General features: G+C 69.3%; 51 protein-coding genes and 1 pseudogene (2 of these 52 cut by a window edge). 29 read left to right on the top strand and 23 right to left on the bottom strand.

Annotated elements, in window-relative coordinates:
- The 3 genes in view from FVA80_RS15270 to FVA80_RS15260 are tightly spaced (at most 2 nt apart) and all read left to right on the top strand, a layout consistent with a single transcriptional unit that may run on beyond the window.
- Positions 1-1,420 carry the 3' portion of a branched-chain amino acid ABC transporter ATP-binding protein/permease gene (locus FVA80_RS15270; protein ID WP_147906907.1) on the top strand. Its footprint begins 1,139 nt before the window's first position, so the window shows 1,420 of its 2,559 coding nt (coding positions 1,140-2,559); its start codon lies beyond the left edge, outside the window; it ends in the stop codon at positions 1,418-1,420.
- Positions 1,417-2,340, top strand: a complete 924-nt coding sequence (locus FVA80_RS15265; RefSeq protein WP_147906906.1) for a 3-hydroxyacyl-CoA dehydrogenase — start codon at positions 1,417-1,419, stop codon at positions 2,338-2,340. Before FVA80_RS15270 ends, FVA80_RS15265 begins: the two co-directional genes overlap by 4 nt.
- 2 nt (positions 2,341-2,342) lie before the next feature.
- Positions 2,343-3,272: a 3-keto-5-aminohexanoate cleavage protein gene (locus FVA80_RS15260; RefSeq protein WP_147906905.1), complete on the top strand. Its 930-nt coding sequence runs from the start codon at positions 2,343-2,345 to the stop codon at positions 3,270-3,272.
- A gap of 39 nt (positions 3,273-3,311) precedes the next feature.
- Here the strand turns inward: FVA80_RS15260 and FVA80_RS15255 are convergent, their stop codons facing one another.
- From FVA80_RS15255 to FVA80_RS15245, 3 genes and pseudogenes are all read right to left on the bottom strand, one after another.
- Entirely contained in the window at positions 3,312-3,599 is a 288-nt protein-coding gene (locus FVA80_RS15255; protein WP_147906904.1) for a DUF167 family protein, read from the bottom strand.
- Positions 3,600-3,612: 13 nt separating this feature from the next.
- Entirely contained in the window at positions 3,613-4,983 is a 1,371-nt protein-coding gene (locus FVA80_RS15250) for an FAD-binding oxidoreductase (RefSeq protein ID WP_147906903.1), read from the bottom strand.
- 59 nt (positions 4,984-5,042) lie between these two features.
- Positions 5,043-6,235, bottom strand: a pseudogene (locus FVA80_RS15245) (fumarylacetoacetate hydrolase family protein).
- 361 nt (positions 6,236-6,596) lie between these two features.
- Between FVA80_RS15245 and ugpC the strand changes: the two are divergent.
- From ugpC to FVA80_RS15210, 7 genes are all read left to right on the top strand, one after another.
- A complete protein-coding gene (gene ugpC / locus FVA80_RS15240; RefSeq protein WP_147906901.1) occupies positions 6,597-7,658 on the top strand; it encodes a sn-glycerol-3-phosphate ABC transporter ATP-binding protein UgpC in 1,062 nt (353 codons plus the stop codon).
- Positions 7,659-7,738: 80 nt separating this feature from the next.
- Positions 7,739-9,049: an ABC transporter substrate-binding protein gene (locus tag FVA80_RS15235; RefSeq protein ID WP_147906900.1), complete on the top strand. Its 1,311-nt coding sequence runs from the start codon at positions 7,739-7,741 to the stop codon at positions 9,047-9,049.
- A 52-nt stretch (positions 9,050-9,101) separates the two neighbouring features.
- Entirely contained in the window at positions 9,102-10,058 is a 957-nt protein-coding gene (locus FVA80_RS15230; RefSeq protein WP_147906899.1) for a sugar ABC transporter permease, read from the top strand.
- Positions 10,059-10,147: 89 nt separating this feature from the next.
- Positions 10,148-10,993, top strand: a complete 846-nt coding sequence (locus FVA80_RS15225; RefSeq protein ID WP_246692423.1) for a carbohydrate ABC transporter permease — start codon at positions 10,148-10,150, stop codon at positions 10,991-10,993.
- Between the two features lie 128 nt (positions 10,994-11,121).
- Positions 11,122-12,738, top strand: coding sequence for a dihydroxyacetone kinase subunit DhaK (locus tag FVA80_RS15220; RefSeq protein ID WP_147957839.1), 1,617 nt, complete (start codon positions 11,122-11,124; stop codon positions 12,736-12,738).
- Positions 12,739-12,776: 38 nt separating this feature from the next.
- The gene (locus tag FVA80_RS15215; RefSeq protein WP_147906963.1) at positions 12,777-13,325 is read left to right on the top strand and encodes an NADPH-dependent FMN reductase; all 549 of its coding nucleotides are present in this window, start codon (positions 12,777-12,779) and stop codon (positions 13,323-13,325) included.
- Positions 13,310-14,266, top strand: coding sequence for a D-2-hydroxyacid dehydrogenase family protein (locus FVA80_RS15210; RefSeq protein ID WP_187193364.1), 957 nt, complete (start codon positions 13,310-13,312; stop codon positions 14,264-14,266). The genes FVA80_RS15215 and FVA80_RS15210 overlap by 16 nt, the downstream gene beginning before the upstream one ends.
- 2 nt (positions 14,267-14,268) lie before the next feature.
- On the opposite strand, the gene FVA80_RS15205 is transcribed toward FVA80_RS15210, so the two are convergent.
- Genes FVA80_RS15205 through FVA80_RS15190 form a run of 4 tightly spaced genes read right to left on the bottom strand, consistent with a single transcriptional unit; the run spans position 14,269 to position 18,318 of the window.
- Positions 14,269-15,372, bottom strand: coding sequence for an ABC transporter permease (locus tag FVA80_RS15205; protein WP_187193362.1), 1,104 nt, complete (start codon positions 15,370-15,372; stop codon positions 14,269-14,271).
- Positions 15,369-16,292 carry an ABC transporter permease subunit gene (locus tag FVA80_RS15200; RefSeq protein WP_147906896.1) on the bottom strand — a complete coding sequence of 308 codons (924 nt, stop codon included), beginning with the start codon at positions 16,290-16,292 and terminating at the stop codon, positions 15,369-15,371. Before FVA80_RS15200 ends, FVA80_RS15205 begins: the two co-directional genes overlap by 4 nt.
- The gene (locus tag FVA80_RS15195; protein ID WP_147906895.1) at positions 16,289-17,878 is read right to left on the bottom strand and encodes a peptide ABC transporter substrate-binding protein; all 1,590 of its coding nucleotides are present in this window, start codon (positions 17,876-17,878) and stop codon (positions 16,289-16,291) included. Before FVA80_RS15195 ends, FVA80_RS15200 begins: the two co-directional genes overlap by 4 nt.
- A gap of 2 nt (positions 17,879-17,880) precedes the next feature.
- A complete protein-coding gene (locus FVA80_RS15190; RefSeq protein ID WP_147906894.1) occupies positions 17,881-18,318 on the bottom strand; it encodes a heme-binding protein in 438 nt (145 codons plus the stop codon).
- A gap of 211 nt (positions 18,319-18,529) precedes the next feature.
- Here FVA80_RS15190 and FVA80_RS15185 point away from each other — a divergent pair, with 211 nt between their 5' ends.
- A complete protein-coding gene (locus FVA80_RS15185; protein WP_246691964.1) occupies positions 18,530-19,498 on the top strand; it encodes a hypothetical protein in 969 nt (322 codons plus the stop codon).
- A gap of 56 nt (positions 19,499-19,554) precedes the next feature.
- Here the strand turns inward: FVA80_RS15185 and FVA80_RS15180 are convergent, their stop codons facing one another.
- Entirely contained in the window at positions 19,555-20,589 is a 1,035-nt protein-coding gene (locus tag FVA80_RS15180) for an alpha/beta hydrolase (RefSeq protein ID WP_147906893.1), read from the bottom strand.
- A gap of 74 nt (positions 20,590-20,663) precedes the next feature.
- On the bottom strand, positions 20,664-21,728 hold the full coding sequence (locus FVA80_RS15175; protein ID WP_147906892.1) for a WcbI family polysaccharide biosynthesis putative acetyltransferase: 1,065 nt from the start codon (positions 21,726-21,728) through the stop codon (positions 20,664-20,666).
- Positions 21,729-21,922: 194 nt separating this feature from the next.
- Between FVA80_RS15175 and FVA80_RS15170 the strand changes: the two genes are divergently transcribed.
- Positions 21,923-23,254, top strand: a complete 1,332-nt coding sequence (locus FVA80_RS15170) for an MFS transporter (RefSeq protein WP_147906891.1) — start codon at positions 21,923-21,925, stop codon at positions 23,252-23,254.
- Between the two features lie 740 nt (positions 23,255-23,994).
- A complete protein-coding gene (locus FVA80_RS15165) occupies positions 23,995-24,615 on the top strand; it encodes a hypothetical protein (protein ID WP_147906890.1) in 621 nt (206 codons plus the stop codon).
- Positions 24,616-25,295: 680 nt separating this feature from the next.
- On the opposite strand, the gene FVA80_RS15155 is transcribed toward FVA80_RS15165, so the two are convergent.
- Positions 25,296-27,161, bottom strand: a complete 1,866-nt coding sequence (locus FVA80_RS15155) for an ABC-F family ATP-binding cassette domain-containing protein (protein WP_147906889.1) — start codon at positions 27,159-27,161, stop codon at positions 25,296-25,298.
- Positions 27,162-27,492: 331 nt separating this feature from the next.
- Between FVA80_RS15155 and FVA80_RS15150 the strand changes: the two genes are divergently transcribed.
- Complete coding sequence (locus FVA80_RS15150) at positions 27,493-28,548, top strand: HD domain-containing phosphohydrolase (RefSeq protein WP_348644648.1); 1,056 nt, start codon at positions 27,493-27,495, stop codon at positions 28,546-28,548.
- 9 nt (positions 28,549-28,557) lie between these two features.
- On the opposite strand, the gene lpxC is transcribed toward FVA80_RS15150, so the two are convergent.
- Positions 28,558-29,469 carry a UDP-3-O-acyl-N-acetylglucosamine deacetylase gene (lpxC, locus tag FVA80_RS15145; protein ID WP_147906887.1) on the bottom strand — a complete coding sequence of 304 codons (912 nt, stop codon included), beginning with the start codon at positions 29,467-29,469 and terminating at the stop codon, positions 28,558-28,560.
- Positions 29,470-29,715: 246 nt separating this feature from the next.
- Here lpxC and FVA80_RS15140 point away from each other — a divergent pair, with 246 nt between their 5' ends.
- From FVA80_RS15140 to FVA80_RS15120, 5 genes are all read left to right on the top strand, one after another.
- Positions 29,716-30,402 carry a Crp/Fnr family transcriptional regulator gene (locus FVA80_RS15140; protein ID WP_147857045.1) on the top strand — a complete coding sequence of 229 codons (687 nt, stop codon included), beginning with the start codon at positions 29,716-29,718 and terminating at the stop codon, positions 30,400-30,402.
- 4 nt (positions 30,403-30,406) lie between these two features.
- On the top strand, positions 30,407-31,462 hold the full coding sequence (locus FVA80_RS15135; protein WP_147906886.1) for an ABC transporter ATP-binding protein: 1,056 nt from the start codon (positions 30,407-30,409) through the stop codon (positions 31,460-31,462).
- A gap of 52 nt (positions 31,463-31,514) precedes the next feature.
- A complete protein-coding gene (locus FVA80_RS15130) occupies positions 31,515-32,432 on the top strand; it encodes an ABC transporter permease subunit (protein ID WP_147906885.1) in 918 nt (305 codons plus the stop codon).
- Positions 32,429-33,202, top strand: coding sequence for an ABC transporter permease subunit (locus FVA80_RS15125; RefSeq protein ID WP_147906884.1), 774 nt, complete (start codon positions 32,429-32,431; stop codon positions 33,200-33,202). Before FVA80_RS15130 ends, FVA80_RS15125 begins: the two co-directional genes overlap by 4 nt.
- 133 nt (positions 33,203-33,335) lie before the next feature.
- Complete coding sequence (locus tag FVA80_RS15120; RefSeq protein WP_147906883.1) at positions 33,336-33,560, top strand: hypothetical protein; 225 nt, start codon at positions 33,336-33,338, stop codon at positions 33,558-33,560.
- Between the two features lie 20 nt (positions 33,561-33,580).
- On the opposite strand, the gene ureG is transcribed toward FVA80_RS15120, so the two are convergent.
- The 7 genes from ureG to FVA80_RS15085 all read right to left on the bottom strand — a co-directional run bounded on the left by ureG (position 33,581) and on the right by FVA80_RS15085 (position 39,402).
- The gene (ureG, locus tag FVA80_RS15115) at positions 33,581-34,198 is read right to left on the bottom strand and encodes an urease accessory protein UreG (RefSeq protein ID WP_147906882.1); all 618 of its coding nucleotides are present in this window, start codon (positions 34,196-34,198) and stop codon (positions 33,581-33,583) included.
- A 9-nt stretch (positions 34,199-34,207) separates the two neighbouring features.
- Positions 34,208-34,897: an urease accessory UreF family protein gene (locus FVA80_RS15110; RefSeq protein ID WP_147906959.1), complete on the bottom strand. Its 690-nt coding sequence runs from the start codon at positions 34,895-34,897 to the stop codon at positions 34,208-34,210.
- A complete protein-coding gene (locus tag FVA80_RS15105) occupies positions 34,884-35,420 on the bottom strand; it encodes an urease accessory protein UreE (RefSeq protein ID WP_147906881.1) in 537 nt (178 codons plus the stop codon). The genes FVA80_RS15110 and FVA80_RS15105 overlap by 14 nt, the downstream gene beginning before the upstream one ends.
- A 34-nt stretch (positions 35,421-35,454) precedes the next feature.
- A complete protein-coding gene (locus tag FVA80_RS15100) occupies positions 35,455-35,934 on the bottom strand; it encodes a DUF29 domain-containing protein (RefSeq protein ID WP_147906880.1) in 480 nt (159 codons plus the stop codon).
- A 33-nt stretch (positions 35,935-35,967) separates the two neighbouring features.
- Positions 35,968-37,695 carry an urease subunit alpha gene (ureC, locus tag FVA80_RS15095; protein ID WP_147906958.1) on the bottom strand — a complete coding sequence of 576 codons (1,728 nt, stop codon included), beginning with the start codon at positions 37,693-37,695 and terminating at the stop codon, positions 35,968-35,970.
- 2 nt (positions 37,696-37,697) lie between these two features.
- A complete protein-coding gene (locus tag FVA80_RS15090; RefSeq protein ID WP_147906879.1) occupies positions 37,698-38,318 on the bottom strand; it encodes an urease subunit gamma in 621 nt (206 codons plus the stop codon).
- 70 nt (positions 38,319-38,388) lie between these two features.
- Positions 38,389-39,402 (bottom strand): LysR family transcriptional regulator, encoded by a 1,014-nt coding sequence (locus FVA80_RS15085; protein ID WP_147906878.1) that lies wholly within the window; start codon positions 39,400-39,402, stop codon positions 38,389-38,391.
- Positions 39,403-39,499: 97 nt separating this feature from the next.
- Here FVA80_RS15085 and FVA80_RS32195 point away from each other — a divergent pair, with 97 nt between their 5' ends.
- The 3 genes from FVA80_RS32195 to FVA80_RS15070 are packed head-to-tail and all read left to right on the top strand — an operon-like array spanning position 39,500 to position 41,573.
- A complete protein-coding gene (locus FVA80_RS32195; protein ID WP_147906877.1) occupies positions 39,500-40,750 on the top strand; it encodes a GNAT family N-acetyltransferase in 1,251 nt (416 codons plus the stop codon).
- The gene (locus tag FVA80_RS15075; protein WP_147906876.1) at positions 40,747-41,358 is read left to right on the top strand and encodes a cysteine hydrolase; all 612 of its coding nucleotides are present in this window, start codon (positions 40,747-40,749) and stop codon (positions 41,356-41,358) included. Before FVA80_RS32195 ends, FVA80_RS15075 begins: the two co-directional genes overlap by 4 nt.
- A complete protein-coding gene (locus FVA80_RS15070) occupies positions 41,355-41,573 on the top strand; it encodes a hypothetical protein (protein WP_147906875.1) in 219 nt (72 codons plus the stop codon). Before FVA80_RS15075 ends, FVA80_RS15070 begins: the two co-directional genes overlap by 4 nt.
- 4 nt (positions 41,574-41,577) lie before the next feature.
- Here FVA80_RS15070 and FVA80_RS30570 read toward each other — a convergent pair whose 3' ends face one another.
- Both FVA80_RS30570 and FVA80_RS15065 read right to left on the bottom strand, forming a co-directional pair.
- On the bottom strand, positions 41,578-41,751 hold the full coding sequence (locus FVA80_RS30570; protein WP_187193693.1) for a hypothetical protein: 174 nt from the start codon (positions 41,749-41,751) through the stop codon (positions 41,578-41,580).
- A 445-nt stretch (positions 41,752-42,196) separates the two neighbouring features.
- The gene (locus tag FVA80_RS15065) at positions 42,197-42,418 is read right to left on the bottom strand and encodes an HOOK family protein (protein ID WP_147855248.1); all 222 of its coding nucleotides are present in this window, start codon (positions 42,416-42,418) and stop codon (positions 42,197-42,199) included.
- 351 nt (positions 42,419-42,769) lie between these two features.
- Between FVA80_RS15065 and FVA80_RS15060 the strand changes: the two genes are divergently transcribed.
- From FVA80_RS15060 to FVA80_RS15035, 6 genes are all read left to right on the top strand, one after another.
- A complete protein-coding gene (locus FVA80_RS15060) occupies positions 42,770-43,969 on the top strand; it encodes an efflux RND transporter periplasmic adaptor subunit (protein WP_147906874.1) in 1,200 nt (399 codons plus the stop codon).
- A gap of 49 nt (positions 43,970-44,018) precedes the next feature.
- Positions 44,019-47,177, top strand: a complete 3,159-nt coding sequence (locus FVA80_RS15055) for an efflux RND transporter permease subunit (protein ID WP_147906873.1) — start codon at positions 44,019-44,021, stop codon at positions 47,175-47,177.
- A gap of 142 nt (positions 47,178-47,319) precedes the next feature.
- Entirely contained in the window at positions 47,320-48,456 is a 1,137-nt protein-coding gene (locus FVA80_RS15050) for a CaiB/BaiF CoA-transferase family protein (RefSeq protein WP_147906872.1), read from the top strand.
- A 324-nt stretch (positions 48,457-48,780) separates the two neighbouring features.
- A complete protein-coding gene (locus FVA80_RS15045; protein ID WP_147906871.1) occupies positions 48,781-49,530 on the top strand; it encodes an SDR family oxidoreductase in 750 nt (249 codons plus the stop codon).
- 8 nt (positions 49,531-49,538) lie between these two features.
- On the top strand, positions 49,539-50,693 hold the full coding sequence (locus tag FVA80_RS15040; protein ID WP_147906870.1) for an acyl-CoA dehydrogenase family protein: 1,155 nt from the start codon (positions 49,539-49,541) through the stop codon (positions 50,691-50,693).
- Between the two features lies 1 nt (position 50,694).
- Positions 50,695-51,525 carry a MaoC family dehydratase N-terminal domain-containing protein gene (locus tag FVA80_RS15035; RefSeq protein ID WP_147906869.1) on the top strand — a complete coding sequence of 277 codons (831 nt, stop codon included), beginning with the start codon at positions 50,695-50,697 and terminating at the stop codon, positions 51,523-51,525.
- 264 nt (positions 51,526-51,789) lie between these two features.
- On the opposite strand, the gene FVA80_RS15030 is transcribed toward FVA80_RS15035, so the two are convergent.
- Both FVA80_RS15030 and ade read right to left on the bottom strand, forming a co-directional pair.
- The gene (locus FVA80_RS15030) at positions 51,790-52,215 is read right to left on the bottom strand and encodes an organic hydroperoxide resistance protein (RefSeq protein WP_147910628.1); all 426 of its coding nucleotides are present in this window, start codon (positions 52,213-52,215) and stop codon (positions 51,790-51,792) included.
- 89 nt (positions 52,216-52,304) lie between these two features.
- Entirely contained in the window at positions 52,305-54,026 is a 1,722-nt protein-coding gene (ade, locus tag FVA80_RS15025) for an adenine deaminase (RefSeq protein WP_147910629.1), read from the bottom strand.
- 146 nt (positions 54,027-54,172) lie between these two features.
- Here ade and ilvD point away from each other — a divergent pair, with 146 nt between their 5' ends.
- The gene (gene ilvD / locus FVA80_RS15020) at positions 54,173-56,002 is read left to right on the top strand and encodes a dihydroxy-acid dehydratase (RefSeq protein ID WP_147910630.1); all 1,830 of its coding nucleotides are present in this window, start codon (positions 54,173-54,175) and stop codon (positions 56,000-56,002) included.
- Between the two features lie 227 nt (positions 56,003-56,229).
- On the opposite strand, the gene FVA80_RS15015 is transcribed toward ilvD, so the two are convergent.
- Positions 56,230-56,539 carry the 3' end of a GDSL-type esterase/lipase family protein gene (locus FVA80_RS15015; RefSeq protein WP_147910631.1) on the bottom strand. Its footprint extends 374 nt past the window's final position, so only the last 310 of its 684 coding nucleotides appear in the window; its start codon lies off the right edge, out of view — the gene reads right to left on this strand; the stop codon is at positions 56,230-56,232.

The raw sequence follows: 56,539 nt of genomic DNA, 5'->3' as shown, positions 1-56,539 counted from the left end.
CGCGGTGGCCGACCGGACGCTGCACGCCCTGATCGGCCCGAACGGCGCCGGCAAGACCACGGCGTTCAACCTGCTCTCCGGGATGTTCCGGCCGAATTCCGGGCGGATCCTCCTCGACGGCCGGGAGATCGCCGGGCTCGAGCCCCACGCGATCACCCGGGCCGGCCTCGGCCGCTCGTTCCAGATCACCAACCTATTCCCCGGCCTGTCGGTTGAGGAGAACATCAGGCTCGCCGTCCAGGCCCGCCACCCGGCTCACATGAACCCGTGGCGCGACGCGCTCCGCCTGCGGGAGATCGCCGACGACACGGCCGAGCTGCTGCGCTGGACCGGGCTCGCCGGGATCGAGCAGGCGGAGGCCGGCAGCCTCTCCTACGGAGGGCAGCGGCTCCTCGACATGGGCCTGGCGCTCGCCACGCGTCCGCGGGTCCTGCTGCTGGACGAGCCGCTCGCCGGGCTGGCCGCGGCCGAGCGCGAGCGCGTCGGCGACCTGATCAAGGCGCTCTCCGCCGACATCCCGGTGCTGCTCGTCGAACACGACATCGACCGGGTGTTCCGCCTCGCCGACCGGGTCTCCGTGATGGCGGACGGCGCGGTGCTGGTGGACGGTTCCGTGGCCGATGCCCGGGACGACGCGCGGGTGCAGGCGGTCTACCTCGGCTCCGGGACGGAGGCGATCGCGGCGAAGCCGCGTGCCAGCGCCGCCGCGTCCGAGACGCTGCTGACGATGGCGGGTGTCGACACCTTTTACGGCAAGTCGCACATCCTCAACGGCGTGGACCTGACGGTGCACAAGGGCGAGGTGGTGGCCCTGCTTGGCCGCAACGGCGCCGGCAAGTCGACCCTGCTGAAGACGCTGATCGGCACGGCACCCCCGGCCGCCGGCCGGATCGTCCTCGGCGAGAAGGACATCGCCGGGCTCACGCCGGACCGGATCGCCCGGCTCGGCATCGGCTACGTGCCGCAGGGCCGCGCGCTGTTCGCCGGAATGAGCGTCGCCGAGAATCTGGGTCTGGGCCGGCTGCGGCGCCTCACCGGCGCGGGTATCCATTGGGACGAGGACAAGGTCCTGGAGTTCTTCCCCCGGCTCAAGCAACGCTGGACCGTCGACGCCGCACGCCTGTCCGGCGGCGAGCAGCAGATGGTGGCGGTGGCGCGGGCGCTCTCCGGCGACACGCGCCTCCTCCTGCTCGACGAGCCCTTCGAGGGCCTGTCGCCGGCGGTGACCGAGGAACTGTTCGAGGCGTTCGACCGGCTGCGCCGGGAGATCGCGATCATCCTGGTGGACCACCACCTCGACCTCGCGCTGGCCCTCTCGGACCGGACCGTCGCGCTGGAGCGCGGCAGCGTGCAGTGGACCGGCGAGTCGCGCCTGTTGCGCGAGGACCAGGATCTGAGACGGAAGGTGCTGTGGCTATGACCGAGAGCGTCGCGATCGTCGGCGCCGGCCTGATCGGCCGGGCCTGGGCGATGATCTTCGCCCGCGCGGGTTGGAACGTGCGCCTGTTCGATACCGCGGACAGAGTCGCCGAGGCCGCGATCCCGCTCTGCGCCGCAGGCCTGCGGACGCTCTCCGAGAACGGGCTGTGCCCCGATCCAGAGGCGGCGTCCTCCCGTATCCGAGCCCCGAACGGCCTGGGCGCCTGCCTCGACGGCGTCGGTTTCGTTCAGGAGAATGGGCCGGAACGGCTCGATGTGAAGCAGGCCCTGTTCGCGGAACTCGACGCCCTGGCGCCACCGGACGCGATCATCGCCTCCTCATCCTCGGCGATCCGCTGCTCGCTGTTCACCGAGGGGCTTCCCGGACGGGGGCGGTGCCTGATCGGCCATCCCGTGAACCCGCCGCACCTGATTCCGCTGGTGGAGATCTCCGGCGCTCCGTGGACGGATGCCGCGGTGCTGGAGCGCGCCCGGGCGACCTACGAGAGAATCGGACAGGTGCCGATCACCGTCCTGAAGGAGATCGAGGGCTTCATCCTCAACCGGCTCCAGGGCGCATTGCTGGCGGAGGCGTTCCGCCTGGCTTCGGAGGGCTACGTGACCCCGCAGGATCTCGACAAGACCGTTGCGGACGGGCTCGGCCTGCGCTGGAGCTTCATGGGGCCGTTCGAGACGATCGAACTCAACGCCCCTGGCGGCATCGCCGATTACTGCGCGCGCTACACCGGATTCTACAAGAGTCTCGCAGCCGACCCGGCGCCCCCGAGCGTTTACGAGGCACCGGCCACCCAGGCGATCCTGGCGAACTGGCGAGAGCCCGCGGATCTGCCCGCCCGCATGAATCGCCGCGACGCGCGGCTGGCCGCCCTGCGGGCCCACAAGCTTTCACAAAAGGACTGAGCATGGCCTCACAGCGGAAAGTCATCATCACCTGCGCCGTCACCGGCGCGATCCACACGCCCAGCATGTCGCCGCACCTGCCGGTGACGCCGGAGGAGATCGCCGACGCTGCGATCGGCGCTGCCGAAGCCGGGGCGGCGATCATCCACCTGCACGCCCGCAACCCCGAGACCGGTCAGCCCGACCAGTCGCCGGAGGCCTTCGCCAAGTTCCTGCCGGTGATCAAGCAGCGCTCGGGCTGCGTCGTGAACATCACCACCGGCGGCGCGCCGACCATGTCGATCGAGGAGCGGGTCCGCCCAGCCGCGACCTTCCAGCCGGAGGTCGCGTCGCTCAACCTCGGCTCGATGAATTTCGGCCTGTTCGGCATGCTCGACCGCTTCAAGGACCTGAAGCACCAGTGGGAGCGGGATTACCTCGGCAACAAGGACATCATCTTCCGCAACACGTTCGGCCAGATCGAGCACATCCTCACCACCTGCGGCCCGAACGGCACGCGGTTCGAGTTCGAGTGCTACGACACGGCCCATCTCTACAATCTCAAATACTTCTTCGATCGCGGGCTGGTGAAGGCGCCGCTGTTCATCCAGACCGTGTTCGGCCTGCAGGGCGGCATTGGCGCGCATCCCGACGACGTGATGCACATGAAGCGCACCGCCGACCGGCTCTTCGGCGATCAGTACCGCTGGTCGGTGCTGGGCGCCGGCCGCAACCAGATGAACATCGCCGCCATGGCGGCCGCAATGGGCGGCAACGTCCGCGTCGGCCTGGAAGACAGCCTCTGGGACGGCCCCGGCAAGCTCGCGGAAACCAACGCCGCCCAGGTCCGCCGCGTCCGCTCGATCATCGAGGGGCTGGGGCTGGAGATCGCCTCGCCCGACGAGGCCCGCGAGATGCTGTCGCTGAAGGGCGGGGACAAGGTCGCGTTCTGAGGCAGGTCGGGCCGAGGCAGAACGGTCTCGGCCCGCCGCCTACTCGGGCACCCCGAAGATACGATCGAGATCGGCCTGGGCTATGCCTTCGATCTCCAGGATCTTGAGCCGGCTTTGATCGCCGGCAGCGATCCGGACCGAACTGCGGCCGATTTTCAGCGCTTTGGCGATCATCTTTTCCAGCGCCGCGTTGGCCGCGCCATCGACCGGCGGCGCGGACACCCGCGCCTTCAGGTAAGGCTGGCCCTTCTCATCCCGCGCCCAGCCATCCGCCGCATCGCGCCCGCCGCGCGGCGTGAGGCGGACCACGAGCCGAACGGACCCCATCGATCGCCGACCGCTAGAAAATCTTGCCGGGGTTCAGCCGGTTGTCCGGGTCCAGCGCCCGCTTGACCAGCCGCATGGCGGCGATCTCCTCGGGCGAGCGCGAGAGCGGCAGCTTGCTCCGCTTTTCCAGGCCGATGCCGTGCTCGGCCGAGACCGAGCCGTTGAGTTCGGCGAGCGGCGTGTAGAGCGCGGCGTCGATGGCTGCGTTGCCGGCGGCGTCGAGGCGGGTCGTGTTCCAGTGCAGGTTGTTGTCGCCGATATGCCCGTAGACGACGGCGCGGCAATCGGGGATCGCCGCCAGGCGTTCCAGCGCGCCCCGGACATAGCCGTCCATCTTGGAGAGCGGCACGCTCACGTCGAAGGCGCGCTCGATCCCATCGGCGTTCAGGTGCTCGACGCGGTCGCGGATGCGCCACATGCCGCGGCGCTGCTCCTCCGAGGAGGCCACGGCCGCGTCGAGGATCGTGCCGTCCCCCATCAGGCCTTCCAGCAGGCCAAGGAACCGGTCGGACTCCTCCGGGACGCACTCGACCTCGATGATCGCGTAGAACGGATAATCGTAGCTCAGCGGCGGCGTCGCCCGGCCGGGGGCGGTCATCAGCCGGTAGAAATCCGGCCACAAGCCCTCGAAGGACGACACGCGCCCCTGGAACGCGCTCTGGGCGGCGCGCAGGACCCGGGCGCCATCGTCGACGCCCGGGCAGGCGATCAGCGCGGTGGCGTATCCGGCGGGCTCCGGGCGGAGGCGCAGGACCGCGCGGGTGACGATGCCGAGCGTGCCCTCGGTGCCGACGAACAACTGCTTAAGGTCCAGCCCGGTGTTGTTCTTGATCAGCGGGCGCATGGACGAGACCACCGTGCCGTCGGCCAGCACCGCCTCCAGGCCCAGCACCATCTCGCGCATCATGCCGTAGCGCAGCACCCGCAGGCCGCCGGCATTGGTGGAGATCGCGCCGCCGATCGTGGCCGAACCGCGGGCACCGAGATCCAGCGGGAAGAACAGGCCGTTCTCCGTGGCGGCGTTCTGCACGCTCTCGATGGTGGCGCCGGTGCCGACCACCACGGTCATGCCGAGCGGGTCGATCGGCTCGATCCCGGTCATCCGCTCGGTGGAGAGAGTGATCTCATCGGGCGCGCAGAGCGTCCCGTCCACGAGGCCGGTGGCGCCGCCCCGCGGCACGATCGCGACCCCGGCCGCGTGGCAGGCGGCCATCACGGCGCTGGTCTCGGCGGTGCTGCGCGGGCGCACGAGGGCGAGCGCCGCGCAGGGCTCCGTCGGCCGGGTCCAGTTCGCGGACCGGCCGCGCAACTCCGCGCCGGTGACGAGTCCGGAGGGCCCGACGATGTCGGAGAGACGCGCGAGGATCGATTCGGCGGCTGTCATCGGATGGGTCTCTGCGGCTGGGGCCGTGTGGTCCGGAAAGCTGCGGGCGTCAGGCTCTGTCACAGAAGCCCGCGCGCGGCGAGATTGCGCATCAGCGCGCGGGCGCCGAACGTCCAGGGCTCGCAGGCGTCGCACGGGCGCATGCGGTTGACGAGGCTGCCGAGTTCCGGGCTCGCCACGACGACGCGGTCACCCTCGACATGGGTGAAGCCGAGGCCCGGGCCGTGCCGGTCCTGGATCGGCGCGAACATCGTGCCGAGCAGCAGGATGGCACCGTCCGGGTAATCGTGGGTGCGGCCCATCAGGGCCCCGACCAGCTCCTCCGGGTCGCGGCTGATCTCGGCGAGCGGGGAGGTGCCCTCCATCCGGAACCCGTCGGTCCCGGTCACCTCGAGCGTCACGGTGGTGCGCCGCACGTCGTCGAGGCCGAAGGTCTCGTCGAACAGCCTGAGGAACGGCCCCAGGGCGCAGGAGGCATTGTTGTCCTTGGCCTTGCCGAGCAGCAGCGCCGAGCGGCCCTCGAAATCGCGCAGGTTCACATCGTTGGCGAGTGTCGCGCCGACGATGTTCTGCTGGGATGAGACGGCCAGCGCGACTTCCGGCTCGGGATTGTTCCAGTGCGAATCCGGATGCAGCCCAGCGTCCGCGCCGCAACCGACCGCGGAGAGCGGCTGCGCCTTGGTGAAGATCTCCGCGTCCGGCCCGATCCCGACTTCGAGATACTGGCTCCAGGCCCCCTGGGCGACCAGGACCTCCTTCAACGCCATCGCGGCGGGCGAGCCGGGCTTCAGCCGGCGCAGGTCGTGTCCGACAAGGCGCTCGACCTCCGTGCGGATCGCCGCGGCCGCTGCCAGGTCGCCCCGCGCCCGCTCCTCGATGACCCGTTCCAGCATCGACGTCGCGAAGGTGACGCCGGCGGCCTTCAGCGCCTGGAGGTCCACCGGGGCGAGCAACCACGGCTGCCCCGGGTCGCGGCCCTCCGGCGGGGTGTTGGCCAGGATCGCGTCGAGGCTGCCGAGATCCGCGCCCTCGGCGGCGCGCAGGCCGCGGCGGCGCCCGGCGTCTCGCACAGGTCGCTGACCGTCGCGAAGCGCGCCGTGACGTCGACGACGCGCGCCTCGCCGCCCGACCCCGCCCGGATCGCCACGACGCTCGGTCCGCCGACATCCGGGCGCCACACCCGTCCGACCAGCGTACCCCGGACGCCGTCGTTGGGAAGGATCTCGCCTGCGGTCAGACCGGATTGTGCCATACCGTCCTCTTCCTTCGGGATCCTGCCCGCCGTCTCCGATTATGCCCGGACGTCGCACCGGCAGCGGGGCCGATGCCATCGCCTTAGCATCCGGTGCCGGCTCAGGCTCCGGTGGGATGTTTCATGCCGGCGGCCTCGTCACCGATCCCGGCCCGTCGGGCAAGTCCGGTCGAACTCAACCGTATGGCCACCGGCGCCGAAATCCGATCCGGTCGTCCGGACGCAGGATTTCACAGGAAGGTCCTGACAGAAACGAGATATGATTCAAAATTCAGGGTCGGCCGGCTTGCTTTCCGCCGGATGCTCTATTGTACTGCTCAGACAGGAGTCGCCGTCAGAGCGTCCCTGATTGGGAGGAAGCATGGCCTCGGTGGGAATCCGCGAGGTTCGCAAGGCTTTCGGATCGACGAACGTCCTGCACGGTGTGTCCGTGGACATCCGGGACGGTGAGTTCGTGATCCTGGTCGGGCCTTCGGGCTGCGGAAAATCGACGTTGCTCCGGATGATTGCCGGCTTGGAGAATATCTCCGGCGGCGAGATCCGTATCGGCGAGCGTGTCTTCAATGATGTTCCGCCCAAGGAGCGGGACATCGCGATGGTGTTCCAGAATTACGCGCTCTACCCGCACCTCACGGTTCGCGAGAACATGGCGTTCTCGATGCGGATCCGGAAGGCGCGGGCGGCCGAGATCGACGAGCGCGTCAGCAAGGCCGCGCAGATCCTCGGGCTGACCCATCTCCTCGACCGCTACCCGCGCCAGCTCTCCGGCGGCCAGCGGCAGCGCGTCGCCATGGGCCGGGCCATCGTGCGCGATCCGCAGGTGTTCCTGTTCGACGAGCCGCTGTCGAACCTCGACGCCAAGCTGCGCGTGGCGATGCGGACCGAGATCAAGGAGTTGCATCAGCGCCTGAAGACGACGACCATCTACGTCACGCACGATCAGATCGAGGCCATGACCATGGCCGACCGGATCGTGGTGATGCACGACGGCGTGGTCGAGCAGATCGGGCCGCCGCTGGAACTCTACGACCGGCCCGACAACCTGTTCGTGGCGGGCTTCATCGGATCCCCGGCGATGAACTTCGTGAACGGGACTGTCCGGAGGAACGGGAACCTCGTCTTCGCGGCGGATTCGGGTCTGACGATCCCCCTGAACGAGGCGCCGGCGGGCATCGAGGGCCGGAAGCTGGTCCTCGGGATGCGGCCTGAGCATTTCGATCTGGCGCGCGACGGGATCGCCGCCGAGGTCGTCGTGGTCGAGCCGACCGGGTCCGAGACCATGCTGGCGGTGCGCGCCCAGGGTCAGGACTTCACCTGCGTGCTGCGCGAGCGCGTCAGCGAGGGGCCCGGCGAGACCGTCTACCTGCGCCCGAACCGCGTGCACTTCTTCGATGCCGAGTCCGGACGACGCCTGCCGACCTGACCCGTTTTCGGTTGCCGAGCCCGGCCGCCCGGACGAACCGCGTCCGGGGCGCGCCGATCCATTCAGGGAGTGACGCCACGATGACCAGACTCGACCGCCGTTCCCTCCTGGCGGGTGCCGCCGCGACCGGGCTCGCCGCGGGCAGCGACCTGCTGGGCTTCGCCCGGGCCTGGGCGCAGACCGCCGAATGGAAGCCTGAGCCCGGCGCCAGCCTGTCGCTCCTGCGCTGGAAGCGCTTCGTGCCGAGCGAGGACGAGGCGTTCCTGCGGATGGTGGACGCCTTCACCAAGGCGACCGGCGTCAAGGTGTCGGTCACCAACGAATCCTTCGACGACATCCAGCCCAAGGCGTCCGTGGCGGCCAATACCGGGCAGGGGCCCGACATGGTCTGGGGCCTGTTCTCGTTCCCGGCCCTGTTCCCGGACAAGTGCCTGCCGCTGGAGGACGTCGCCGATTCGCTGGCCAAGAAGTACGGCCCGTGGTTCCCGTCGGCGGAGGCCTACGGCAAGGTCAAGGGCAAGTGGATCGCGATCCCGGTCGGCTTCAACGGCGGCTACCCGAACTACCGGATCTCGGCAATGCAGAAGGCCGGGTTCAGCAAGTTCCCAGAGGACACAGCGGGGTTCCTGGAACTCTGCCGGGCGATGAAGAAGAACAACACCCCGGCCGGCTTCGCCCTCGGGCATGCCACCGGCGACGGCAACACCTGGTGCCACTGGGCACTCTGGTCCCACGGCGCCAACCTGGTGGACGCCAACGAGAAGATCGTGATCAACTCGCCCGAGACCGCCAAGGCGCTCGAATACGTCAAGTCCCTCTACGAGACCTTCGTGCCCGGCACCGTCTCGTGGAACGACTCGTCCAACAACAAGGCGTTCCTGGCGGGCGACCTGTACCTGACCAACAACGGCATCTCGATCTACGCTGCGGCCAAGAAGGACAACCCGAAGCTCGCCGAGGACATGGACCACGCGGTCTGGCCGATCGGGCCCGCCGGCAAGCCCACCGAGTTCCAGCTCGCCTTCCCGATCCTGGCGTTCAAATACTCGAAGGCGCCCAATGCCTGTAAGGCCTTCATCAGCTTCATGATGGAGGCGTCGAACTACAATCCCTGGCTGGAGGCCGCGCAAGGTTATCTGTGCGAGCCGCTGTCGAACTATCCCAAGAACCCGATCTGGACGAGCGATCCGAAGAACGCGGTCTTCGCCGAGGCGGGGCGGCGGTCGCTGGCGGCCGGCGGCCTCGCGCCGGTGAGCGAGCGGATCGCCGCGGTGCTGGCCGACTTCGTGGTGGTGGACATGTTCGCCAGCCACTGCACCGGCCGGGAGGACGTGAAGACCGCGATCCGCAACGCCGAACGCGCCGCTCAGCGCATCTTCCGCAACACCTGAACACGGCCGGCCGCGGGCCCTTCGTCCGCGGCCTCGATTTCGAGGCGTACCCATGGCGCACACGGCCCTGACACAGCCGGCTCCAAATGCGGTCCTGACCCGCTCGGCCTGGCAGCGCCTGCGCGCCAGCCGCGGTTGGGCGGGCTTCTGGTTCATGCTGCCGACGGCGCTGATCCTGGGCCTGTTCCTGGCCTATCCGCTGCTGAAGGGCATCTGGCTGTCCTTCACCAACACCCGGATCGGCCGGGAGGGCACGTTTATCGGCCTGGAGAACTACGCCTGGCTCTGGGACGACGACGTGTTCTGGCTCTCGGTGTTCAACACCTGCCTTTACACGGCGGTGGCCTCGGTGGTGAAGTTCGGCGTCGGGCTCTACCTCGCACTGCTGCTCAACAAGAACATGCCGTTCAAGTCGATCGTCCGGTCGATCGTGCTGATCCCGTTCGTGGTGCCCACGGTCCTGTCGGCGATCGCGTTCTGGTGGATCTTCGACAGTCAGTTCTCGATCATATCGTGGTCGCTGCGCCACATGGGGATCATCGACGGCAACATCGATTTCCTGGGTCAGCCGAGCATGGCCCGCGCCTGCGTGATCTTCGCCAACATCTGGCGCGGGGTACCGTTCATCGCGATCACGCTCCTCGCCGGGCTGCAGACGGTCTCGCCGTCGCTCTATGAGGCTGCGACCCTCGACGGGGCCTCGAACTGGCAGATCTTCTCGCGCATCACCCTGCCGCTGCTGACGCCGATCATCGCCGTGGTGATGACCTTCTCGGTGCTGTTCACCTTCACCGACTTCCAGCTGATCTGGGCGATGACCCGGGGTGGCCCGGTCAACGCCACGCACCTGATGGCGACCCTGTCGTACCAGCGCGGCATCCTCTCCGGGACGCTCGGCGAGGGGGCGGCGATCGCCACCGCGATGGTGCCGTTCCTTCTCGCCGCGATCGGCATCTCGTGGTTCGGCCTTCAGCGCCGGGCCTGGCAAGCCGGGGGAACCGACCGATGAGCGCACCCGCTCCGCCCGCCCATGCCGACCCGCGCCTCGCCTCCGTCGTGGCGGCCCGCCCCGCCGGCCTCACCGACGACAGCGAGGGGATGGCCTACCTGGAGCGCCTGCCGCGGCGGCTCGTGACCACCTACCTGCCGCTGCTCATCATCCTGGCGGTGCTGCTGTTCCCGTTCTACTGGATGGCGCTCACGGCGATCAAACCGGACGAGCAGCTGATCGACATGGAGCGGTTCAACCCGTTCTGGGTCGTGGACCCGACGCTCAAGCACATCAACAAGCTCCTGTTCGAGACGCAGTATCCACGCTGGCTCTGGAACACGATGTACGTGTCGGTGGCGGCCACCATCCTGTCGCTGTTCGCGAGCGTGCTGGCCGCCTATGCCTGCGTGCGGATCCGCTACCGGGGCGCCGGCTGGGTCGGCGCGGCGATCTTCCTCGCCTATCTCGTGCCGCCCTCGATCCTGTTCATCCCGCTCGCCACGATCATCCAGGCCTACGGCCTGTTCGATTCGCCGATCGCCCTGATCCTGGCCTATCCGACCATCCTGATCCCGTTCTCGACCTGGCTCCTGATGGGCTACTTCAAGACCATTCCCTACGAGCTGGAGGAATGCGCCCTCATGGATGGCGCGAGCCGGTGGCAGATCCTGACCAAGATCATCCTGCCGCTCGCCTTCCCGGGCCTGATCTCGGCCGGGATCTTCTCGCTGACCCTGTGCTGGAACGAATTCATCTACGCGCTGACGTTCCTGTCCTCGACCCAGAACAAGACCGTGCCGATCGCGGTGGTCAGCGAGTTCGTGGACGGCGACGTCTACAAGTGGGGTTCGCTGATGGCCGGCGCGCTGCTCGGCTCACTACCTCTGGTGATCCTCTACTCGTTCTTCGTGGAATACTACGTCTCCGCGCTCACCGGCGCCGTGAAGGAGTAGCGGCTGCGGGCCCGAACATCGCGTAAAATGCGCCGACAGCCATTGTGCCGGGGCCTGCGATTGCTCAGACACTCCGCCCCGCCGCCGCACTGTGAGAGCTGCGGACCGAGATCGCGGAAGGTCACGCCATGGCCCACTTCATCGAGGCTCGCGCCACCCTGGTCGGCGACGCCATAGCGGGGCTCCTAGCGGCCAGCGGCGGCCGCCTGGCGCGGCTGGACGGCGACCCCGACATCCGCGTCGTGCTGCGCGCCGACCTGGATGCGGACAAGGTCGCGGTGATCTCGGGCGGCGGCTCCGGGCACGAGCCGGCCCATGCCGGGTTCGTCGGAGCCGGCATGCTGAGTGCCGCCGTGTGCGGCGACGTCTTCGCCTCGCCGAGCGTCGATGCGGTCCTCGCCGGGATCCTGGCGGTGACCGGGCCGGCCGGGTGCCTGCTGATCATCAAGAACTACGCGGGCGACCGGCTGAATTTCGGCCTCGCGGCCGAACGGGCCCGGGCCCTCGGCCGCAAGGTCGAGACCGTCGTCGTGTCCGACGACATTGCGCTCCCGGCGGCCAAGCAGCCGCGCGGCGTGGCCGGCACCCTGTTCGTGCACAAGGTCGCGGGACACGCGGCGCAGGCGGGCGCCCCGCTGGAGGCCGTCGCGGCGCTCGCCCGCCGGGTGGCGGATTCGGCGCAATCCCTGGGGATCGCGGTCTCGACCGCGACCATTCCCGGTTCGCCCCGGAGCGAGCGCTTCGTGGGGGGGCAGGCGGAACTCGGGCTCGGCATCCATGGCGAGCCGGGGGTGGAGCGCATCGCGCTGCCCGGCGCCGGCGATCTGGCCCGTCTGATGACCGAGCGCTTCTCCGCGACCGGGCCGCTGGCGCTCCTCATGAACAATCTCGGCTCGGCCACGGCCCTGGAGATGCAGGTCCTGACCCAGGCGGTGCTGGCCACCGATCTCGGCCGGCGGGTGCGCCTGCTGCTCGGGCCGGCGCCGCTGATGACTGCGCTCGACATGCACGGGGCATCGGTGTCGATCCTGCCACTCGACGACGCGATCGAGGCGGCGTTGCTGGCGCCGGTCCCCGTGCCGGCCTGGCCCGGTGCGGTGCGGATCGCGCCGCCGGTCCTGCGCCCGCTTCCCGCAGAGCTCGCGGGCGAATCCTTCGCGCCGTCGCGCGATCCCGCGGTGGCCGCGCGGCTCGCCGCCGTCACGCGGGCGCTCATCGCCTCGGAGGGCGCGCTCAACGCCCTGGACGCGAAGGTCGGCGACGGTGACACCGGCACCACCTTCGCCGGCGCGCGGGCGGTGGAAGCGGAGATCGACCGGCTGCCGCAGGCCGACCCGGCAGCCCTGTGCCGCGCGCTGGCGGAGCGGATCGGCCGCGCGGTCGGCGGTTCGAGCGGCGTGCTGGCCTCGATCTTCTTCGCCGCCGCCGCGTCCGCGCTCACCGACGGTGCGTCCTGGCCCGACGCGTTGGAAGACGGCGTGGCCCGGGTCAGGGGCTACGGCGGTGCCGGCCCGGGCGACCGGACCCTGCTGGACGCCCTGATCCCGGCGCTCGAAGCCCTGAAATCGGACGGCCTCGACGCCGCCGCCGCTGCCGCCCGCGCGGGCGCCGCCGCCACGGCCCGGATGGACCGCGCCGCCACCGGTCGGTCAAGCTACCTCGCGGCGGCGGATCTCGCTGGTGTCGAGGATCCGGGAGCGGCCGGGGTTGCGATGGCGTTTGAGGCGTTGGCGGCGGCGCGTTGATGTCCGAAGCATCGTCTGCGTCGGGCCGTCAGTTGGATGTGAGGCTTCTCGCGCTGTCTGGAAGCACGCGCCATACTTCGACGAACACCGCGCTGTTGAGGGCACTGCAAGCCATCGCACCGGAGCGTATTCGCATCTCCGTCTACGACCGTGTCGGCAGCCTCCCCATTTTCTCGCCGGATTTAGAAGGTTCGCTCACTCCACTCGCGGCACAGGAATTCCTGCGAAGCGTGCGCGACTGCCAGGGCATGATCATCGCGAGTCCGGAATATGTCCGGTCTATTCCCGGTGGACTGAAGAATGCCATCGATTGGCTGATATCAACATCGTTTGTGATCGATAAGCCCATCGCGCTCGTGCATGCGTCTCACCGGGGCGACGACATGCTGCAGGCTCTGCGCACCGTGCTCGCGACGGTCAGCACGCAGTTCAACACCGATCTTTTCTTGCGTCTGCCGCTGCTCAACGAGACTCCGGAGCGCATCGCGCATATCGTCGGCGTGCCAGCCAACCGGTTGTCGGCAGAGAACTTTCTCGAGACGTTTGCGACCTTCTGCCGAGAGTGTGCTGCGTGCGAACCTGCCTGATCCTCGACGACTATCAGAACGCGGCGCTCGGCCTCGCCGATTGGGCGCGCCTGTCCGACCGGGTCGCGGTCGCGCCGGTCACCGAGCACATCGCGGATCGGGACGCCCTCGTGGCCAGGATCGACCAGGCCGAGATCCTGGTGATCATGCGCGAGCGCACGCCGTTTCCGGCGGATCTGCTGGAGCGTCTGCCCCGCCTGAAGCTGCTGGTGACCAGCGGCATGCGCAACCTCGCGATCGATGTCGCGGCGGCGCGGTCGCGGGGCATCACGGTCTGCGGCACGGGATCGAGCCCCACGCCGCCGACCGAGCTGACCTGGGCGCTGATCCTGGGCCTCGCCCGCCACCTTGCGGTCGAGAACCGGAATCTTCGGGACGGTGGTCCGTGGCAGAGCACGATCGGGACCGATCTGGCCGGGGCGACGCTCGGTATCCTGGGGCTGGGCAAGATCGGTGCGCGCGTCGCCGAGATCGGCCGCGCCTTCGGCATGCGGGTGATCGCCTGGAGCCCGAACCTCGACGATGCCCGGGCCGCAGCCGCCGGGGTGGAGCGTGCGCAGTCCAAGGACGCCCTGCTCGAGGCAAGCGATGTCGTCAGCATCCATCTGGTGCTCGGCGAGCGCACACGCGGCCTTCTGGGCGAGGAAGAGCTGCGCCGGATGCGACCGGGCGCCCTGCTGGTGAACACGTCGCGCGCGCCGATCGTCGATCAGGCCGCCCTGGTCCGGGCCTTGGAGGAGAGGTGGATCGCGGGAGCTGGACTCGACGTCTTCGAGACCGAGCCGCTGTCGGCCGACAGTCCGTTCCGGCACCTGCCGAACGTCCTGGCGCTGCCCCATGTCGGCTACGTCACGCGCAGCAACTACCGGACGTTCTTCACCCAGGCCGTGGAGGATATCGAGGCGTGGCTCGCCGGTTCGCCGATCCGGCTGCTGGGCTGACGTCAATCGCTGCGCGGGTCGACGGCGTCGGCCAGGCCGTCGCCCAGGAGCGTCAAGGCGACCAGGGTGGCGATCAGGAAGGCGGCCGGACCGGCCAGCATGTGGGGGGCCGACTCGATCGCCCGGGCGCCCTCGGCGATCAGCACGCCCCAGCTCGTCTGCGGCTCCTGAACGCCCAGCCCGAGGAACGACAGGAAGCTCTCAAGCAGGATCACCTGCGGCACCAGCAGGGTCGCCGCCACGGCTACCGGGCCGAACGTGTTCGGCACGATGTGGCGCAGGATGATCCGGGGCGTGCCGAGGCCGAGGGCGCGGGCGGCGCGGACGAAGTCGCGCTCGCGCAGCGACAGGGTCTGCGCCCGGACGATCCGGGCCATGTCGAGCCATTCCACCGCGCCGATGGCCACCAGCATCAGCGTCAGGCTCGCCCGGAAGAACACCAGCAGGAGGATGACGAAGAACACGAACGGCAAGGCGTAGAGCACGTCCACCAGTCGCATCATCACGGCGTCGACGGCGCCGCCGACGAAGCCGGCGGTCGCGCCGTAGCCGACGCCGATGAGCAGCGCGACCAGGGTGGCGGTGAGTCCGATCAGGAGGGAGACGCGGCCGGCGACGAGGCAGCGGGTGAGCAGGTCGCGGCCATGCACATCGGTGCCGAGGGGGAAGTACAGGCGCCGCACCGGCACGCGCACGATCAGACGCGTCCCATCCTGCGAACCGTCGACGACCCGCGGCTCTCCGAACAGGTCGGAGCGCGGCAGGTAGACGAGGCTGCGCCGGTCGAATGCGGTCTCCGAACCCAGCGTCAGGCGTACTGTGTCACCGTCGCGGGCCACGTCGTCGAGGCGGGCCCGCATCCGGAAGGCGAGGCGTTCGAGGGCCGGGCGCAGATGCTCGGCATCCGGCTGCGCCCTCAGGCCGGCCGGAAGCTGGCGCAGGTCTGGATAGGCCCGTACCGGATCGTGCCCGGTCAGCGCCGGGCCGAACAGGCAGGTCAGCGCGGTCAGGACGAGCACGGCCAGGGAGGCCATCGCCACCCGTTCGCGGCCGAGCCGGAGCAGCATGCGCGCCGCAGGCCCGGTGGTGATGCCCCCGGTGCTCATGCCAACCGCCGCAGGCGCGGATCGAGCCAGGCACAGGCGAGGTCGGCGATCAGGTTCAGGGCGATGACCAGCACCGCGACCACCAGGACAGTGCCCATCACCAGCGTGTAATCGCGGTTGAGTGCCCCCTCCACGAAGTAGCGGCCGATGCCGGGCAGGCCGAAGATGGTCTCGACCACCACGGATCCGGTGAGCAGGGCCGCCGCCAGCGGGGCCAGGTAGGCGACCACCGGCAGGAGCGCCCCGCGCAGCGCATGCCGGGTGATGCGAACGGGCGGCAGGCCGAGGCTCCGCATGGTCCGCACCGGTTGGGTGCGCAGCACCTCGCCGAGCGAGGCGCGGGTCAGGCGTGCCAGCGCGCCCACCTGCGGCAGCGCGAGGGTCACCACCGGCAGGATCAGGTGGCTCGGCGCGCCGCCCTCCCAGCCGCTCAGCGGCAGCCAGCGCAAGGTCAGCCCGAACACGATCTGCAGGAGCGGCGCCACCACGAAGCTCGGCAGCGACAGCGACAGCGCCGCGCCGAGGCCGAGCAGCCGGTCCAGCGCGCCGCCGCGCCGGAGCGCCGCCACGGTTCCGAGCCCGATCCCCAGGCAGGTCGCAAGCGACAGGGCCAGGGCTCCGAGGGTCGCCGAGATCGGCAGCCCCCGGGCGATCAGGTCGCGCACGCTTTGGTCGCGGAACGAGAAGGACGGGCCGAGATCGCCCCGCGCCAGGGCCGCCAGGTACCCGCCGAACTGCACGATCAGCGGCCGGTCCAGGCCGTAGACCCGCCGCAGGTTGTCCATGGCGGCCGGCGCCAGCGGACGCTCGAGGTCGAACGGCCCTCCGGGCGCCAGCCGCATCAGGAAGAAGCTCACGGCCACCACCGCGAACAGCGTCGGCACCGACTGCGCGAGGCGGCGCAGGATGAAGCGGATCACGCGTCGAGCCTCATGAAGCGGGTCGGTGCGGCGTTGCGCAGGTTCGGGACGTACCCGTGCAGCCGCGGTGCGATCAGCGCCTTCGAGCGATAATGCATCAGCGGGATCCAGGGGAGCTCGCGCAGCGCGATGGACTCGGCATCGCAGAGCAGCTCGGCCCGGCGGGCGAGGTCGCGTTCGGCGGCCGCGCTGGTCAGGAGCGCGTCGTAGGCCGCGTCCGACCAGCGGCCGGCGTTCAACCCATCGTTGCCGCTCTGGAGCAGAAACAGGAAATTCTGCGGATCGGAATAGTCGGCAATCCAAGAATAGCGGGCGACGTCGAAGCTGCCGCCGTCGCGCAGATACGCGAAATGCGTCTTGGCGTCGGTGTAGACAAACCGTGTCTCGATCCCGAGGTCGCGCCACATCTCGGCCACCGCCACCGCGGTGTTGCGGTTGTTGTCGCTGACGTTGAACCGGTACTCCACGGTGAGCGGCCGCCCCGGCCCGAAACCGGCCTCGTCGAGCAGGCGGCGCGCCTGCGCCTCGTGGTCGATCGGCAGGCCCAGGCGCCCCGCGGTCTCGGGCGGCGTCCGGTAATTGTCGATGCCCGGCGGGCACAGGGAATAGGCGGGGCTCATGGTGCCGCCGTAGAGCCCGTCGGCGAGATATTCCCGGTCGATGAGCAGCGACAGCGCCTGGCGGACCCGCCGGTCCGAGAACGGCGCCTTGTGGGTGTTGACCACCAGGGCTTCGAGCCCGAGCGACGGACCGAGGACCACCTGGGCGCCGAAGCGGCGGCGCAGGTCGGCGATCTGGTCGGCCGGGAGCTGGGACAGCGAGTCGAGTTCCCCCGCCGTGTAGCGGCGCACCGCGCTCGACAAGTCCGGCGTCGGCAGGAAGGCGACGCGCCGGATCGCGATCGCGCGGGCTTCGGGATGGTGCGGATTGACCTCGAGGGTGATCGCCCCGCCCGGCACCCGGTCGACCAGCCGGTAGGGGCCGTTGGTCACGAAGTTGCCCGGGCGGGTGAACGCATCGCCGTAGCGCTCGATCGACGCGCGGTGCACCGGCAGGGCGGTCTGATGGGTCAGGAGCTCGAGGACATACGGCGTCGGCTGTTCGAGGGCGATCCTGAGCCGGAGAGGCCCTTCCGCCGCGACCCCGAGGGTGTCGCCGGCTGCATCGCCGCGGTTCACCGCCGCCGCCCCGCGGATCGGAAACAGGATCTCGGCGTATTTCGCCCCCGTGGGCGGCGCCAGGATGCGGCGGAACGCATAGACGAAATCGTCCGCGGTGACGGGGTCGCCGTTCGACCATCGTCCGTCCGGACGCAGCTCGAAGTGTAAGATGAGTCCGTCATCGGAGACGGTCCAGGATCGGGCGGCGCCCGGGATGATGGCCCCGTGATTGTCGTAGGTCAGGAGGCCGTCGAACAGGTCGCGCAGGATATGCGCCTCCGCCACCGTGGACGACCGGTGCGGATCGAGGGTCTCGGGATCGGCGTCGTTGCCGCGGCGATAGAGGCCGGGTTCGCCGGCGTGGGCGACCCGCGCCACCGCGAGGGCCGCGACGCCGGCCAGCCACGCGCGCCGGCGGATCGCCATCCTCAGGCGCCGGTCTCGGGCACCAGGCCGGCGGCTTCGATCGCCGCCACCGCGCAGATTTCGTCGTTGTCGGACGTGTCGCCCGAGATGCCCACCGCGCCGAGCAGCCGCCCCTCGCGGGAGCGGATCAGCACGCCGCCCGGCACCGGGACGAGCGCGGCCGGGCCGGCGACGTGGCTCACGGCGGCGACGAAATAGGGCTGCGCCTCGGCCCGCGCATGGATCGCCCGGGATCCGAGCCCCAGCGCCAGGGCGCCGTTGGCCTTCCCACAGGCGATCTCGGCCCGGCGCAGCGACGTGCCGTCCTCGACAGACACCGATTTGAGCGCGCCCCGGTCATCGTACACCACCACCGCCATCGGTTTCAGCCCACGGGTCCGGGCTTCGCGCAGGGCGGTATCCACGATGCTGCGGGCGGCCTCGAGCGTCAGATCGATCATCGGAATCCAAGGGCTGTCGCCGCTCCGGGCGGCGGTCCGATCCTTACCGGATCGATCGGGGACCGGTCCACCACAACGCCAGCCTGGTCGTCTCAGCCGGCGCGCTCGACGGCTTGTCTCCTGAACGGCCCGGGTGTTTCCGCTTGTTTCCGGCGCCGTCGGGCGGCATGTGTCGGCGTGCCGGCAGGCGCTCTTGGAGGATGGCCTAACTTTGTCTCAGGCAGGCGCGCGCGGTATCGCGGTTGGGCGGAACGGCTGGCTGTTCTGGGTCGGCCGCTCGGACGAACTGGTGGATCTGTACACCGACTCCCCGGCGACACGCCGCTTGCTGCGCCGATGGGTGCGGCTGGTCGTCGGCCGCGTCCGTCGGGCCGAGTCCCTGGGCGCAACCTACGTCCAAGCGATCGTGCCCGAGAAGATCGCTATCCATGCCGACACGCTCGACCGGCCGTTCCCGGGCCTGGCCGATCCGCCCGGCGCGCGGCTCGGCCGGCTCCTGGCGACGCAGACGCGGGCGGACCTGGTCGATCTCTACGAGCCCCTGCGGGCGGCGCGCGCCGAGGAACCGGTCTATCTCCGCACCGATACGCACTGGAACCATCGCGGCTACATCGCGGCCTACCGGGCGCTGTGCGAAGCGCTCGCGGTCGCGCCGGCGCCGCACGTGCTCGACGCCACCGGCCAACCCGCGCGCTTCGTGTTCGATCTCGGCGGCAAGCTCAAGCCGCCGGTGGACGAGGCCTATTTCGCCCACGAATTCCCCCGGCGGGCCCAGCGCAGCGAGGCCAACGCCCTGGTGCATCTGCGCGAGACCGGACGGGTCGCAGGCCGGGGCGGCTTCTTCGTCGGATCGCGCGCGGTGATGCGTAATCTCGAGGCCGCCGATCCGCGGCGGATCGTGCTGTTCGGCGATTCCTACGTGTTCGATCAGGGGCCGCGCCTCACCGCGATGCTGGCCGAGAGCTTTCGCGAGGTTCACGCGATCTGGTCCGCCGAGATCGACTGGGCCTACGTCGCCGCCGTGAAGCCCGACCTCGTGGTCTACGAGATCGCCGAGCGCTTCCTCCGGCGCGTGCCGACCGACCGCTTTTCAGTCGACGCGTTCGCGGAGCGGCGGGTCCGGCGCGAGTTGAATCCCACCGTGCTCGACCGGCTGCGCACCCTTCTGCGCCTGCGCTGACGCGCAGAACGCCGCCCGACGCGTATCCCGCCAGCCCCGCAGGTGACGCGATCGCATCACGCCGGGGGCGATGCCGGCGCCCAGGTAAGGTTCTCCAGGAAGGTGTCGAAGTCGGCGATCATGTCGTCTGGCCGCTCGAAATGCGGGAAGGCGCCGGTCGGCAGGGTGAGGACGCGCCAGTTCGGCCGGCCCGCGACCCGCGGCGCCAGCCGGTAATCGACGAAGTCGCCGCGCCGCCCGTGCGCCATCCAGACCGGATGGCGCAACGTCTCGTAGAGACGCGTCGTGTCGGTCGGGAACAGGTGGCCTGCGATGAAGCAATACGGGGCGTGCTCGGCACCCGGCTGGTGGGCCGAGGCGTAATCATACGCGAACAGACCCTCGTCGATGTCCTTCGAGCCGAACGTCTTCTGCAGGAAGAAGCGCATGCTCGGCCGGGAGGCCAGCGCATCGAAGAGGGGCCGGCCGAGGGGCGGCCGGTCCAGCAGGTTGCGCAGTCCGTCGCGTCCCCGATGGCCGTCCGGAGGTCCGTCGCCGGAGAGTCGCGCATCGAACCCGGTGGGGCTGATCAGGCCGAGGCTGCGGTAATCCTCCGGCCGCTCGACAGCCGCGCGGGCGAGGTAGGAGCAGGACAACGACAGCGCCATCGCGTCGATGGCGCCAACGGAATGCCGTTGCCGGATCTCGGCGACGGCCGCACGGATCGCTTCCACCATCAGGCGGGGCGTGTAGAGGCGGCGCGATCGCTCGGAGAATCCGAAGCCCGGCAGATCCAGGGCGTAGACCGGGCGGGTCTGGCGGTAATGCAGGTAGAGCGGACGGACCTCGTAGGCGTTCGCGGCCGCGTTGATGGAGTGGATCAGCAGGAGCGGCACGCCGTCCCGGTCGGTCGTCCCATACAGCGAGAGCGCGCCGGCGCGATCCGTCGCGAGCATCTCGTGCCGGCCGGGCAGGGCCGGCGGCAGGTCCATGTGGCGGTCGACGGCGAACCGGCTCCAGCCGACGAGCCCGGCGGCCGAGCCGAGACCGGTCAGGATGGCCGCGATCCCGAAGCGACCGGCGCGTGTCTTCTTACGAGGCTGCCGGCTCATCGGGGCTCCAGAACCTCGGTCGGCCCCGACCCGGACGGTGCCAGTGCCGGGAAAGGGGAGACAGTGCCGTCGTATCAGGATGCGTGGCCGGCCAGGCTGTTCGACGCCAACGCCGGGGAACGTCCGGAGGGGCGGATCGGGCTGATGTCCCGGCCCGCCGCCTCGCGGAAGAAGTCCACCGTCGCCGGATCGTTGCGCCAGTCCTGGACGCGCCGCGAGACCAGGGCCTCGCGCGGGCGCTTGTCGTAGTTCGCGTAGGCCGCCGCCACGAATTCCGGCCGCGTCATCGTGCGGGCAGGGCCCGAGCGGCGCGTCTCGGCCTTGAAGAAGAGCGCGCTGCCGGGAATGCCGTAATGCGCGCCAATCTCGGGATAGACGGGCCAGCTGCCCTGGCCCCCGAGGTCGTCGGGCACGAAGGCGTCCAGGTCGCATTCGGGGTAGGCGACGCCGGATTTGGTCAGCAGCCCGCGGGCGAGGTCGGCGACCACGTAGAGCTTGGTGTGGTTGATCGAGTGCATGAAGCAGCCGCGGCGCGCCCACCGCGTCAGGTGCGTATCGAGATCGTACTGCGCCTGGGCGCCGAGGCCACGCAGGTAGGCGACCGACTCGTTCCAGAGATCGAAATAGCCCAGCCGCTCGAAGACCGGCTCGGCAAACAGGCGCAACGCCTGCGCCTGCGAGAAGCCGGCCAGATAGGCGTAGAGCGTGATCGCCGAATGCGAATGCCCCATCGGCCCGGAGATCAGGCCGTTGAGCGAGACGGCATCCTGCACGCCGACATGGATCAGATCCGGATGGTAGGCGCCGAACACGATGGTGGGGATCAGCCGGACCTTCGGGTGTGTCCGAAACCGGTCGATCGTGCCGCCGTCCTTGAACCGGGGCAGGTAGATGCTGGAATAGACGTGATCGTAGCCGTCGGCATGCGCCATCAGGTCCACGAGCTTCGGGAAGCGCCGGGTGACCGTGAAGGCCGAGACGAAATCGACCTGGGCGTCGGGCAGCAGGAAACGCAGCACCTTGGCCATGGAGCCGGCCTGGCAGACTCCGACCACAAGGATGCGAGGCGAGCCCGTCCGCTTCTTCCCGATCTGCGCAAGCCGGTGCCGCGCGCGCCAAAGGCTATCCACCGTCAACATGCCGCTTCTCTCGCATGTCCGCGGGCCGTGGGCAAACCGCACCGACGGCCCGGAGGCGGCTATCGGCGCGTATCGCAACCGGCAAGCAACACCGGAGGGCAGACTATGACAGTGGCGCGAAGTTGTCGTGCCTCAGGACTGGTGGCGGGGCCGTGCCTGATCCAAGCCGAGCCGACAGAGCCGGGAGGATTAAGATGGCGCCGACAAACGTGCCGGAACCCGTTTCGGATATCGAGCGGGCGACCCTGCGCAAGATCACCTGGCGGATCCTGCCGTTCCTGATGCTCGCCTACTTCATCGCGTTCGTGGACCGGGTGAATGCCGGCTTCGCGGCGCTGCAGATGAACCACGATATCGGCTTGTCCGCGGCGCAGTTCGGATTGGGCGGCGGCCTGTTCTACGTGTCCTACGTGCTGTGCGAAGTGCCGAGCAACCTCGCCATGGAGCGGTTCGGCGCTCGGATCTGGATCGCCCGGATCATGATCACCTGGGGGCTGGTTTCGGCGGCCATGGCGTTCGTCGTCGGGCCCACTTCGTTCTACGCGGTCCGCCTGCTGCTGGGCGCCGCCGAGGCCGGCTTCTTTCCCGGGGTGATCCTGTACCTCACCTACTGGTTTCCCCGCGCCTATCGGGGGCGGATCGTGGCCGTGTTCATGGTGGCGATCCCGATCTCGAGCTTCCTCGGCTCACCCATCTCGGCCTCGATCCTCAACACCGACGGGATGCTGGGCTATCGCGGCTGGCAATGGCTGTTCATCCTCGAGGCGATCCCGGCGGTGCTGCTGGGGATCATCGCATTCGCGGTCCTGCCTGACGGCCCCGGCAAGGCGCGGTGGCTCACGCCGCAGCAGAGCGCGTGGCTACAGGATCGGCTGGCCGCCGAGCGGGCCTCCGTCGTGCCGGGCGAGGCGGCACCGGCCCGGCATCTCTCGGTCTGGCAAGTGATGCGCAATCGCTACGTGCTCGCCGCTTCGCTGATCTACGCGGGCGCCTCCGGGGCCAGCCAGTGCCTGTCGCTCTGGCAGCCGCAGATCATCAAGTCGTTCGGGCTGACGAACCTGGAGACGGGCCTGCTGAATTCGATCCCGTTCGGCATCGCCTCGGTGCTGATGATCCTGTGGGGCCGGTCCTCCGACAGGCGGCGGGAGCGGGTCTGGCACACGGCAATCCCGCTGGGCCTGCTGGCGCTGAGCCTCGCCGCCTCGATCGCGACCACGCAGCTGCTGCCGACGATCCTGATCCTGTGCCTCGCGGTGACGGCGACCTACATGGTGAAGGGGCCGTTCTGGGCGCTCTCCACCGAATGGCTGTCGGCCGGAGCGGCGGCGGCCGGCATCGCGCAGATCAACGCGATCGGCAATATCGGCGGGTTCATCGGCACATACCTGCTCGGTGTGATCAAGGATGCCACCGGCAGCTACCCGCTCGGCCTGTTGCCCCTCGTGGTGCTGTCGGGATCGGGCTGCCTGCTTGTCGTGGGCCTCGGACGAGGCCGGCAGCGGGGCGTTGCGCCGGCGCGGGCCTGATCGAGCCTACCGGCCGGCATCGATTCGCCATCGGATGCACTTCGGCGGGCGGATGACACCGTTTCGCGGTCGATTCGCCCGCCTGCGTAGCCGTATCGATGGCACAGGTGTGAAATTCGTGTGTCGGCCCGCGGGCTCATCACGAGGCCGGGACGCGCCCTGAACTTTGCAAGACGATCAATATCGCGCGACCCGCCGATCTATAGCGCGTCCGAGGTGCATGATCGTATGACGGGAAAGAATATCGGTGCGGCGTTGCTGCAAATACCTGCCCAGGCCGCACAGCGGACTCGCCTGTTGACACGGCAATGCTCGCACGTTCTTATTCTTGTGCCTGAGGCATGACGCCTCAGCGGTACCCTTCCTCCGCGATGATCGCTTTCGGAAGGTCTACGCGAGTTGCTCGCGCACCCGGATATTCAAATTCTATAGCGCTCAATTGATTGAAATATTGATCGCGCTTAACAGTCTATATGACCCAAAAGGTCAGGTCTGATTGGTGTCCGAGATTATTCTTGAAGCCAAGAAACGACGCTGCCAGCCCACAAGCTGGCAGCGTCGCCAGCCAGGCGACAACGACGACCGAAGTCTTGGGGCGGAAACGAGCCCTTCGAAGTCAAGTAAAGCGCCGTCTGAGCAGCGCGCCGAAGTGATAAGCGCTCAGACTTCAGAAACCGGAGGGAGTTTTTGAGAACATCCTTTGTCAACCGGTGTCCAGCTTAACACACGGAGTTCGTAAGATGTTCGCTGTCAGCCCCGTTGCGTCTGCCTCTGGCGCCGCGCTGAGGCCGCAGCTGGTCGATGAGCCGGAGCGGATTGCGTCCGTGATGGCAAACCAACTTGCGAAGCCGGTGGCGTTCGATCCGAGGACGACTTACGCGCTCACGGCCGACGCGGTCCTGTCGCTGGTCCGGGCACGCCAACCCGCTTCGGACGCCACCGTATCAACGGCCCAGCTTGCGCAATCTCCGAAGACGGATGGGCCGGAGAACGCGCCTCAGCCGCAGCGCACGGGCGATACGCGCGCGGCGGCGACGGTGCGCAGCGACGTCGATACCGGATCACAGCGTTCGGGTGATGCTGTCCCGATGGCGACCGCGCTGGATCGGTCGATCGCCGAGAGCAAGGCAGTCCGGCAAGCCGAAGATGCCGCGAAGTGGGATGCTTACATCTACAGTATCACGCATATCGATAGCAGCATCACGTCTGCAATCAGTTTTTATCTCATGTGCAACGACGTTCATTACCAGAGTTTCAAAGCCGAGCATCCCAGTGCGGATGTCCGTTGGATCAATGTCGACAACAAAAAGATCGTTTCGCTCTGGCCGAAGGTGACGGATCAGTGGTTTTCGCCACGCTGAAGCCGCTGTCCTGGGCGTGTGGCTGCGTGGTCGAACAGCTGCCGACGTTGCGTTCCGCCAACGATCCGGTTTCGGCCGTCTGACCTGAATCAGACCGCAGCGGTCCCCCATGGAACCGCCACGGTCATCGCAGCGACAGGTTGGTCCGTAGATGCGCCGCGAGCGGCTGGGTCAGCGCCATCGCGTGGCGTTCGTCGAGGCGGATCACTTAAGCATTTCCCGATCACGCTGCGATCGGGAACAACTCTAAGTCCTTGATCGAACGCGTTCGCTTACGCCGACCCGACCTGTACTCCGGCGGCAAGCGCTTTAGGCCGATCGTCGGCATGGGCGGCAATCCGGAACACGGTGCAGCAGCTTTTCGCCTGTATCGGCGACCCACGCGGGCGCGGCCTGCTTCAGGAGGCCGCGTGCTCCGCATCGCGCCACCGTTGACAGTGTCGGAGGCAAGGATTGATCGCGGCGCGAATATTTTGGAGCGTGCCCGCGAAGCTGCGGTCTGAAGCGCTCAGGAACGGGATCCCGAAGGGCAAGCCCTTTGGCGGGGTTCGGGGGCGGAGCCCCTGAGGCATCGGGCCAAGCACACCGCCAGGGCTCCGTACTGAACCCGCAAAAGATCGAAGCCCTTTTGAAACCGGAACTTTCGTGGTCGGCCTGGAAGACGTTGGGGAGCGAGGGGCTCACGCCGCCTCGATCTCCTCGCTGACCATCAGCCACTCCTCCTCGGCGGCGGCGAGGGCGTCCGCCGCGTCCGAGCGCATCTTGGCGATCTCTCCCGCCTTGGCCGCGTTCTCCCGGAAGGCCGTGCCGTCCTCGAGAGCGGCGTCGATCTTCTGGATCGCTGCCGTGAGCTTGGCCATCCGCGTCTCGATCCCTTCGAGCCGCTTGCGCAGCGGCGCGAGGGCCGCCCGGCGCTCCACCCCGGCGCGGCGCGCCTCGGCCTTCTGGCCGCCCGCGGGTTCGACCTCGCGTGTGTCTTCACGCTCCGGGCCGGACAGGACGAACCGGCGGTAATCATCCATGTCGCCGTCGAAGGTCTTCACGGTGCCGTCGGCCACCAGCCAGAGGCGATCCGCGCAGGCCTCGACCAGGAAGCGGTCGTGGCTCACCAGGATGACCGCGCCCTCGTAGTCGTTGATCGCCTCGACCAGGGCCTGGCGGCTCTCGATGTCGAGGTGGTTGGTCGGCTCGTCAAGGATCAGCAGGTGCGGACCGTGGAAGGCCGCGAGCCCCATCAACAGCCGCGCCTTCTCGCCGCCGGAGAGTTTTTCCACCGGCGTGTCGGCCTTGTTGGCGCCGAAGCCGAGCCGGGCGGTGGCCGAGCGCACCTTCGCCTCCGGCACATCCGGCATCAATGTCCGCACATGCGCGTAGGCGCTTTCGGCCGGGCGCAGCTCGTCGAGCTGGTGCTGCGCGAAATATGCCACCTCCATCTTGGACGACCGCCGCATCTCCCCGGCGATGGCCCCGAGCCGGCCGCCGATCAGCTTGCAGAAGGTCGACTTGCCGTTGCCGTTGGCGCCGAGCAGCGCCACGCGGTCGTCGGGCGCGAGGTTGAGGTCGAGGCCGCTGAGCACGACGCGGTCGCCGTAGCCGGCCTTGACCCGCTCCATGGAGACGATCGGGGGTGAGAGCGGCTTTTCCGGGCTCGGCAGGTGGATCACCGGCACGTCGTCCTCGATCAGGGCGGCGATCGGCTCCATCTTGGCCAGCCGCTTCACCCGGGATTGCGCCTGCCGGGCCTTGGTCGCCTTCGCCTTGAACCGGTCGATGAAGCTCTGCAGATGCGCGCGCTCGGCATCCTGCTTCACCTTGGCCTTGGCCAGCAGCATGCGCTTCTCGGAGAGCTGCTTGGCGAAGCTGGTGTATCCGCCGCGGTAGATCGTCAGCTTGCCGCGGTCGAGATGCAGGATGTGGTCGACGCTGGTGTCCAGCAGGTCGCGGTCGTGGCTGATGATGATCGCGGTGCGCGGATAGCGCTCCAGGTAGTCGTAGAGCCAGAGCGTGCCCTCGATGTCCAGATAGTTGGTCGGCTCGTCGAGGAGTAGCAGGTCGGGTTCCGAGAACAGGACGGCGGCGAGCGCCACGCGCATCCGCCAGCCGCCTGAGAAGTCCGCGCAGGGCCGCGCCTGGGCGGCCGCGTCGAAGCCGAGCCCGTGCAGGATCGCGGCGGCACGTGCCGGCGCCGAATGCGCGCCGATATCGACCAAGCGGGTTTCGATCTCGGCCCGGCGCAGGCCGTCGGCATGCTCGGCTTCCGCCATCAGTTGGGCCCGCTCGGTGTCGGCGGCCAGCACCACCGCGTGCAGCGTCTCCGGGCCGGCCGGCGCCTCCTGGGCGACCGCGCCGATGCGCATGCCCCTGGGCAGGGAAACCGATTTCGCGTCCACCGGCAGGTCGCCGAGGATCGCCTTGAACAGCGTGGTCTTGCCGGCGCCGTTGCGCCCGACGAGACCCACGCGCGCGCCCTCGGGAATCGAGAAGTTCGCGGAATCGAGGATCAGGCGATCGCCGATGCGGTAGGTGAGGTCATGGACGCGCAGCATGGCGGCGTTCTGGCGGTCTAGACGCGGGAGGGCAAGCGCCCTGACGGTGCCGCCGCGCCCCGGCGGCGCAGGCGAGCCGACGCAGGGCACCAGCGTCGATCGCCGTGAGCGATCGCGAAATCCGTAGAAGCCGCTTTAACGGAATCGCATGACTCTCCGATGATTGTGCGAAATCTCTTCGGTGACTGTGTAGCATCCGTCGTTCGAACCGATCAATGTATGTTTTTAGGCGGTAATACCGTCGCGGGCCCGGGGCCTGGCGTCGGATGCTGGTCGACCGGGGTGTGCGCCAGTTGGGCGCCGTGATGGGAGAGGTGTTTTGGGTCGCACCGTGATCCTGACTGATGATCTCGGCCGCGGCGAGCGCCTGGCGCGCAATCTGGGCGGCGGTCCGAGCCTTGTTCTCCACGATCTGTACGGCGATGCGGAGCCGCCCCGGGGGGCGGACCTGGTGATCAGCGATGTCAGCGCGCTGACCTCCGACGCCGTGCTTCGCCTGCGCCGGACGCTAGCCGTCGCGCGTGATAAGGCCACGCCGTTCCTCGCGCTGATCCACGGCAATCTCGGGCGCGGCGAGATCCAGGCGACCGCCCTCGGGGCCACGCGGATCCTCCCGGCCTCCGCGGCCAACGCCTTGCTGGCCACCGCCGTCGCGGCTTTGAGCTCGGCCGGACGCGGCCCCGATGACGGCGTCGCGCTGCGTCGCTGCGCCGACGAGGCGCGGTCCGCCTTCCGGGCGATCTTCCGGGCTGACACGACGCCTGCGGCTGCCATCGTCGATGCCGGCACCACCGTCATCGTCCGGGCGATCCGTGAGGCGAAGGTCCGCGACTGGCTGAACGTGGTGGCCGGTTTCGACGACGTGACCCATCGGCACTGCCTGACGGTCGCCGGCCTGGCCGCGGCCTTCGCGCAGAGCCTGGGCCTCAACGAAACGGATACACATCACCTGACCAAGGGCGCGCTGCTGCACGATATCGGCAAGGCGCGGATCCCCCTCTCGATCCTGAACAAGCCCGCCCCGCTCAATGCGGCGGAACGGCTGGAGATGGATCGGCATCCGGCCATTGGCTACGACATGCTGGCGGATGGCGGCTACGATGCCGGGACGCTGGCCGTGGTCCGCTCGCATCACGAATATCTCGACGGCTCCGGCTACCCGGACGGGCTTCGGGCGCAGGAGATCCCCGATCTCGTCCGCCTGATCACGATCTGCGATATCTTCGCGGCGTTGATCGAGGCCCGCCCCTACAAGGCGCCGAAGCCGATCCGGGAGGCCTACGAGATCCTGGGGACGTTGGGCCCCAAGCTCGATGCGGACCTGCTGCGCGCGTTCCGCCAGGTGGTGGTCGCGTGCGACCAGACGACCTTGCGCGCCTCGGCCTGAAGCGCGCCGTCAGACCAGCTCCCAGGCCGTGCGCTCGCGCATCAGTGCCCGGACCAGCGCGTGGTTCAACTCGTGGCCGGTGTGGAACGCCGAGACATGGCCCTCCACCGGGTGCCCCGCCAACATCAGGTCGCCGATCAGGTCCAGGATCCGGTGGCGCACCGGCTCCTCCGGAACGCGCATCCCGCCGATGACGCGCCCCCGCCAGAGGAGTGCCGCCGAGCGGGCCGAGACGCCCTGCAGGAAATCCTCGCCGACGGCGTAGCCGTAGGCGCGCCCTGCCATGGCGCGAACGTACCGGCCGAAGCTGCGCGCGGGCGCGATCTCCTGCACGAAGCGTTCCGGCGTGATGGCGCCGGACCAGTCGAGCGAGCCGAAATGGGCGAGCGAGACGTGGCCGGTGACGTGCAATCCCGGGCCCGGCCCGATCTGGATCAGGCGCCGTCCGTCTTCGACCGTGACCGTCCGGCGCATCCGCAGCACCCGGCAGGGGGCGGGCTGCTCGGTCCGGCCCACGTCCCGGATCGCCGCGCACCAGGGCGTCGCGCTCCCGTCGAAGATCGGCAGTTCGTCAGCGTCGATCTCGACCAGCACGTTGTCGATCCTGAGGGCGTGCAGGGAAGCCATCAGGTGCTCGATCGTACGCACGAGCACCCCGTCCCGCCGGATCGCCGAAGAGAGCGGCTGCGATTCCCGGAACTGCCACAGGGCCGGCACATCGACGGCCTCCCCCGTGTTCAGGTGGCGGCGGAAGACGATGCCATGTCCTGCAGGCGCCGGGCAGACGCGAACCGTCGCATGGCGGCCGGAATGCAAGCTGTGCCCGGAGCGCTCGAACGCATCGGTCAATGTCGCCTGCAGCCGGACGATCGGGCTGACCGGTCCGCCGAAGGAATGGGCGATGTCGAACGTCTGGTGCATTGCGAATCGTCTGGCGCCGAGGCGCGGGAAATTATCCCTCTCCACCGATTCCCGCTAATAAACTCCTGTTCAGCCAAGCGCGGCTTGACCGGCCCGCGCGTGACCGTCACCATCGATTTCGCCTCATCGCTGGCGCGCGGCTGGGTCGGCGCGCCGCTCCAAGATGCGGGCTGCTTCCGTCCCCACAGTTGCTGGTCGGCACCCGTCAGGACAGGGACGGAGGCTGGGGCCGAAGGGACAGGATCGATGGCGCGGTTGGGGACGATACCCTTCTTCAAGGATCCGGGCATCGAGCTCGGTCCGTTCGAGACCCGCTGCCACTGGCGCCGCTTCGACGAGAACGAGGTTCTGGTCGATTTCGACGACATCTCTACGGACGTCTACTTCATCGCCACGGGCGAGGTCCGCATCCTGAACCGGACCCAGTCCGGCAAGGAGGTGATCCTCGGCGAGATGCGCGGCGGGGCCTTCTTCGGCGAACTCGCCGCCATCGACGGGATCGGCCGCTCGGCCAACGTCACGGCGCTGACCCGCGGCGAGGTCTGCGTGGTGCCGGCCGCGGTGTTCCGCCAGATGGTGTTCGCCTCCGAGGCAATCGCCGACCGGCTGTTCCGGCTGCTGGCCAAGCGCGTGCGCGAACTCAACACCCGGCTGATGGAGCACGCGCTCCTGGACCTGAAGCACCGGCTCTACGCCGAGCTGCTGCGCCTCTCGGTCCCGCGGTCGGGCACCTCCGGCGAGCGGGTCGTGTCGCCGCCGCCCTACCACCACGTGCTGGCCGCCCGGATCGGCTGCCGCCGCGAGCAGGTCACCCGAGAGTTCACCGCGATGGCGGCCGAGGGCCTCGTCGACCGCACCCGCGGCGCCCTTGTGCTGCGACGGCCCGATCTCCTCGAAGCGCGCGTGGCCGAGGCGCTGCGCGAGGATTCCTGACGCTTTGGCCGACGCACCGGCGCTGCGCCTGCGGCTGGAGGATCTCACCAAGCGCTTCGGCAGCCACCTCGCCGTCGATACGGTGAACCTCGCGCTTGAGCCCGGGGAGTTCTTCTGCCTGCTCGGGCCGTCCGGATGCGGGAAGAGCACCCTCCTGCGCATGATCGCGGGCTTCGAGATCCCGAGTTCCGGCCATGTCCGCCTCGGCGAGCAGGACCTCACGGCGCTGCCTCCGCACCGGCGGCCGGTGAACATGATGTTCCAGTCCTACGCGCTGTTCCCGCACATGAGCGTGGCCGGCAATGTCGGCTACGGACTGAAGGGGCTAGGCCGGGCCGCCGCCACGGCTCGCGTCACGGAGCTGCTGCGTCTCGTGCGCCTCGACGGCTTCGGGGATCGCCGCCCGGATACGCTGTCGGGCGGGCAGCGCCAGCGAATTGCGCTCGCCCGGGCGCTCGCCCGCGAGCCGAAGCTGCTGCTCCTGGACGAGCCCCTCGGCGCCCTCGACCGGGGCCTGCGCGAGGAGACCCAGGCCGAGCTGCGCGCCGTGCAGCGCCGCCTCGGCACCGCCTTCGTGGTGGTGACCCACGATCCCGAGGAAGCGATGATGCTCTCCGACCGCGTGGGCGTCATGGAGCATGGCCGGCTCGCCCAGGTCGGGACCCCGGCCGAGTTGTACCGCCGCCCGGCCAGCCGCTTCGTGGCGGGCCTGCTCGGCGACGTGAATCTCATCCCCGGCCGGCTGGGACCCGCCGAGCCCGGCGACACCCGCACGGTGGAGACCGCCCACGGGCCGGTCCGCGCCGCCGCGACCTTGCTGCCCGAGGGCGCCTCGGTCGTCATAGCGGTGCGCCCGGAAGACCTCATCCTCGGCGCCGAGGGCCTACCGGTGACGATCGCCGACGCGCTCTTTCTCGGCGACCGCCTGCGGCGCACCCTGCGCCTCCCCGATGGCACCCTGCTTCGGTCGAGCGGCAGGCCGGGTGGGCACACCGAAACCCTGGGCGCCGACACCCGCGCGGGGTTCGCCCCCCGCGACGCGGTGATCCTGCCGGCATGATCCGCGCTGCGACGAACCGGGCCCGCACGGCCGCGACCCGGGAGCGGCGGCCTTGAGGGTGAAGGGGTCCGGAAAGCGTCTGTTCGATCGGCTCGTGCGCCTGCCGCCGCTGCTGTGGCTGTCGGCGTTCTTCCTGCTGCCCGTCGCCATCACCCTCAAGATCAGCCTGTCGGAGCCGGCCACCGCGATCCCGCCCTACCTGCCGGTCTTCGATTGGCAGGGCGGTATCGAAGGCTGGTCGTCCTTCCTCGAAGCCCTGAACCTCGACAATTACGCCACGCTCGCCGCCGACACGCTGTACCGCGATGCCGCCCTCGGCTCGCTCACCTACGCCGCGGCGTCCAGCCTGATCCTCGTCGCCCTCGGCACGCCGCTCGCCTACGCGCTGGCCCGGGCGCCCGCGCGCTGGCAGCCCCTCCTCGTCGCCCTGGTGGTGGTGCCGTTCTGGACGAGTTTTTTGATCCGGATCTACGCCTGGATCGCGATCCTCAAGCCCGAGGGGCTGCTGAACCTGATCCTGCTTCGCCTCGGCCTGATCTCCGAGCCGCTGATCATCCTGAACACCGATGCCGCCATTCTGATTGGTCTCGTCTACGCCTACCTGCCGTTCATGGTGCTGCCGCTCTACGCGGTGATGAATCGGCTCGATCCCGCGCTGCGCGAGGCGGCGGCGGACCTCGGCGCGTCGCCGGCCCGGGTGTTCTGGTCGGTGACGCTGCCGCTCAGCCTGCCGGGGATCGCGGCCGGGGCCGGGCTCTGCTTCATCCCGATGGTCGGCGAGTTCGTAATTCCGGATCTCCTGGGCGGCTCGGAGACCCTGATGCTCGGTCGGGTGCTGTGGAGCGAGTTCTTCTCGAACCGCGACTGGCCGCTCGCGTCGGCCGTGGCGGTGCTGATCCTCGCCATCGTCATCGTTCCCGTGGTGCTGTTCCGCGACAGCCTGCGCACCGGCGGGGAGGGCCGTCCGTGACCTGGGTGACCCGCACGGCGCTGACGATCGGGCTCATGTTCCTGTACGCGCCGATCCTGGTGCTGATCGCCTACTCGTTCAACGCCTCGAACCTGGTGACGGTCTGGGGTGGATTCTCGATGCGCTGGTACGGCGCGCTCCTGGCGGATGCGCCGCTGATGGCGGCGGCGTGGGTCTCCCTTCGGGTCGCGCTGCTCACGAGCGTGATCGCGACCATCTTGGGGACCCTCGCGGCCTTGGCCCTCGAACGCCACGGCCGCTTCCGCGGGCGGGCGCTGTTCACCGGTCTGATCTTCGGGCCGATGGTGATGCCGGAGGTGATGATCGGCCTGTCGCTCCTGCTGATGTTCATCGGCATCGGCGTCGACCGGGGCATCGCCACCATCGTGATCGCGCACGCGACCTTCTGCACCGGCTTCGTCGCCGTCGTGGTGGCGGCGCGGTTGCGCGGCCTCGACCGTGGGCTCGAAGAGGCGGCTGCCGATCTCGGCGCGAGTCCGTCGCGGGTGTTCCTCACGATCACGCTGCCGCTGCTCGCGCCCGCCGTGCTGGCCGGCGCGTTGCTCGCCTTCACGCTCTCGCTCGACGACCTCGTGATCGCGAGCTTCGTGTCGGGCCCGGGCTCGACCACGCTGCCGATGCGGCTGTACGGCCAGGTCCGGCTGGGGGTGAATCCCGAGATCAACGCCGCCTCGACGCTCCTCGTCGTACTGGTCAGCACGTTCGTCCTGCTGGCCTCCTGGCTGACCGTGAGACGTACGCGTGCCTGAGCGCCGGGTCATCCCGCGCCGGACCGACCCAGGCACGCGCGACGTGCGCCCGCGCACGCAGGCGCGCGACCGTGAACCGTACGATCTTAGGGAGTTGGCCGCTGATGCGGCCGTTCCCCAAGGGACTACCGTCATGATCCGTGCGCTGACAACGATCTCCCTGGCCGCTGTCCTCCTGGCACCGGCGGCGCAGGCCCGACCGATCCGCGCGCAGGTGCAGCCGTCGGCCAGCCCCGCCGTCAAGGCGCGCCAAGCTGCGCTGAAGGATTTCGACGCCCGGATGAGCCGCCTCGATTCCCTGATGGGCCTGTCGCCCCGGGCGGCCCCACGCTCGCGCTCGGCGGAGGCCGGGCGCTAGTACGCGCAACGTCGAAAGGGCTAACGGCCGAGGCCGCCGGCCTCCTCGATGAAGCGCGCGACGGCATCCGCCCCATCGCCACCGCGCAGGGATGCGAACACGTAGGGGCGGGCGCCGCGCATCCGCTTCGTGTCGGCCTCCATTACCGACAGGTCGGCGCCGACCAGCGGCGCGAGATCGGTCTTGTTGACGATCAGCAGGTCCGACCGGGTGATGCCGGGACCGCCCTTGCGGGGAATCTTCTCCCCGCCGGCCACGTCGATCACGTAGAGCGTGATGTCGGCGAGTTCCGGTGAGAACGTCGCCGCGAGGTTGTCGCCGCCGGATTCGATCAGCACCAGGTCGAGCTTCGGGAAGCGCCGACTCATCTCGGCGACCGCGGCGAGGTTGATCGAGGCATCCTCGCGGATCGCCGTATGCGGGCAGCCGCCGGTCTCGACGCCCAGGATCCGCTCCTCCGGCAGCGCCCCGGCCACGGTCAGGATCCGGGCATCCTCCTTTGTGTAGATGTCGTTGGTGATCGCGCAGATCTCGTAGCGGTCGCGGAAGCGCTTGCAGAGCTGCTCCATCAGGGCGGTCTTGCCGGAGCCCACGGGGCCGCCGATGCCGACGCGGAGCGGGCCGTTCGAGGAGGTCATGCTGCGTCCTCAGGATCGGAAGATGCGGGAATACTGGGTCTCGTGCCGGAACGAGCCGAGATCGAGCCGGATGGTGGCAGACCCGATCGCGTCGAGATCCGCGTCGTGCGCCGCCTCCGCGAGCCGGACCAGGAGGGGCGCGAGCGCCGCGACCACCCGCGTGCCGGCGGCCTGACCGACCGGGGCCGCACGCAAGGCCGCCGACACGAGGTTCTGGACGAAGGCGAGGGCGTAGGCCGCGAGCATCGGCGGCAGCGCCATGCCGTGCGCCCCCGCGGCCGCGCCGACCGCGACGGGATAGGCGACCGGTCCCGGAAGACGTCCGGCCAGCGCCGAGAGCCGTTCGCAGGACCAGGCGCCCAAAGTCGCGTCGAGGAAGCTGCGACCCTGCTGGCTCGTCTCCAGGTGCAACTCGCGCGACGGTGCCAGGGCCAGAGCGAGATCGTTGATCGCGACGATCCCGTCCGGTTCGGCGGCGCCGGCCGCCCGTTGGGCGTGGGCCGCGAGGATCAGGTCGTTGCGCAGGGCGCCGTACGCACACACGTCCGCGAGCCACGCGGCGAGGCTCGGCTCGTCATGCACGTCGCCGGTCTCGGCGGCCCATTCCAGGCCGTGCGAATACGCGTAGGCCCCGACCGGATAGCCGGGCGACAGCCACGCCATCAGCCGGAGCGCCTCCAGCGTCTCAGCCATCGGCATGGTGGTGATGGTGCGGGCCGTGCCCATCGCCGTGCGCACCCCCATGGTCGTGCGCTTGCCCATGACCGTGCGCATGGCTGTGCGCTTGCCCACCGGAATAGGCTCCTCCCTCCGGCCGGAACGGGCGCTCCACGGGTTCGGCGGTCCCGCCGAGCCCCCGGATCATGTCGGCGAGCACATGATCGTCGGCGATCCACACGGCGTCGGCCCCGATCTCGGCCGGGATATGCCGGTTGCCGATGTGCCAGATCAGCCGCCTCAGGGCGTGCTCGCTGGCGGCGCGGATCTCCAGCAGGCACTCGGGCGCGGCCTCGACCCAGATCAGGCGGCCATCCTCGAGCACGAGGGCATCGCCGTCGTCCAGCACGACCGCCTCCGGCAGGTCGAGCAGAAACCGCATGCCCCCCTCTCCCCGCATGCCGACGCGGCGGCGATGGCGCGCGCCGGAATCGAGGACCACGCGATCGACGATCTCGCCCCCGGACAGGTGCTCGCGGCGGAGGATTCGGGTGGCGCGGATCATTCTTGGGACGGTCTCTCGTTTGATCTCGGCGCCGTCATACGACATCGTCTTCAGGGATGCCCGGATAGAAGGAGAGATCGAGTATCTGCTCGACCGAGTACGGGCAGATCTTCGGAAACGTCTTCTCCGGCAGGCGCGTTTCGCTGGACGCGCCAAGCGTGGCGATGCGATAAGCGCTCTGCATCACACGCTCGGGCCAGGATCGCAGGCTCGGACTCGTATCCACCAGACCGTCGATCCGGATCCTTTGCCCCACGATGGTGGTGCGCCAACCGTATTTCCGCTTTTCCGGCTGAAACTCCCATTTCAGCAGGTGGAGAAGAAGCACGGCGAGACGGCTGCGGATCTCGGATTTCTGCGACCCGCCCAAGCTCTCGATCTCCTCGGCAAGGTTCAGCCTATCGATCTCCGACACTCGACCGGCCCGAAGCAGCGCCGACTGCTGCTCGGTCCAGAGACAGAGATCGGTTTCATAGAGATCCGATTCGGGCGTCTTCAGCGCGGCCTTCGCCATGTCCGGCCTCCTGTTCGTTCGCGCCACGATAGCTCAGAACAGGAAGTAGCGCTGCGCCATCGGCAGCACCTCGGCGGGCTCGCAGACCAGGAGTTCGCCGTCGGCCCGCACGTCGTAGGTCTCGGGATCGACCTCGATCATTGGCGTGGCATCGTTGAGCACCATGCTCTTCTTGGAGATGCCGCCGCGGACGTTCTCCACGGCGACCAGCTGCTTCTGCACCCCGAGCCGCTCCCGCAAGCCATCCTCCACCGCCGCCCGGGACACGAAGGTCAGCGCGGTCGCGTAGGGCACCCGGCCGTAGGCCCCGAACATCGGGCGGTAATGCACCGGCTGGGGCGTCGGGATCGAGGCGTTCGGGTCGCCCATCGGGGCGGCCGCGATGCTGCCGCCCTTCAGCACGAGATCGGGTTTCACGCCGAAGAAGGCGGGTGTCCACAGCACGAGGTCGGCGAGCTTGCCGGGCTCCACCGAGCCGATATGCTTCGAGACGCCGTGCGCGATCGCCGGGTTGATCGTATATTTCGCGACGTAGCGCCGCGCGCGTAAGTTATCGGTGCCGGAGGCGTCCCCCGCGAGTGCGCCGCGCTGGCGCTTCATCTTGTCGGCGGTCTGCCAGGTGCGGATCACGACCTCGCCGACCCGGCCCATGGCCTGGCTGTCCGACGACATCATCGAGAGCGCGCCGATATCGTGCAGGATGTCCTCGGCCGCGATCGTCTCGCGCCGGATCCGGCTCTCGGCGAAGGCGAGGTCCTCCGGGATCGACGGGTCGAGGTGGTGGCAGACCATGAGCATGTCGAGATGCTCGTCGATGGTGTTGCGGGTGTAGGGCCGCGTCGGGTTGGTCGAGGACGGCAGCACGTTGGGCAGCCCCGCGACCTTGATGATGTCGGGCGCGTGTCCCCCGCCCGCCCCCTCGGTGTGGAAGGCGTGGATCGTGCGGCCCTTGAACGCCGCGATCGTGTCCTCCACGAAGCCCGACTCGTTGAGCGTGTCGGTGTGGATCATGACCTGGATGTCGTGGGCGTCCGCCACCGATAGGCAGGTGTCGATTGCCGCCGGGGTCGTGCCCCAATCCTCATGGAGCTTCAGCGCGCAGGCCCCCGCCCGGACCATCTCGACGAGGCTCTCCGGCCGCGAGGCGTTGCCCTTGCCCGCGAACGCCAGGTTCATCGGGAAGCTGTCGGCCGCCTCGATCATCCGGGCGATGTGCCAGGGCCCCGGCGTGCAGGTGGTGGCGAAGGTCCCGTGCGCCGGCCCGGTACCCCCGCCCAGCATCGTGGTCACCCCCGAGCACAGGGCCTCTTCGATCTGCTGCGGGCAGATGAAGTGGATGTGGCTGTCGAACCCGCCGGCCGTGAGGATCTTGCCCTCGCCGGCGATCACCTCCGTGCCGGGCCCGACGATGATGTCGATGCCGGGCTGCACGTCGGGGTTGCCGGCCTTGCCGAGCTTGAAGATACGGCCGCGCACGATGCCGACATCGCATTTCACGATGCCCCAATGGTCCAGCACAACCGCGTTGGTGATCACCGTATCGACGGCGCCCGCCGCGTTGGTGAACTGGCTCTGGCCCATCCCGTCGCGGATCACCTTACCGCCGCCGAACTTCACCTCCTCGCCGTAGGTGGTGAAATCGCGCTCGACCGTGATCTCGAGGGACGTATCGGCCAGCCGGATGCGGTCGCCCGTGGTCGGGCCGAACATGTCGGCGTAGGCGGCCCGGGGGAGGGCGGCGGGTTTGGGCATGTTGGCCATGGTCACAGCTTGCCCATCACGTCCCCCCGGAAGCCGTACACGGTGCGACCGCCCGAGAGCGGCACCAGCACGACCTCCCGGGTGGAGCCCGGCTCGAACCGCACCGCCGTGCCGGGCGCGATGTCGAGGCGCCGGCCGCGGGCTTTCTCGCGCTCGAAAACGAGGCCGGGGTTCACCTCGAAGAAATGGTAGTGCGAGCCGACCTGGATCGGCCGGTCGCCGATGTTGGCCACCGCGATCACCGCGCGGTCGGCCCCTGCGTTGAAGACGATCTCGCCGGGCAACGTGGTGACCTGGCCGGGCACGTCGGCCGAGAGCGCCCCGCGGATCGGGTGATGCACCGTCACGAGCTTCGTCCCATCCGGGAAGGTCGCCTCGACCTGGATGTCGGGGATCATCTCCGCGATGCCGGGCATCACTTGGTCCACCGTCAGAACGTTCGCCCCCGCCTGCATCAGCTCGGCCACCGTGCGCCCGTCGCGCGCGCCCTCGACCACGAAGTCGGTGATCAGCGCCACGGCCTCCGGGTGGTTCAGCTTGACGCCGCGCGCCTGGCGGTTGCGCGCCACCTGCGCCGCCATGGCGATCAGCAGCTTGTCCTTTTCGCGGGGCGTCAGCAGCACGTGAGAACCTCGTCGTTGCGGCCATGCGAGCAAGAAACATGCGCGCCGCGGGGTCAAGGCTCGGCGCGTCTCACTCCGTCATCGCGGTGAAACCCGCGAACAGGTCGGGCAGCGGCTCGCCCCGGATCCGGCTCGGAAGGTCGCGCGGATGGATGAACTCGTCCCGGAACCACGGGTAGCGGCCCGGATCGAAGGAGTTGCGCAACCAGTCGATGACGCGGCGGACGCGACCGATCCGCTCCGCATCGGGGTGGTAGGTCAACCATATGTCGAGACCGTAGCGGCCGAGATTGTCCACCGGGACGACCTGGGCCCCGATGGCGGTGGCGTAGGTCGGCAACAGGCCGATCCCCGCGCCTTTCGCGATCGCCCAGTAATAGGCGCTGCTGACGTTGATCTTCAGCGTCACGGGAATCTCGGCGGGAAATCCCTCTAGGCCTTTCGCATAGTCTTCGAGGCCTATCGTCTGGCTCGCGGCCTGGACCACGATCCGGTGCCGCGCGAGATCCGCCGGCTTCTCCGGCAATCCGTAGATCTGCTCGTAGCTGCGCGCGGCGTAGGGCATGATGTGCATGCGCCCGAGCTTGACCATGCGCAGGTCGGGGCTCGTCGGCCGCGTGAGCTGGATCGAGACGTCCGCCTCCAGCCGCAGCACGTCGGCGGATTCCATGGCGCAGCGCAAATCGACGGTCAGGCGCGGATTGGCGCGCTGAAACTCCACTAGCCGTGGTGCCAGCCAGAACGCGCCGAGGCCTTCCGTGACCGCGATGCGCACCTCGCCGGTCTCGGCGAACGGGGCCGCGTCGCCCGCGAGCATCAGCCCGAACGCCGCCGTCTCCATGCGGCTCGCGGCCTCCAGGATCGCTCGCCCCTCGGCGGTCAACCGCACCCCGTCGATGTGCCGGGTGATCAGCGGTGCGCCGATCCGCGCTTCGAGGTCACTGACCCGCCGCCGGATCGAATTGATCGAGAGCCCGAGGCTGGCCGCCGCCGAACGGAAGCTGCCGCACCGATGCAGGGTGAGGAACACCCGGACACTCTGCCAATCGGGCATCGAGCCGTGGTCGACCTCGACCCGTTCCATCCGCGGAACACCCCTGTTTCAAATCATGCACATACAGCGACTGCGCTAGATGCGAAGTGCTGCAGCGTCAATCCGTTCCCGAATGACAGGTCATCCGATGACGGTGCACGTCGCTCACCCCCGTTTCGCGGCACAGAACCCGCCGCCACTGAGCATTCCGCCGCTGCTCCCGGAGCCGCGCCATGACCTCGGCGCGATGCGGGTCGAGCGGGTCGCCCGGCACCTCGTCGCCTTCCTGCCGACGCCGGACGACCTCGGACGGCTCATCGAGGCGGCGCGGGTGGACCTGCCCGACCTGGCACCGCTCGCCACGGTGCAGCGGGTGCTGTCGATCAATCCCGACAGCGTCGTCGCGATCGCCCAGCGACACCGGTTCGACGCCGCCGACCCACGCGGCGAGGGCTTCGTGGCCTGCCTGATGCTGAACGGCGCCGGCCTCGCGGCCTTGAAGGCGGGAACGTTCGATGCAGCCGAACCGCCCTCCGCCATGCTGGTCGGGCAGCATGAGCGTCCGGCCGCGATCTACGTCTGGGCCGTGTATGCGCGTCGTCGGCTCGCCGGCGGCGTCGGCCTCGTGTTCGACCTCCTGTCGAGCCCCCTGTACCAGGGCGTCGATTTCTACGCCCGCGCGGCGACGCCCGAGGGCGCCGACCTGCTCACCACCCTGGGCTTCGCCAGGGGCGGGGGAGCGAACGGACACCTCCATCATTTCGCGCGCACGCCGGTCCCAGAGATCTCGCCGCCCTACGACACCCACAGGCCCGGCCTCAGCGGCGTTAGCGTCGCCGTAGCGCGCAGCTTCGAGGATCTCGCCCGGGTCGTCGCCCTGCGGGCCGCCGTCTACATGGCCGAGCAGGCCTGCCCGTACGAGGAGGAGTTCGACGGCAACGACCTCTCGGCCACCCACCTGATCGGCTATGTCGGCGACGAGCCGGCCGGCTGCCTGCGCATCCGCTTCTTCGCCGACTTCGCCAAGATCGAGCGGCTGGCCGTCCGGGCGGAATACCACAACACTCGCATGGCCTTCGCGCTGGTCCGGGCCGGGATCGAGCTGGCCCGGGTCAAGGGGTATCGCCGGCTCTACGGCCACGCACAGAAGCGCCTCGTCGGATTCTGGAGCCGGTTCGGCTTCCGGGTCTTCGAGGGCGCGCAGGAACTCGTGTTCTCGGATTTCGACTATGTCGAGATGCTGCTGGAGGCGGAGCCGCACCCGGAGGCGATCGGGATCGGCGTCGATCCCTACGTGATCATCCGCCCCGAGGGCCGGTGGCACAAGGCGGGCGCGCTGGACCGGTCGCGCGCCAGGGCGGTGACGCGGCCCTCCGTCGACGGGCCGGTGTCGCAATGACCCGCCACGTGAATCCGGCGCTGTACCGGCGGCCGAGCAGCGTGCCTGTGCTGGTCCTGGTCGACATGCAGCAGGAATACGAGGTCGCCGGCCGCCCGCTGGCCCTTCCGGGCATCGCCCCGGCGCTGGAGAAGTGCCGGCTGGCCCTCGATCATGCCCGGGACAGCGGCATCCCGATCGCCTACGTGCGCTGGATCGGGGCTCCCCTATTCCAGGCCGGCTCGCGGTTCGCCCGCTGGATCGAGGGGTTCGAGCCTCACGGGTGCGACATGGTCTTCGACCGGGACCGGCCGTCCTGCTACGCCAGCCCGGCCTTCGCCGACGCGATGGAGCGCGGCGGCGTGCAATTGGTGATCGCGGGTTTCGCCGGCGAGGCCGCCTGTCTCGCCACGGCGATCGATGGCTTCCATCGCGGGCAGGAGGTGACGTTCCTGTCCGACGCCTCGGCCAGCCACGATCTCGAAGGCATCGCGGCCCACGATGTGCACCGCTCGATCAGCGCGGTGATGCGCGCCTTCGCGGATGTCATGGACACGCAAGCCTGGGTCGCGGCATCCGCGCCGTTCAGGCCCGTATCAACCCCACTGAATCCCTCGGCACGCCAATGACCGGTTCCGATCCCCACGAACGCGCCGCACCGCAGAGCCCCAAGAACTACGACGCCATCGATCGCCGGCTCGGGCAACATGCGGTGGGTCTGGTTCAGGCCGCCCGCGAAAGCGGAGACGCGGCATTGATCGCGCAGGCCGAGGCCATGGCCATGGCGGTGGGGTTCGCCCTCGCGTCCCGCCTGCCGGCTCACCCGGAGGCCGGTGAGGCCTGACGGGTCAGACGACCGTGTCGTCGCCGTCGATGAGGCGCATGGCGCGCAGCCGTGCGGTGCGCTCGTCACGCGATCGAAGGTCGGCCCGGATGGCAGCCCAGAGCGCCGCCGCCTCGGCCATGCGCTCAAGCTCGACCGCTGCGTCGGTCTCGGTCTCGCGCTGATCGAACGCGTCCATGTCGTGGCATCCCGCGCCTTGAGGTGCGGTCCGGTAACAGCACAAACCTTCCGCGGTCCAGCCTCAAATACAGGCACCGCCTGTACAACCGGCGCAGTTCGTCACGGCCGACAGGTTTTACGGACGGCTGAGCTGTCGCCAGGCACATCGCGAGGCCGCCGGATCTGAGACTTCCACGCCCGCACGGCGGATTGCATGGGTTGGACGACACGTCGAACCGCCGAATGCTTTGTCGGCTCCAGGCAGGGGGCGGTTCGACGGACGTCGTCGAACCTCAGCGCGTCCCGGCGGATCGGGCCACCGCCGCTATGAGCGGGTCGCGATCGACCGGTTGCCGGCCGGGACGCCAGCTTCGCCACATCCTGGAAACACAACGGACACGCAAAGGTGCCACCTGTCCGGCCAGCGCGGCCTCGTGCCTTCGGCACGACGGACCGGACCTTGCTCAGACCTTCGTCAGCGTGGCGATGATGGAATCGACGACGTCGATCTGGTGCTGCACGTCCACAAGCCGCGGACCTGCGGCCGCGCCGTCGCCGAGCACGAAGGTGCCCTTCTGCCGGCGCGCGTCGCGCAGCTTGCGTACGGATGCGGCGATGGTCTGCCGCTCCTCGATCAGCGCCGCCCGCAACTCGGTCAGGCCATCCAATTCCAGCGTCTCGGCCATGCGGCGTCCCGGTCTCCTGGCTTCGCGATCCGGCCGGCGGGCATTCCAGCGCGTCGTCGAACCGGCTTTCTGGCTCATCTGCGGGGCTGTTGTCACGGGCGCAATCGGTCCGGGACGGACACGACGAGCGCCGCCTCGCCCTAATGTCGCCGTGACGATTGTATGCTAGGGAATGCAATATTCTTTCGAGGCGCATCGCGGAGTTTCGCGGCGGCGTCGCGGGATCGCCGCGGGCTTCGCGGCCCGATCACGCAAGGCCCAATCCGGCATGTCGCGCGATGATGACAGCCATCGCGGCACGACCCGATCGGACGAGGCTGTCGCGTTACACGGCGGAGGGGGCTGCGGCCGATGACAGGTGAGCGGAAGCCGCGGCGGTCCCGCGGTTTGGTGACGACGATCGTGGCCGTGGCGGTGCTGGGCGGCGGGGCCTACGGGTACGTGCGCACGACCCAGCGGCCCGTCGCCAAGGCGAAGGCGGCCGCCCCGATCGCCGTTCCGGTGACGGCCGGGATGGTCGAGCAGGGTCCGTTCGCGCTGGTGCTGAACGGCCTGGGCACGGTCCAGGCCTACAACACCGTTCAGGTGCGCACCCGGGTCGACGGCGAGATCAATCAGGTCGCGTTCCGCGAGGGCCAGAATGTCCACAAGGGCGACATCCTGGTCCAGATCGACCCGCGCCCCTACCAGGCGACCCTGGACCAGGCGAAGGCCAAGAAGGACCAGGACACCGCCAACCTCAACAACGCCAAGGCGGACCTCGTCCGCTACACGGGACTGGGCGCCTACGCGTCGCGCCAGCAGACCGAGACGCAGACCGCCCTGGTCGCCCAGCTGACCGCGCAGGTCGCCTCCGATCAGGCCTCCATCGACAACGCCACCACGCAGCTCGGCTACGCGACGATCCGGGCGCCAATCGACGGCGTGACGGGGTTCCGACAGGTCGATATCGGCAACATCGTCAACGCCGCGGGACAGTCGGCGATCGTCACCATCACCCAGGTCGAGCCGATCTTCGTGGTGTTCACGGCGCCCGAGGACCAGTTGCCCGCGATCGTGGCAGCCCTGCGCGCCGGCGAGGTGCCGGTGGAGGCGCGGACCACGGACGGGCTGACCAAGCTGGCGGACGGCAAGCTCGCCTTGTTCAACAACCAGGTCGACACCGCGACCGGCACGATCCGCCTGAAGGCCGTGTTCCAGAACCAGAACCACGCCCTCTGGCCCGGCCTGTCGGTCTCGACCCGGATGCGGGTCGGCACGGTGGCGGCCGCTACGACGGTACCGGACGATGCCGTCCAGCACGGCCCGGACGGCCTGTTCGCCTTCGTGATCGACGAATCCAACCACGCGCATCAGCGCACGCTGAAGGCGGGGCGCTCCGATTCCGGCCGGACGCAGGTTCTGGGCGGTGACATCAAGCCGGGCGAGCGGGTGATCACCGCCGGGCAGTACAAGGTGCAGGACGGCAGCCTCGTGGCCGATCCCCACGCGGCCCACACCGCGCAGGCGGAGACGGGCGCCGCAATCCGGTCGGCCGAGGCCAAGCCGTGATCGGGTCCGGGTCGGACGGGGCGACGGCGATGCCGCAAGAGGGTCTGCGATGAAAGCTGGCATCTCGGCGCCGTTCATCCGCTTCCCGGTGGCGACCACGCTGATCATGGTCGGCATCCTGTTCCTCGGGATGGTGGCCTACCCGCTGCTCGGCGTCGCGCCCCTGCCGCAGGTGGATTTCCCGACGATCCAGGTCACCGCGCAATTGCCCGGCGCCAGCCCGGAGACCATGGCCTCCTCGGTGGCGCAGCCCCTGGAGCGGCAATTCTCGCAGATCCCGGGCGTCGCCCAGATGACCTCGACCAGCTCGCTGGGCATCTCGACGGTCACGGTCCAGTTCGACCTCAACCGCAACATCGACGGTGCCGCCAGCGATATCCAGGCGGCGATCAACGCGGCGAGCGGGCAGCTGCCGAAGAGCCTGCCGAGCCCACCGACCTACCGCAAGGTGAACCCGGCCGATTCGCCGATCCTGCTGCTCTCGGCCACCTCCGACAGCATGCCCCTCATCGACGTGGACGACGCGGTGGACGTGCAGCTCGCCCAGCGCATCAGCCAGATCTCGGGCGTCGCGCAGGTGTTCATCGGCGGCCAGCAGAAGCCCGCAGTGCGGATCCAGGTCGATCCGGCCAAGCTCGTCGCCAAGGGCCTGTCGCTGGAAGATATCCGCGCGCCCCTCTCGCTCACCACGGTGAACAACCCGAAGGGCAGCATCGACGGAACGAGTCACAGCTACACGATCTACGCCAACGACCAGCTCACCACGGCGCAGAACTGGAACGACGTGATCGTCGCCTACCGGGACGGCGCCCCGTTACGGGTGCGGGACATCGGCACCGCGGTCGCCGGCCCCGAGGATACCAAGCAGGCCGGCTGGACCAACGGCCAGCGCGGCGTGTTCCTGGTAGTCTTCAAGCAGCCGGGCGCCAACGTCATCGACACGGTGGACAGCATCAAGGCGCAGTTGCCGCGCCTGACCGCGACCCTGCCGGCCGGCATCAAGATCGGCATCCTCAGCGACCGCACGCAGACGATCCGGGCCTCCGTGGAGGACGTGCAGTTCACGCTGCTGATCACCATCGTGTTGGTGGTCGGGGTGATCTTCGTGTTCCTGCGCAGCTTCTGGGCGACCGTGATCCCGAGCGTGACCGTGCCGCTCGCCCTGCTCGGCGCCTGCGCGCTGATGTGGCTCGCCGGCTATACGCTCGACAACCTGTCCCTGATGGCGCTGACCATCTCGGTCGGCTTCGTGGTCGACGACGCCATCGTGGTGCTGGAGAACATCAGCCGCTACGTCGAGGAGGGGATGCGGCCCATGGAGGCCGCGTTCAAGGGCGCGGGCGAGATCGGCTTCACCATCGTCTCCATCTCGGTCTCGCTGATCGCGGTGCTGATCCCGCTGCTGCTGATGGGCGGCATCATCGGCCGCCTGTTCCGGGAATTCGCCGTCGTCCTGTCGATGACCATCGCGGTCTCGGCCTTCGTGTCCCTGACGCTGACGCCCATGATGGCGGCGCGGCTGCTGAAGCCCCACGGCACCGGGCACCACGGCCGCCTCTACCGGGCGAGCGAGGCGGTGTTCGACGGGCTGCTGGCGTCCTACGCGAAGGGCCTCGACCTCGCCCTGCGCTTCCGGTTCGTCACGCTGCTGACCTTCTTCGCGACGCTGGCGCTGACGGTCCACCTGTTCATCGTCATCCCGAAGGGGTTCTTCCCGCAGCAGGACACCGGCTTCATGATCGGCGTCACCGAGGCCGGGCAGGACATCTCGTTCTCGGCGATGAAGACGCTGCAGGAGAAGGTCGGCGCCATCGTCCAGGCCGATCCGGATGTCGCCACGGTCGGCATGTCGCTCGGCGGCAACGGCCAGGCGCTCAATTCGGGGCGGATGTACATCACGCTCAAGCCCCGCGAGGAGCGCGAGGCCAACGCGTTCCAGATCATCGGCCGCCTGCGGCCGAAGCTGGAGCGGGTCGAGGGCATCCGCACCTACATCCAGGCCACCCAGGACGTGCGCACCGGCGGCCGGACCTCCCGGACGCAGTTCGAGTACACCCTGCAGGACCCGGATCTCGCCGAGTTGAACACGTGGGCGCCGCGCATCCTGGACAGGATGAAGACGCTGCCGGAGCTGCGCGACGTCGCCACCGACCAGCAGAACCGCGGCACCACCCTGACCCTGGCAATCGACCGCGACGCCGCCTCCCGCTACGGCATCACGCCTCAGCTCATCGACGACACGCTGTACGACGCGTTCGGCCAGCGGCAGATCGCGCAGTACTTCACGCAGCTCAACAGCTACCACGTGATCCTGGAGGTGCTGCCGGCCCTCCAGGGCAGCGTCGAGAGCCTCGACAAGATCTACATCAAGGCGCCGATCGGAGGGGGGCAGGTGCCGCTCGCGGCCTTCGCCCACTGGACGACCGAGCCCGTGGCGCCGCTCGCGGTCAACCACCAGGGCCAGTTCCCTGCGGTGACGATCAGCTTCAACCTCGCCCCCGACGTCGCGCTCGGGCAGGCGACCGGGGCGATCGGGCAGGCGATGCGCGAGCTTCAGGTGCCACCCACCGTGGTCACCGGTTTCCAGGGCACCGCGCAGGCGTTCCAGCAATCGCTGTCGACGGTGCCGCTGCTGATCCTGGCGGCTTTGTTCGTGGTCTACCTGATCCTCGGCATCCTGTACGAGAGCTTCATCCACCCGCTCACGATCCTCTCGACGCTGCCCTCGGCCGGCGTCGGCGCCCTGGCGGTGCTGATGTGGGCCGGGTACGACTTCAGCCTGATCGCGCTGATCGGCATCATCCTCCTCATCGGCATCGTGAAGAAGAACGGCATCATGCTGATCGACTTCGCCATCGTGGCCGAGCGCGAGGAGGGCCTGAGTGCGGAGGCGGCGATCCGGAAGGCGGCCCTGCTGCGGTTCCGCCCGATCCTGATGACCACCATGGCGGCGCTGCTGGGCGGCATCCCGCTGATGCTCGCCACCGGCACCGGCTCCGAGATCCGGCAGCCGCTCGGCTACGCCATGGTCGGCGGGCTGGCCGTGAGCCAGATCCTGACCCTGTTCACCACACCCGTCATCTACGTCTACCTCGACCGGCTGGCGCACCGGTTCTCGTTCCGCGACAGGCCCGAGGCAGTCGACGCGATGCTCGCCGAGCCCGGCCGGGACGGCCTTGAGGCGCAGACCCTGCGGGCCGCGGAGTGAGCTGAGCGATCCTGCGCAGGGCGCACATCGCCGGTCACGTCACCGCGTCGGTGTCACCCCGTCCCGCTTGGCGCACGCGGGCGCCGACCCAGATCCCCCGGCGGCGGCCCCCTCGGGGCCTGATGGAACGCGAAGGCTGCGGATGAACCCGAACCGGCCGCTGAAAGGGCTGACAATCCTCGCCCTGGAACAGGCCGTCGCGGCACCGTACTGCACGTCGCGGCTGGCCGATGCCGGCGCCCGGGTGATCAAGATCGAGCGGCGCGAGGGGGATTTCGCCCGGGGCTACGATTCCGCCGTCAACGGGCTGGCGAGCTACTTCGTCTGGCTGAATCGCGGCAAGGAGAGCTTGGTCGCCGATATCAAGGATCCGGACGATGTCCGGCTGTTGCACGCCATCCTGGAAGACGCCGACGTGTTCGTGCAGAACCTCGCCCCCGGAGCCGCCGCCCGGGCGGGGTTCGGCTCGGCGGAGTTGCGGGCACGCTATCCGCGCCTGATCACGGTCGACATCAGCGGCTACGGCGCCGGCCACGCCTACAGCGACATGAAGGCCTACGACCTGCTGGTGCAGGCCGAGAGCGGCATGGCCGGCATCACCGGGCATCCGGCCGGTCCGGGCCGCGTCGGCGTCTCGGTCTGCGACATCGCCTGCGGGATGGACGCCCATGCCGCGGTTCTGGAGGCGCTGATCGCCCGCTCCATCTCCGACGTGGGCTGCGCCCTGGAGGTCAGCCTGTTCAGCGGCGCGGCCGACTGGATGACCGTGCCGCTGCTCTACTTCGAGGGCACCGACCGGGAGCCGCTGCGCGTCGGCCTCGCCCATCCCACGATCTCGCCCTACGGCGCCTACCCGACGGCCGACGGCAGCCTGGTGCTCATCTCGATCCAGAACGAGCGGGAATGGGCTCGCTTCTGCGAAGGCGTATTGGGCGAGCCGGACCTCGCCCGCGCCGAGGGCTATGCTTCAAACAACGCCCGCGTGGCGAACCGCGCCGCCGTGGATCTGCGCATCGCCGCAATCCTGGTCCGGTTGAGCCGCGACGCGGCCGCCACCCGGCTCAAGGCTGCCGGCACCGCCTACGGCTTCGTCAACACCCTGGCCGACCTCGCCACCCACCCGGCCCTGGTCCGCGCCGAGGTCGAGACCCCGGCGGGCCCGGCCCGGATCGTCGCCCCGCCGGTCCTGATCGACGGCGAAGTCCGCGCGCTCGGGCGGGTGCCGGATATCGGAGAGCACAGCGAACGGATCCGGCGGGAGTTCGGGGTTGAGCGGTGAGTGGCGCGCAGTCGCGTTCGAGGACGATCCACGCTCGTCGGCCAAGGCGATGCGATGACGTCCGAACATCCGCCTCGTCATCCCGGAGCCGCGCAACGGAGCCCGGGATCCAGAAACACAGGTCGGGCGAGGTTCTGCGCCGGCGGAGAATCTAGATTCCGGGCTCGCCTGCGGCGCCCCGGAATGACGGAGAGCTATATTCGGCCGCCCAAGTCGTACGGATTGCGCAGCCGATCGCGAAGTGGATGGAAGTACGAAAGCAGGTTCGTCGCGCAGTAAAAAACAGTCATCAGCCAAAGACGGACTACAGTTCGGGAGGAAACAATGAGGCTCGACGGCAAGATCGCGATCGTGACGGGGGCCGGGAGTGGGTTCGGCGCGGGCATCGCCGAGCGCTTCGCCGCCGAGGGCGCGCGCGTCGCCTGCGTGGATATCGACCGGGCGGCGGCGAAGCGGGTCGCGGCCGGGATCGGGGCGAACGCCATCGCGATCGCCGCCGATGTCGGGGCGGCGGCCGATGTCGAGGCCAGCGTCGCTGAGACCCGCGAACGGTTCGGCATCCCCCACATCCTGGTCAACAACGCCGGCACCACCCACCGCAACAAGCCGCTGCTGGAGGTCACCGAGGACGAGTTCGACCGCGTGTTCCGGGTGAACGTGAAGTCGATCTTCCACTACGTCCGGACAATCGCCCCGCTGATGCGCGACCGGGGCGGCGGCGTGATCCTCAACGTCAGCTCGACGGCGGCGCTCCGGCCGCGTCCCGGCCTGACCTGGTACAACGCCTCCAAGGGGGCGGCGAGCCTCGCCTCAAAATCGCTGGCGCTGGAATTGGCCCCCTGGAAGATCCGGGTGAACGCCCTGTGTCCGGTGATGGGCGCGACCGCGCTGCTCGAGCATTTCATGGGGGTGCCCGACACCCCGGAGAACCGCGAGAGGTTCATTGCGACGATCCCCCTCGGGCGGATGTCGCGGGCCGAAGACATCGCCGCCGCGGCCCTGTTCCTGGCCTCCGACGAGGCCGCGTTCATCACCGGGATCGACATGCCGGTCGATGGCGGCCGGACAGCCTGAGGCGCACGATGGAAGCCTATACCGAGATCCGCGAGGCGGTCGCCAAGCTCTGCGCCGGGTTTCCCGGGCCGTATTGGCGGGCGCTCGACCGGGAGATGGCCTACCCGACCGCGTTCGTGACCGCCCTCACCGAGAGCGGCTACCTGTCGGTGTTGATCCCGGAGGAATACGGCGGCTCCGGCCTGCCGCTCTCCGCCGCCGCCGCCGCCGCGATCCTGGAGGAGGTCCAGCGGGCCGGCTGCAACGGCGGCGCCTGCCATGCGCAGATGTACACGATGGGCACGCTGCTCCGGCACGGCTCGGAGGCGCAGAAGGCCGCCTACCTGCCGGCGATCGCTGAAGGGCGCCTGCGCCTCCAGGCCTTCGGGGTCACCGAGCCGACATCGGGCACCGATACCGGCAGCCTGAAGACCACCGCCCGGCGCGAGGGCGACCACTACGTCGTCAACGGCCAGAAGATCTGGACCAGCCGGGCCGAGCACTCGGACCTGATGCTGCTCCTGGTGCGGACCACCCCGCGCACCGAGGGCATGAAGCGCACCGACGGCCTGTCGGTGCTGCTCGTCGACATGCGGGAGGCGGTCGGCCACGGCCTGACCATCCGGCCGATCCGCACCATGATGAACCATGCCACCACGGAGGTCTTCTTCGACAACCTCCGCGTCCCGGCCGTCAACCTGATCGGCGAAGAAGGAAAAGGCTTCCGGTACATCCTGTCCGGCATGAATGCCGAGCGCATCCTGATCGCCGCCGAATGCGTCGGCGACGCCAAGTGGTTCATCGACCGGGCCAAGACCTACGCGGTGGACCGCTCGGTGTTCGGCCGGCCGATCGGCGCCAACCAGGGCGTGCAGTTCCCGATCGCGAAAGCCTACGCCAACATGCGGGCGGCGGAGCTGATGGTCCGCGAGGCGCTGAGCCTCTACGAATCCGGGACCAATCCGGGCGCGGAGGCCAACATGGCCAAGATGCTCGCCGCCGACGCCGCGTTCGAGGCCGCCAACGCCTGCATCCAGACCCATGGCGGGTTCGGATTCGCGGAGGAATACGATATCGAGCGCAAGTTCCGCGAGACGCGTCTCTACCAGGTCGCGCCGATCTCCACGAACCTGATCCTCGCCTACCTGTCCGAGCACGTGCTCGGCCTGCCGCGCGCGTACTGACATGACCGACGTCGAAGCCTGGATCGGCCGCACCCGCGAGACCTCGGATCTCGTCACGCCGCGGCTGCGCGCCGAGTTCCGCGCGACCTTCACGCCGCATCTCGCCCCGATCCCGGACGGGGCGGCGCCGCCGGCCCTGCACTGGTGCCTCGCCCCCGAGACACCGCCCGCCGACGCCCTCGGCCCGGACGGTCACGCCGCCAAGGGCGGGTTCCTGCCGCCGGTGCCCCTGCCGCGGCGGATGTGGGCCGGCGGGCAAGTCGAGACGCTGGCCGAGCTGCGCGAGGGCGATCTGGTCACCCGGACCGAGACCGTGCGCGACGTGGCGTTCAAGGAGGGGCGCAGCGGGCAGCTGTGCTTCGTGACGGTCGAGCACGCGCTCGCCACGGCAAGCGGCGTGGCGATCCGCGAGCGGCAGGACATCGTCTACCGGGAGGCGGCCGGCGCGCAGACCGGCACCGGGGCCACGGCCGAACGCGACGACGCGGCCGCCTACGAGCAGGTCTGGGCCGTGCCGGCGACGCCGACGCTGCTGTTCCGCTACTCGGCCATGACCTTCAACGGCCATCGCTTCCACTACGACCAGCCCTACGCCACGCGCGTCGAGGGCTATGCCGACCTGGTGGTCCACGGCCCGATCCAGGCGACGCTGCTGATGAACCTCGCCGCGATGCTGCTCGGCGGGGTGCCGCGCATCTTCACGCATCGCGGCGTCTCGCCGTTGACGGCCAACCAGATCGTTCGCGTGTGCGGACGGCGGAACGGAGAGACGTTCGAGGGCGTCACGTTGGACGAGGCGGACCGCGTCTGCATGCGTGCGCAGGCGGCCTGAGAGCCGGCTCGACCATTCCGGTTCCGGAGATCAAACTTCGCCGGCCTCGTGAGCGCAGCGAGGCGGCCCAGGGTCACGCGCGACGTGAAACGAGGGCGCGTCCCAAAAGCTTCGCCGTGCTCGCCATACCGGTGGGGGCACGACCAACTCGATAGAGACCCCACCCACGACCCCACCCCGGAGCGGCGGCGACCCCGGAGGAGGGCTCCTTCGAGACGCAGGCTTTGCGCGCGCCCTGGAATGAGGTGGATGGGACGACCCGGCTCAGGCGAGCTTCAGGCCGACATCGACGTTGCCGCGGGTGGCGTTCGAGTACGGGCAGACCTGGTGGGCCGCGTCCACGAGCTTCTGCGCTTCGGCGCGGTCGAGGCCCGGCAGGCTGATCGTCAGGTCGGCGGTGATCCCGAAGCCGCCCTCGGAGCGGGGGCCGATGCCGACATCGGCGGTGACGGTGGTCTCGGCCGGAACCTTAAGCTTCAGCGAGGGGGCGACCGCCTTCATGGCGCCCAGGAAGCAGGCCGAGTAGCCGGAGGCGAAGAGCTGCTCGGGATTCGCGCCCGGACCGCCCGCGCCGCCGAGCTCCTTCGGGGTCGCGAGCTTCACCTCGAAGCTGCCGTCGGCGGTCTTGGCGGCGCCGTCACGGCCTCCGGTGGCGGTCGCGGTGGTGCGGTACTTCACGTCTACGGACATGGTGCGATCTCCAGGAACAGGAAGGGAGTCGGCATATAGGGCCGGCACAGCCCGCATATAATACCGAGATAGATTGCGCGCAATCTATTTCACGGATCGATCAACGCGAAACGGTCGACATCCACCAAGCCCTTGTCGGTGATCTTCAGGTGCGGGATCACGGGCAGCGGCAGGAACGCGACCTGCAGGAACGGCTCGGGCAGGACGACGCCGAGGCCACGCGCCGCCGCCCGCAGGGTCACCAGCGCGGCACCGATCCCATCGAACGGGAGCAGGCTCATCAAGCCGGCGACCGGCAGGGCGATCTCGGCGAGCACCCGGCCGCCCTCGACCACGACGAACCCGCCCTCGATGGCGCCGAGCCGGTTCACCGCCGCGGCCATGTCGGCATCGTCGGCGCCGACCACCGTGACGTTGTGGCTGTCGTGCCCGACCGAGGAGGCGATCGCGCCGCGCTTCAGGCCGAAGCCCTTCACGAACGCCACGCCGATGCCCCGCTCCCCCGGCGGCGTCTTCCCGTGGCGCTCCACCACCGCGACCTTGATGACGTCCTGATCCAGGTCGATCCGGCGCTCGCCTGCGCTGTAGGGCAGCGACAGGTCGTGCCGCAGGGTGATGAGCTTGCCCGGCACCACGCCGATCACCGGCGTCGATGGCCCGGAACCGGGGGCCGCGAAATCCGCCGCCGTCACCCGGCGGGCCCGCAGGCTGTTCCGGCCGATCGGCTGGATCGCGGGCCGGTCGGCGAACAGCGCGTCCTCCACCAGTCGCCCGGCGCTGAAGACCCGGGCGACGCGACAGTCGAGGAAATCGTCGAGGACGACGAGGTCGGCTCGCTGGCCCGGCGCCACCAGGCCGCGGTCGTGCAGCCCCAACGCCCGGGCCGCCGACCAGGACGCCGCCCGGTAGGCCGCCAGCGGCGGTGCGCCCAGCGCGATCGCGGTGCGGATGACGTAGTCGAGGTGGCCCTCTTCGGCGATGTCGAGGGGGTTCCGGTCGTCCGTGCAGAAGGCCAGGAACGGTGCCGTGCGCTCGGTGAGGATCGGCGCCAGGGCGTGCAGGTCCTTGGAGACCGAGCCCTCGCGGATCAGCACGGTCATGCCCTTGGACAGTTTTTCCATCGCCTCTTCGGGCGTGGTCGCCTCGTGCTCGGTGCGGATGCCGGCTGCGATGTAGCCGTTGAGCGCGCTCCCGCGCAGCAGCGGCGCGTGGCCGTCGATCAGCCGGCCCTGGAACGCCGCGAGCTTTTCCAGCACGCCCGGGTCCGCGGCGAGCACGCCCGGGAAATTCATGAACTCGGCGAGCCCGATCACCTTGGGATGGCCCGCGAAGGGCAGCAGGTCGGCCACCCCGATCCGGGCGCCCGAGGTCTCGAGGTGGTCGGTGGCCGGCACGCAGGACGAGAGCTGGACCCGCAGGTCCATCGCCAGGGTCTCGGACGAGGCCAGGAACCACGCGAACGCTTCGGTTCCCAGCACGTTCGCCATCTCGTGCGGGTCGCACAAGCCGGTCGTGACGCCATGGGGCAGGACGCAGCGCTCGAATTCCTGCGGCGGCATCAGCGAGGATTCGACGTGGAAATGCGTATCGATGAAGCCCGGCACCACGACCTTGCCGGCGATATCGATCTCGCGGCGGCCGCGATAGCTGCCGAAGGTGCCGACGATCCGGTCGCCGCAGATCGCGATATCGGAGGCGACGAGGTCGCCGGTGACGAGATCGAGGAAGCGTCCGCCCTTGAGCACGAGGTCGGCCTCGGTCCGGCCCTGGCCCTGGTCGATGGCCCGCCGCAGGAAATCCACTCGGTCCATCGTACGATTCGCCTCTCTCGCGTCCCGGTATCCGCCGGGAGCATGACACGGTGGCGACCGGTTCGGCGACGCTTGCAGCGACGCGTCGGCGGGCGCAGAAGCCCCTACCTTTGAGAGATCCGCTTCCGAACCGATTGAACCGCGCGATGCCCGTCTATCGTTCCCGCACCACCACACATGGCCGCAACATGGCCGGCGCCCGCGGCCTCTGGCGCGCCACCGGCATGAAGGACGGCGATTTCGGCAAGCCGATCATCGCCGTCGTGAACTCGTTCACCCAGTTCGTGCCCGGCCACGTCCACCTCAAGGATCTCGGCCAGCTGGTCGCCCGGGAGATCGAGAAGGCCGGCGGCGTCGCCAAGGAGTTCAACACCATCGCGGTCGATGACGGCATCGCGATGGGCCACGACGGCATGCTCTACTCGCTGCCGTCCCGGGAGCTGATCGCCGATTCCGTCGAGTACATGGTCAACGCGCACTGCGCGGACGCGATGGTATGCATCTCGAATTGCGACAAGATCACTCCCGGCATGCTCATGGCCTGCCTGCGGCTCAACATCCCGACGGTGTTCGTCTCGGGCGGTCCGATGGAGGCCGGCAAGGTCCAGCTGCCCGGCATCGCCAAGAAGGTCGATCTGGTCGACGCGATGATCGCGGCGGCCGACGACCGGATCTCGGACGAAGACGTCGCGGTGATCGAGCGTTCGGCCTGCCCGACCTGCGGCTCCTGCTCGGGCATGTTCACGGCCAACTCGATGAACTGCCTGACCGAGGCGCTGGGTCTGGCGCTGCCGGGCAACGGCTCCGTGCTAGCGACCCATGCCGACCGCAAGCGGCTGTTCGTGGAGGCCGGCCACCTGATCGTGGACCTCGCCCGCCGCCACTACGAGCAGGACGACGCGAGCGTGCTGCCCCGCGCGGTGGCGAGCGTCACGGCGTTCGAGAACGCCATGACCCTGGACATCGCCATGGGCGGCTCGACCAACACGGTGCTCCACCTGCTGGCCGCCGCCCACGAGGGCGAGGTGCCGTTCACCATGGCCGATATCGACCGGCTGTCGCGGCGGGTGCCGGTCCTGTGCAAGGTCGCCCCGGCGGTGGCCAACGTCCACATGGAGGACGTGCACCGGGCCGGCGGGATCATGGCCATCCTGGGCGAGCTCGACCGGGCGGGGCTGATCGAAACCGAGGTCGGCAACGTCGCCGCCGGGACCCTCGGCGCGGCGCTGGCCCGCTGGGACGTCCGCGGCACGCCCAGCGCCTCGGTCCAGAGCTTCTACCGCGCAGCCCCCGGGGGCGTGCCGACCCAGGTTGCGTTCAGCCAGGAATCCCGCTTCGACGAACTCGACCTCGACCGGGAGGGCGGGGTGATCCGCGAGGCCGCCCATGCCTATTCGCGGGATGGCGGCCTGGCGGTGCTCTACGGAAACCTCGCCGAGCAGGGCTGCATCGTGAAGACGGCGGGCGTCGACGCCTCGATCCTGACCTTCACGGGGACCGCCCGGGTGTTCGAGAGCCAGGACGCCGCGGTGGACGGGATCCTCAACGGCAAGGTCACGGCCGGGGAGGTCGTGCTGATCCGCTACGAGGGCCCGCGCGGCGGCCCCGGCATGCAGGAGATGCTCTACCCCACGAGCTACCTGAAATCGAAGGGCCTCGGCAAAGCCTGCGCGCTGGTCACCGACGGCCGCTTCTCGGGGGGGTCGTCCGGCCTGTCGATCGGCCACGTCTCCCCGGAGGCGGCCGAGGGCGGCCTGATCGGCCTGGTGCGCGACGGCGACACCATCGCCATCGACATCCCGGCCCGCTCCATCGACCTCGTCGTCGAACCCGCCGAATTGGAGCGGCGCCGTGCCGAGCAGGACGCCGCCGGCTGGCAGCCGGCGAGCCCGCGCAAGCGCAAGGTCACCACGGCGCTTCGCGCCTACGCGATGCTGACCACCAGCGCGGCGCACGGGGCGGTGCGGCGGGTGTGATGTTTTGCGGTTGGCGGGACGATCCCGACGGGAACGGCCTCCGCATCACGCGCACTGTCATTCCTGGGCGCCGCAGGCGAACCCGGAACGCGGAGCGGCGGTCGGGGCAGGACCTTGACCGGTCGGCGATTGTGAATCCCGGGCTCCGCTTCGCGGCCCCGGGATGACGGGCCTGAAGCTTGAGCGATTCCGGAATCGACAGGCGCGCGATCGAAAGAGCGTTCCAATCAGCGCAGCGCGAGCACGAGGGCCGCGCCGGTGATCACGATGGCAACCGCGGCAGCAATCGCTACGAGGCGCGACCCACCGAATGAGCGTGGCTTCGTGCCGCTGAAAGCCTGAACCGTATCCCCCGCAGGCGCTCGCCCCAAAGCCGACAGCATCAGCGGCTCGATCGCCTTGTAGCCTGCCGGGCTGAGATGGAGGCCGTCGGTGGTGTAGGCCCTGCGCAGCGCCCCGGATCCGTCCGCCAGCACCGCGTGGTAGTCGATGAAGGTCGCGCCGTGCTCGTGCGCGTGTTCGCGGAGCCAGGCATTA

Origin of the sequence: Methylobacterium sp. WL1 (assembly GCF_008000895.1) — a bacterium.
Taxonomy (GTDB): Bacteria; Pseudomonadota; Alphaproteobacteria; order Rhizobiales; family Beijerinckiaceae; genus Methylobacterium.
This window is presented reverse-complemented; position numbering and strand designations above follow the sequence as displayed.

Bases quoted from the DNA above. Each gene is read 5' to 3' on its own strand.
- FVA80_RS15035 (WP_147906869.1), top strand. From the start codon at position 50,695: ATGACCGACGTCGAAGCCTGGATCGGCCGCACCCGCGAGACCTCGGAT.
- lpxC (WP_147906887.1), bottom strand. From the start codon at position 29,469: ATGCACCAGACGTTCGACATCGCCCATTCCTTCGGCGGACCGGTCAGC.
- FVA80_RS15220 (WP_147957839.1), top strand. From the start codon at position 11,122: ATGGCCCACTTCATCGAGGCTCGCGCCACCCTGGTCGGCGACGCCATA.
- FVA80_RS15155 (WP_147906889.1), bottom strand. From the start codon at position 27,161: ATGCTGCGCGTCCATGACCTCACCTACCGCATCGGCGATCGCCTGATC.
- ilvD (WP_147910630.1), top strand. From the start codon at position 54,173: ATGCCCGTCTATCGTTCCCGCACCACCACACATGGCCGCAACATGGCC.
- FVA80_RS32195 (WP_147906877.1), top strand. From the start codon at position 39,500: ATGACGGTGCACGTCGCTCACCCCCGTTTCGCGGCACAGAACCCGCCG.
- ureG (WP_147906882.1), bottom strand. From the start codon at position 34,198: ATGACCTCCTCGAACGGCCCGCTCCGCGTCGGCATCGGCGGCCCCGTG.
- FVA80_RS15225 (WP_246692423.1), top strand. From the start codon at position 10,148: ATGGCCTACCTGGAGCGCCTGCCGCGGCGGCTCGTGACCACCTACCTG.
- FVA80_RS15195 (WP_147906895.1), bottom strand. From the start codon at position 17,878: ATGGCGATCCGCCGGCGCGCGTGGCTGGCCGGCGTCGCGGCCCTCGCG.
- FVA80_RS15030 (WP_147910628.1), bottom strand. From the start codon at position 52,215: ATGTCCGTAGACGTGAAGTACCGCACCACCGCGACCGCCACCGGAGGC.
- FVA80_RS15110 (WP_147906959.1), bottom strand. From the start codon at position 34,897: ATGCCGATGGCTGAGACGCTGGAGGCGCTCCGGCTGATGGCGTGGCTG.
- FVA80_RS15170 (WP_147906891.1), top strand. From the start codon at position 21,923: ATGGCGCCGACAAACGTGCCGGAACCCGTTTCGGATATCGAGCGGGCG.
- ureC (WP_147906958.1), bottom strand. From the start codon at position 37,695: ATGGCCAACATGCCCAAACCCGCCGCCCTCCCCCGGGCCGCCTACGCC.
- FVA80_RS15260 (WP_147906905.1), top strand. From the start codon at position 2,343: ATGGCCTCACAGCGGAAAGTCATCATCACCTGCGCCGTCACCGGCGCG.
- FVA80_RS15105 (WP_147906881.1), bottom strand. From the start codon at position 35,420: ATGATCCGCGCCACCCGAATCCTCCGCCGCGAGCACCTGTCCGGGGGC.
- FVA80_RS15175 (WP_147906892.1), bottom strand. From the start codon at position 21,728: ATGTTGACGGTGGATAGCCTTTGGCGCGCGCGGCACCGGCTTGCGCAG.
- FVA80_RS15075 (WP_147906876.1), top strand. From the start codon at position 40,747: ATGACCCGCCACGTGAATCCGGCGCTGTACCGGCGGCCGAGCAGCGTG.
- FVA80_RS30570 (WP_187193693.1), bottom strand. From the start codon at position 41,751: ATGGACGCGTTCGATCAGCGCGAGACCGAGACCGACGCAGCGGTCGAG.
- FVA80_RS15040 (WP_147906870.1), top strand. From the start codon at position 49,539: ATGGAAGCCTATACCGAGATCCGCGAGGCGGTCGCCAAGCTCTGCGCC.
- FVA80_RS15165 (WP_147906890.1), top strand. From the start codon at position 23,995: ATGTTCGCTGTCAGCCCCGTTGCGTCTGCCTCTGGCGCCGCGCTGAGG.
- ugpC (WP_147906901.1), top strand. From the start codon at position 6,597: ATGGCCTCGGTGGGAATCCGCGAGGTTCGCAAGGCTTTCGGATCGACG.
- FVA80_RS15050 (WP_147906872.1), top strand. From the start codon at position 47,320: ATGAACCCGAACCGGCCGCTGAAAGGGCTGACAATCCTCGCCCTGGAA.
- FVA80_RS15190 (WP_147906894.1), bottom strand. From the start codon at position 18,318: ATGATCGATCTGACGCTCGAGGCCGCCCGCAGCATCGTGGATACCGCC.
- FVA80_RS15045 (WP_147906871.1), top strand. From the start codon at position 48,781: ATGAGGCTCGACGGCAAGATCGCGATCGTGACGGGGGCCGGGAGTGGG.
- FVA80_RS15120 (WP_147906883.1), top strand. From the start codon at position 33,336: ATGATCCGTGCGCTGACAACGATCTCCCTGGCCGCTGTCCTCCTGGCA.
- FVA80_RS15230 (WP_147906899.1), top strand. From the start codon at position 9,102: ATGGCGCACACGGCCCTGACACAGCCGGCTCCAAATGCGGTCCTGACC.
- FVA80_RS15140 (WP_147857045.1), top strand. From the start codon at position 29,716: ATGGCGCGGTTGGGGACGATACCCTTCTTCAAGGATCCGGGCATCGAG.
- ade (WP_147910629.1), bottom strand. From the start codon at position 54,026: ATGGACCGAGTGGATTTCCTGCGGCGGGCCATCGACCAGGGCCAGGGC.
- FVA80_RS15085 (WP_147906878.1), bottom strand. From the start codon at position 39,402: ATGGAACGGGTCGAGGTCGACCACGGCTCGATGCCCGATTGGCAGAGT.
- FVA80_RS15250 (WP_147906903.1), bottom strand. From the start codon at position 4,983: ATGACAGCCGCCGAATCGATCCTCGCGCGTCTCTCCGACATCGTCGGG.
- FVA80_RS15180 (WP_147906893.1), bottom strand. From the start codon at position 20,589: ATGAGCCGGCAGCCTCGTAAGAAGACACGCGCCGGTCGCTTCGGGATC.
- FVA80_RS15235 (WP_147906900.1), top strand. From the start codon at position 7,739: ATGACCAGACTCGACCGCCGTTCCCTCCTGGCGGGTGCCGCCGCGACC.
- FVA80_RS15265 (WP_147906906.1), top strand. From the start codon at position 1,417: ATGACCGAGAGCGTCGCGATCGTCGGCGCCGGCCTGATCGGCCGGGCC.
- FVA80_RS15060 (WP_147906874.1), top strand. From the start codon at position 42,770: ATGACAGGTGAGCGGAAGCCGCGGCGGTCCCGCGGTTTGGTGACGACG.
- FVA80_RS15055 (WP_147906873.1), top strand. From the start codon at position 44,019: ATGAAAGCTGGCATCTCGGCGCCGTTCATCCGCTTCCCGGTGGCGACC.
- FVA80_RS15070 (WP_147906875.1), top strand. From the start codon at position 41,355: ATGACCGGTTCCGATCCCCACGAACGCGCCGCACCGCAGAGCCCCAAG.
- FVA80_RS15065 (WP_147855248.1), bottom strand. From the start codon at position 42,418: ATGGCCGAGACGCTGGAATTGGATGGCCTGACCGAGTTGCGGGCGGCG.
- FVA80_RS15100 (WP_147906880.1), bottom strand. From the start codon at position 35,934: ATGGCGAAGGCCGCGCTGAAGACGCCCGAATCGGATCTCTATGAAACC.
- FVA80_RS15255 (WP_147906904.1), bottom strand. From the start codon at position 3,599: ATGGGGTCCGTTCGGCTCGTGGTCCGCCTCACGCCGCGCGGCGGGCGC.
- FVA80_RS15205 (WP_187193362.1), bottom strand. From the start codon at position 15,372: ATGAGCACCGGGGGCATCACCACCGGGCCTGCGGCGCGCATGCTGCTC.